The organism is Aquipseudomonas alcaligenes (assembly GCF_003205495.1).
In the GTDB taxonomy this organism is placed as follows: domain Bacteria; phylum Pseudomonadota; class Gammaproteobacteria; order Pseudomonadales; family Pseudomonadaceae; genus Aquipseudomonas; species Aquipseudomonas alcaligenes_B.
Map to the genome: position 1 here is coordinate 110681 of NZ_QJRX01000005.1, position 55516 is coordinate 166196.

General features: G+C 66.6%; 51 protein-coding genes, 4 tRNA genes and 1 pseudogene (1 of these 56 only partly in view). 8 read left to right on the forward strand and 48 right to left on the reverse strand.

Going from position 1 to position 55516, the window contains the following annotated elements:
* From DMO17_RS10625 to DMO17_RS10665, 9 genes are all read right to left on the reverse strand, one after another.
* Nucleotides 1-403: the 5' end (the start) of a SurA N-terminal domain-containing protein gene (locus tag DMO17_RS10625; protein WP_110682465.1), read on the reverse strand. It extends 1451 nt beyond the left edge of the window; the window shows 403 of its 1854 coding nt (coding positions 1-403); its start codon is at nt 401-403; its stop codon lies beyond the left edge, outside the window.
* Between the two features lie 175 nt (nt 404-578).
* Nucleotides 579-851 (reverse strand): nucleoid-associated protein HU-beta, encoded by a 273-nt coding sequence (gene hupB / locus DMO17_RS10630; protein ID WP_003087931.1) that lies wholly within the window; start codon nt 849-851, stop codon nt 579-581.
* Between the two features lie 136 nt (nt 852-987).
* Entirely contained in the window at nt 988-3384 is a 2397-nt protein-coding gene (gene lon, locus DMO17_RS10635; RefSeq protein ID WP_110682466.1) for an endopeptidase La, read from the reverse strand.
* Between the two features lie 147 nt (nt 3385-3531).
* Nucleotides 3532-4812 carry an ATP-dependent Clp protease ATP-binding subunit ClpX gene (gene clpX / locus DMO17_RS10640; RefSeq protein WP_110682467.1) on the reverse strand — a complete coding sequence of 427 codons (1281 nt, stop codon included), beginning with the start codon at nt 4810-4812 and terminating at the stop codon, nt 3532-3534.
* Between the two features lie 109 nt (nt 4813-4921).
* On the reverse strand, nt 4922-5557 hold the full coding sequence (gene clpP / locus DMO17_RS10645; protein ID WP_110682468.1) for an ATP-dependent Clp endopeptidase proteolytic subunit ClpP: 636 nt from the start codon (nt 5555-5557) through the stop codon (nt 4922-4924).
* Nucleotides 5558-5648: 91 nt separating this feature from the next.
* Nucleotides 5649-6959, reverse strand: coding sequence for a trigger factor (gene tig / locus DMO17_RS10650; RefSeq protein WP_110682469.1), 1311 nt, complete (start codon nt 6957-6959; stop codon nt 5649-5651).
* A 144-nt stretch (nt 6960-7103) separates the two neighbouring features.
* Nucleotides 7104-7188: transfer RNA gene (locus DMO17_RS10655), tRNA-Leu, on the reverse strand.
* Between the two features lie 55 nt (nt 7189-7243).
* Nucleotides 7244-7319: transfer RNA gene (locus DMO17_RS10660), tRNA-His, on the reverse strand.
* A 31-nt stretch (nt 7320-7350) separates the two neighbouring features.
* A tRNA-Arg gene (locus tag DMO17_RS10665) sits at nt 7351-7427 on the reverse strand.
* A 259-nt stretch (nt 7428-7686) separates the two neighbouring features.
* Between DMO17_RS10665 and folD the strand changes: the two genes are divergently transcribed.
* A complete protein-coding gene (gene folD / locus DMO17_RS10670; RefSeq protein ID WP_110682470.1) occupies nt 7687-8541 on the forward strand; it encodes a bifunctional methylenetetrahydrofolate dehydrogenase/methenyltetrahydrofolate cyclohydrolase FolD in 855 nt (284 codons plus the stop codon).
* Between the two features lie 58 nt (nt 8542-8599).
* Here the strand turns inward: folD and DMO17_RS10675 are convergent, their stop codons facing one another.
* From DMO17_RS10675 to DMO17_RS10700, 6 genes are read right to left on the reverse strand one after another with little or no spacing between them, the layout of a single operon-like run.
* Entirely contained in the window at nt 8600-10339 is a 1740-nt protein-coding gene (locus DMO17_RS10675) for an ABC transporter substrate-binding protein (RefSeq protein ID WP_110682471.1), read from the reverse strand.
* A 50-nt stretch (nt 10340-10389) separates the two neighbouring features.
* The gene (locus DMO17_RS10680) at nt 10390-10662 is read right to left on the reverse strand and encodes a DUF2160 domain-containing protein (RefSeq protein WP_110682472.1); all 273 of its coding nucleotides are present in this window, start codon (nt 10660-10662) and stop codon (nt 10390-10392) included.
* Nucleotides 10663-10672: 10 nt separating this feature from the next.
* Nucleotides 10673-11473, reverse strand: a complete 801-nt coding sequence (locus tag DMO17_RS10685; RefSeq protein ID WP_110682473.1) for a carbohydrate ABC transporter permease — start codon at nt 11471-11473, stop codon at nt 10673-10675.
* 10 nt (nt 11474-11483) lie between these two features.
* A complete protein-coding gene (locus DMO17_RS10690; RefSeq protein ID WP_110682474.1) occupies nt 11484-12350 on the reverse strand; it encodes a carbohydrate ABC transporter permease in 867 nt (288 codons plus the stop codon).
* On the reverse strand, nt 12347-13444 hold the full coding sequence (locus DMO17_RS10695) for an ABC transporter ATP-binding protein (protein WP_110682475.1): 1098 nt from the start codon (nt 13442-13444) through the stop codon (nt 12347-12349). The genes DMO17_RS10690 and DMO17_RS10695 overlap by 4 nt, the downstream gene beginning before the upstream one ends.
* 10 nt (nt 13445-13454) lie before the next feature.
* A complete protein-coding gene (locus DMO17_RS10700; RefSeq protein ID WP_110682476.1) occupies nt 13455-14537 on the reverse strand; it encodes an ABC transporter ATP-binding protein in 1083 nt (360 codons plus the stop codon).
* Nucleotides 14538-14917: 380 nt separating this feature from the next.
* Here DMO17_RS10700 and DMO17_RS10710 point away from each other — a divergent pair, with 380 nt between their 5' ends.
* Nucleotides 14918-16759: a sigma-54-dependent Fis family transcriptional regulator gene (locus tag DMO17_RS10710; protein WP_110682477.1), complete on the forward strand. Its 1842-nt coding sequence runs from the start codon at nt 14918-14920 to the stop codon at nt 16757-16759.
* A 132-nt stretch (nt 16760-16891) separates the two neighbouring features.
* Here the strand turns inward: DMO17_RS10710 and efp are convergent, their stop codons facing one another.
* The 22 genes and pseudogenes from efp to DMO17_RS19940 form a co-directional block, all read right to left on the reverse strand.
* The gene (gene efp, locus DMO17_RS10715; protein WP_110682478.1) at nt 16892-17467 is read right to left on the reverse strand and encodes an elongation factor P; all 576 of its coding nucleotides are present in this window, start codon (nt 17465-17467) and stop codon (nt 16892-16894) included.
* Between the two features lie 34 nt (nt 17468-17501).
* Nucleotides 17502-18641 carry an elongation factor P maturation arginine rhamnosyltransferase EarP gene (gene earP, locus DMO17_RS10720; protein WP_258371521.1) on the reverse strand — a complete coding sequence of 380 codons (1140 nt, stop codon included), beginning with the start codon at nt 18639-18641 and terminating at the stop codon, nt 17502-17504.
* Between the two features lie 48 nt (nt 18642-18689).
* A complete protein-coding gene (locus DMO17_RS10725; protein WP_110682480.1) occupies nt 18690-21050 on the reverse strand; it encodes a DNA polymerase II in 2361 nt (786 codons plus the stop codon).
* A gap of 66 nt (nt 21051-21116) precedes the next feature.
* The gene (gene pcaD / locus DMO17_RS10730) at nt 21117-21905 is read right to left on the reverse strand and encodes a 3-oxoadipate enol-lactonase (RefSeq protein WP_110682481.1); all 789 of its coding nucleotides are present in this window, start codon (nt 21903-21905) and stop codon (nt 21117-21119) included.
* A 44-nt stretch (nt 21906-21949) separates the two neighbouring features.
* Nucleotides 21950-23155 (reverse strand): 3-oxoadipyl-CoA thiolase, encoded by a 1206-nt coding sequence (pcaF, locus tag DMO17_RS10735; RefSeq protein ID WP_110682482.1) that lies wholly within the window; start codon nt 23153-23155, stop codon nt 21950-21952.
* Nucleotides 23152-23934, reverse strand: a complete 783-nt coding sequence (locus DMO17_RS10740; protein WP_110682483.1) for a CoA-transferase subunit beta — start codon at nt 23932-23934, stop codon at nt 23152-23154. The genes pcaF and DMO17_RS10740 overlap by 4 nt, the downstream gene beginning before the upstream one ends.
* Nucleotides 23934-24797: a CoA transferase subunit A gene (locus DMO17_RS10745; protein WP_110682484.1), complete on the reverse strand. Its 864-nt coding sequence runs from the start codon at nt 24795-24797 to the stop codon at nt 23934-23936. Before DMO17_RS10745 ends, DMO17_RS10740 begins: the two co-directional genes overlap by 1 nt.
* A 126-nt stretch (nt 24798-24923) precedes the next feature.
* Nucleotides 24924-25799: a methyl-accepting chemotaxis protein gene (locus DMO17_RS20200; RefSeq protein ID WP_110682485.1), complete on the reverse strand. Its 876-nt coding sequence runs from the start codon at nt 25797-25799 to the stop codon at nt 24924-24926.
* Nucleotides 25800-25850: 51 nt separating this feature from the next.
* Nucleotides 25851-27131: an OprD family porin gene (locus DMO17_RS10755; protein ID WP_110682486.1), complete on the reverse strand. Its 1281-nt coding sequence runs from the start codon at nt 27129-27131 to the stop codon at nt 25851-25853.
* A gap of 86 nt (nt 27132-27217) precedes the next feature.
* Nucleotides 27218-28423, reverse strand: coding sequence for a benzoate/H(+) symporter BenE family transporter (locus DMO17_RS10760; protein WP_110682487.1), 1206 nt, complete (start codon nt 28421-28423; stop codon nt 27218-27220).
* A 239-nt stretch (nt 28424-28662) separates the two neighbouring features.
* Nucleotides 28663-29604, reverse strand: coding sequence for a catechol 1,2-dioxygenase (gene catA, locus DMO17_RS10765; RefSeq protein ID WP_110682488.1), 942 nt, complete (start codon nt 29602-29604; stop codon nt 28663-28665).
* A gap of 34 nt (nt 29605-29638) precedes the next feature.
* Entirely contained in the window at nt 29639-29929 is a 291-nt protein-coding gene (gene catC / locus DMO17_RS10770; RefSeq protein ID WP_110682489.1) for a muconolactone Delta-isomerase, read from the reverse strand.
* A gap of 17 nt (nt 29930-29946) precedes the next feature.
* Nucleotides 29947-31068, reverse strand: coding sequence for a muconate cycloisomerase family protein (locus DMO17_RS10775; RefSeq protein ID WP_110682490.1), 1122 nt, complete (start codon nt 31066-31068; stop codon nt 29947-29949).
* 27 nt (nt 31069-31095) lie between these two features.
* On the reverse strand, nt 31096-32436 hold the full coding sequence (locus tag DMO17_RS10780; protein ID WP_110682491.1) for an MFS transporter: 1341 nt from the start codon (nt 32434-32436) through the stop codon (nt 31096-31098).
* 64 nt (nt 32437-32500) lie between these two features.
* Nucleotides 32501-33271, reverse strand: a complete 771-nt coding sequence (locus DMO17_RS10785; protein ID WP_110682492.1) for a 1,6-dihydroxycyclohexa-2,4-diene-1-carboxylate dehydrogenase — start codon at nt 33269-33271, stop codon at nt 32501-32503.
* A gap of 164 nt (nt 33272-33435) precedes the next feature.
* Complete coding sequence (benC, locus tag DMO17_RS10790; RefSeq protein WP_110682493.1) at nt 33436-34446, reverse strand: benzoate 1,2-dioxygenase electron transfer component BenC; 1011 nt, start codon at nt 34444-34446, stop codon at nt 33436-33438.
* An 82-nt stretch (nt 34447-34528) separates the two neighbouring features.
* Entirely contained in the window at nt 34529-35017 is a 489-nt protein-coding gene (gene benB / locus DMO17_RS10795; RefSeq protein ID WP_110682494.1) for a benzoate 1,2-dioxygenase small subunit, read from the reverse strand.
* The gene (gene benA / locus DMO17_RS10800; RefSeq protein WP_110682495.1) at nt 35018-36379 is read right to left on the reverse strand and encodes a benzoate 1,2-dioxygenase large subunit; all 1362 of its coding nucleotides are present in this window, start codon (nt 36377-36379) and stop codon (nt 35018-35020) included.
* Nucleotides 36380-36634: 255 nt separating this feature from the next.
* Nucleotides 36635-37591 (reverse strand): AraC family transcriptional regulator, encoded by a 957-nt coding sequence (locus DMO17_RS10805; protein WP_110682496.1) that lies wholly within the window; start codon nt 37589-37591, stop codon nt 36635-36637.
* A gap of 224 nt (nt 37592-37815) precedes the next feature.
* Nucleotides 37816-38634 carry an IclR family transcriptional regulator domain-containing protein gene (locus DMO17_RS10810; RefSeq protein WP_110682497.1) on the reverse strand — a complete coding sequence of 273 codons (819 nt, stop codon included), beginning with the start codon at nt 38632-38634 and terminating at the stop codon, nt 37816-37818.
* A gap of 254 nt (nt 38635-38888) precedes the next feature.
* Nucleotides 38889-39152 carry a heavy-metal-associated domain-containing protein gene (locus DMO17_RS10815; protein WP_110682498.1) on the reverse strand — a complete coding sequence of 88 codons (264 nt, stop codon included), beginning with the start codon at nt 39150-39152 and terminating at the stop codon, nt 38889-38891.
* A 113-nt stretch (nt 39153-39265) separates the two neighbouring features.
* Nucleotides 39266-39512, reverse strand: a pseudogene (locus DMO17_RS19940) (copper-transporting ATPase); the annotation flags it as partial.
* On the opposite strand from DMO17_RS19940, the gene DMO17_RS10825 reads away from it, so the two are divergent.
* Nucleotides 39488-40564, forward strand: a complete 1077-nt coding sequence (locus DMO17_RS10825) for an ArsO family NAD(P)H-dependent flavin-containing monooxygenase (RefSeq protein WP_110682499.1) — start codon at nt 39488-39490, stop codon at nt 40562-40564. The pseudogene DMO17_RS19940 and the gene DMO17_RS10825 sit on opposite strands and share 25 nt — an antisense overlap.
* Here the strand turns inward: DMO17_RS10825 and arsJ are convergent, their stop codons facing one another.
* The 5 genes from arsJ to DMO17_RS10850 all read right to left on the reverse strand — a co-directional run bounded on the left by arsJ (nt 40565) and on the right by DMO17_RS10850 (nt 44936).
* Nucleotides 40565-41797 carry an organoarsenical effux MFS transporter ArsJ gene (gene arsJ, locus DMO17_RS10830; RefSeq protein WP_110682500.1) on the reverse strand — a complete coding sequence of 411 codons (1233 nt, stop codon included), beginning with the start codon at nt 41795-41797 and terminating at the stop codon, nt 40565-40567. It abuts the gene before it with no gap.
* A gap of 9 nt (nt 41798-41806) precedes the next feature.
* Nucleotides 41807-42811, reverse strand: a complete 1005-nt coding sequence (locus DMO17_RS10835) for an ArsJ-associated glyceraldehyde-3-phosphate dehydrogenase (RefSeq protein ID WP_110682501.1) — start codon at nt 42809-42811, stop codon at nt 41807-41809.
* Between the two features lie 13 nt (nt 42812-42824).
* On the reverse strand, nt 42825-43325 hold the full coding sequence (locus DMO17_RS10840; protein ID WP_110682502.1) for a cyclin-dependent kinase inhibitor 3 family protein: 501 nt from the start codon (nt 43323-43325) through the stop codon (nt 42825-42827).
* 18 nt (nt 43326-43343) lie between these two features.
* Nucleotides 43344-44057: an arsenical resistance protein ArsH gene (arsH, locus tag DMO17_RS10845; protein ID WP_110682503.1), complete on the reverse strand. Its 714-nt coding sequence runs from the start codon at nt 44055-44057 to the stop codon at nt 43344-43346.
* A gap of 96 nt (nt 44058-44153) precedes the next feature.
* The gene (locus tag DMO17_RS10850; protein ID WP_110682504.1) at nt 44154-44936 is read right to left on the reverse strand and encodes a metalloregulator ArsR/SmtB family transcription factor; all 783 of its coding nucleotides are present in this window, start codon (nt 44934-44936) and stop codon (nt 44154-44156) included.
* 107 nt (nt 44937-45043) lie between these two features.
* On the opposite strand from DMO17_RS10850, the gene arsB reads away from it, so the two are divergent.
* Complete coding sequence (gene arsB, locus DMO17_RS10855) at nt 45044-46123, forward strand: ACR3 family arsenite efflux transporter (RefSeq protein WP_110682505.1); 1080 nt, start codon at nt 45044-45046, stop codon at nt 46121-46123.
* A 96-nt stretch (nt 46124-46219) separates the two neighbouring features.
* Here arsB and DMO17_RS10860 read toward each other — a convergent pair.
* Together DMO17_RS10860 and DMO17_RS10865 are read right to left on the reverse strand one after the other, a co-directional pair.
* Nucleotides 46220-46309 (reverse strand) — tRNA-Ser (locus DMO17_RS10860).
* A gap of 92 nt (nt 46310-46401) precedes the next feature.
* Nucleotides 46402-46608 carry a hypothetical protein gene (locus DMO17_RS10865; RefSeq protein ID WP_110682506.1) on the reverse strand — a complete coding sequence of 69 codons (207 nt, stop codon included), beginning with the start codon at nt 46606-46608 and terminating at the stop codon, nt 46402-46404.
* A 193-nt stretch (nt 46609-46801) separates the two neighbouring features.
* Here DMO17_RS10865 and DMO17_RS10870 point away from each other — a divergent pair, with 193 nt between their 5' ends.
* From DMO17_RS10870 to DMO17_RS10880, 3 genes are all read left to right on the forward strand, one after another.
* Complete coding sequence (locus DMO17_RS10870) at nt 46802-47491, forward strand: crotonase/enoyl-CoA hydratase family protein (protein WP_110682507.1); 690 nt, start codon at nt 46802-46804, stop codon at nt 47489-47491.
* Between the two features lie 172 nt (nt 47492-47663).
* Nucleotides 47664-48386 (forward strand): 1-acylglycerol-3-phosphate O-acyltransferase, encoded by a 723-nt coding sequence (locus DMO17_RS10875; RefSeq protein ID WP_110682508.1) that lies wholly within the window; start codon nt 47664-47666, stop codon nt 48384-48386.
* A 64-nt stretch (nt 48387-48450) separates the two neighbouring features.
* Nucleotides 48451-49422, forward strand: coding sequence for a magnesium and cobalt transport protein CorA (locus tag DMO17_RS10880; protein ID WP_110682509.1), 972 nt, complete (start codon nt 48451-48453; stop codon nt 49420-49422).
* Between the two features lie 52 nt (nt 49423-49474).
* Here the strand turns inward: DMO17_RS10880 and DMO17_RS10885 are convergent, their stop codons facing one another.
* Nucleotides 49475-50206 carry an amidotransferase gene (locus DMO17_RS10885; RefSeq protein ID WP_110682510.1) on the reverse strand — a complete coding sequence of 244 codons (732 nt, stop codon included), beginning with the start codon at nt 50204-50206 and terminating at the stop codon, nt 49475-49477.
* Between the two features lie 333 nt (nt 50207-50539).
* Between DMO17_RS10885 and ptrC the strand changes: the two genes are divergently transcribed.
* On the forward strand, nt 50540-50749 hold the full coding sequence (gene ptrC / locus DMO17_RS10890; protein WP_110682511.1) for a type III secretion system co-regulatory protein PtrC: 210 nt from the start codon (nt 50540-50542) through the stop codon (nt 50747-50749).
* Between the two features lie 6 nt (nt 50750-50755).
* On the opposite strand, the gene DMO17_RS10895 is transcribed toward ptrC, so the two are convergent.
* The 3 genes from DMO17_RS10895 to DMO17_RS10905 form a co-directional block, all read right to left on the reverse strand.
* Complete coding sequence (locus DMO17_RS10895; RefSeq protein ID WP_110682512.1) at nt 50756-51529, reverse strand: substrate-binding periplasmic protein; 774 nt, start codon at nt 51527-51529, stop codon at nt 50756-50758.
* 108 nt (nt 51530-51637) lie between these two features.
* Nucleotides 51638-53782: a 3-hydroxyacyl-CoA dehydrogenase NAD-binding domain-containing protein gene (locus tag DMO17_RS10900; protein ID WP_110682513.1), complete on the reverse strand. Its 2145-nt coding sequence runs from the start codon at nt 53780-53782 to the stop codon at nt 51638-51640.
* Nucleotides 53783-53798: 16 nt separating this feature from the next.
* Nucleotides 53799-55004, reverse strand: coding sequence for an acetyl-CoA C-acetyltransferase (locus DMO17_RS10905; RefSeq protein WP_110682514.1), 1206 nt, complete (start codon nt 55002-55004; stop codon nt 53799-53801).
* Nucleotides 55005-55516 lie beyond the last annotated feature (512 nt).

Consider the following 55516-nt stretch of genomic DNA (forward strand, 5'->3'; position numbering starts at 1 on the left):
GCGCGGCATCGAACTTGCCCTCCACCTGGAACACCGGCAGCTGGACGATCATCTGGTCCAGTGCGGCATCGGAGACGGCCATGCCGGCGTCCTTGGCGCCCTGCAGCAGCAGGGTGCGCTCGACCAGGCTGTCCAGCGCGGCATTACGCAGCAGCTTGTCGTCCAGCAGGGAAGCGTCGAAGTCCTTGCCGAACTGCTGGATCAGCTGGCGGCGCTGCATATCCACCGCGGCGTTGAGGCTGTCCAGGGTGATTTCCTCGCCGTTGACCTCGGCGGCATTACGACTGTTACTGGTGGACTGGACGATGGCATCGAAGCCGGTGAAGGCCATCAGCATGACGATCAAACCGATGATGGTCTTGGCAATCCAGCCCTGGGAGTTATCCCTGATGTTCTGCAGCATGCTTCCCCCGAAACGGCTGCACTGAACAAGCAGCCATGCAGCGTGGGTTTTGAATCTGGATAAAAGAAAGGCGCATCCGAGGATGCGCCTTCTCATAACTGATGGAGCGGATGGGACTCCGCTCCGTACCAGGTCAGGCTAGCCTGGCCTGGCGGGGCAAAGGCCAGAGAGACGCTTAGTTGACGGCGTCTTTCAGAGCTTTACCCGCCTTGAAGCCCGGGATCTTGGCAGCGGCGATCTTGATCGGCTTGCCGGTCTGCGGGTTGCGGCCGGTACGGGCAGCGCGCTCTTTGACAGCGAAAGTACCGAAGCCAACCAGCACCACGGAGTCACCAGCCTTCAGAGCGCCAGTGACGGATTCGATCACTGCGTCCAGCGCGCGGCCAGCGACAGCTTTCGGGATATCAGCGGATGCGGCGATGGCATCAATCAGTTCCGACTTGTTCACTCTTAAGTCCCCTTATTTCTGTTGAGTTTGTTTCTTAGTTGTTTGGCGTAAGCAAAGCGGGTGCTGAAAGACCTGCCGACACATAGGAGCCGCTTTATAACAAGGGCTCGAAAATAGTGTCAAGGAAGCCTTCCGGCTAATGCGTGCTGATTCGCTCCTTGGAATCAGTCTCGCGCGTGTCATCCTTTGCAACCATCTCGGGAGCCGCATCGGGCAAGGGCTCCGGGGCGTATTGCAGCGCAATTTGCAGGACCTCGTCAATCCATTTAACCGGCTTAATGGTCAGGTCTTGCTTAATATTTTCCGGAATTTCCTTGAGATCGCGGACATTCTCTTCCGGAATGATCACGGTCTTGATTCCACCCCGGTGGGCCGCCAGGAGTTTTTCCTTTAGCCCGCCGATGGCCAGCACCTGGCCGCGCAGGGTGATCTCGCCGGTCATGGCCACATCGGCCCGCACCGGAATCTGCGTCAGGGCCGAAACCAGCGCGGTGCACAGACCGATACCGGCACTCGGACCATCCTTCGGTGTGGCGCCCTCCGGCATGTGGATGTGCACGTCACGCTTCTCGTGGAAGTCCGGGGCGATGCCCAGGCTCTTGGCCCGGCTGCGTACCACGGTCAGCGCCGCGGTCATGGACTCGGCCATCACGTCGCCGAGCGAGCCGGTCTTGATCAGCTGCCCCTTGCCCGGCACCACGGCCGTCTCGATGGTCAGCAGCTCGCCGCCCACCTGGGTCCAGGCCAGGCCGGTGACCTGGCCGATCTGATCCTGCTGCTCGGCCAGGCCGAAGCGATAGCGCCGCACGCCCAGGTAGTGCTCCAGCGACTCGGCATCCACCAGCACCTTGATGCGCTTGTCCCTGGCATGCTCCTTGACCACCTTGCGGCAAACCTTGGAAATCTGCCGTTCCAGGCTGCGCACGCCGGCCTCGCGGGTGTAGTAGCGGATGATGTCGCGGATCGCCGCGTCATCGAACTCCAGCTCACCCTTCTTCAGACCGTTGGCCTGCACCTGCTTGGGCGTGAGGTACTTGATGGCGATGTTGACCTTCTCGTCCTCGGTGTAACCGGGCAGGCGGATGACCTCCATACGATCCAGCAGCGGGCCGGGGATGTTCATCGAGTTGGCGGTGCAGATGAACATCACGTCCGAGAGGTCGTAGTCGACTTCCAGGTAATGGTCGTTGAAATTGTGGTTCTGCTCCGGATCCAGCACCTCGAGCAGCGCCGAGGCGGGGTCACCGCGCATGTCGCTGCCCATCTTGTCGATCTCGTCGAGCAGGAACAGCGGGTTGCGCACGCCGACCTTGGTCAGCTTCTGGATCAGCCGACCCGGCATGGAGCCGATGTAGGTGCGGCGATGGCCACGGATCTCGGCCTCGTCACGCACGCCGCCCAAGGCCATGCGCACGAACTTGCGGTTGGTGGCGCGGGCGATGGACTCGGCGAGCGAGGTCTTGCCCACGCCGGGCGGACCGACCAGGCACAGCACCGGGCCCTTGAGCTTCTTCACCCGCTTCTGCACGGCGAGGTACTCGAGGATGCGCTCCTTGACCTCTTCCAGGCCGAAATGGTCAGCCTCGAGGATATCCTCGGCCTTGGCCAGGTCCAGGCGCACCTTGCTCTCGGTCTTCCACGGCACGTTGGTCAGCCAGTCGATGTAGGAACGCACCACGGTGGCCTCGGCCGACATCGGCGACATCTGCTTGAGCTTGTTCAGCTCGGCATTGGCCTTGGCGTGGGCTTCCTTGGTCAGGCCGGCGTTCTCGATGCGCTTCTTCAGCTCGTCGATCTCGTTGTGGCCCTCGTCGATGTCGCCCAGCTCCTTCTGAATGGCCTTCATCTGCTCATTCAGGTAGTACTCGCGCTGGCTGCGCTCCATCTGCTTCTTGACCCTCCCACGGATGCGCTTCTCGACCTGCAGCAGGTCGATCTCGGCATCCAGCAGGGCCAGCACGTGCTCGACCCGCTCGGCCAGGTTGGTGATCTCGAGGATTTCCTGCTTCTGCTCGATCTTCAGCACCATGTGCGCGGCCATGGTGTCGACCAGGCGCGCCGGGTCATCGATGCTGTTGAGCGAGGACAGCACTTCGGCCGGCACCTTCTTGCCCAGCTGCACGTACTGCTCGAACTGGCTGAGCAGGCTGCGGGTGAAGACCTCGGACTCGCGCTCGGCGACTTCGCTCTCGTCGAGCAGCTGCACCTCGGCACGGCAGTGGCCGTCCACCTCGATGAACTTCTGGATGGCGCCACGCTGCTCGCCCTCGACCAGCACCTTGACGGTGCCATCCGGCAGCTTGAGCAACTGCAGCACAGTGGCCACGGTCCCCATGCGGTACAGCGCGTCCTCACCCGGGTCATCGTCTGCCGGGTTGCGCTGCGCCAGCAGGAGAATCTGCTTGTCGCCGGTCATCGCGGCCTCCAGGGCCTCGATGGACTTCTCGCGGCCGACGAACAGCGGGATGACCATGTGCGGATAGACCACGACATCACGCAGCGGCAAGAGAGGCAATTCGATGGTTGTCTTCATGATTTCAGCTCTACGGCGGCCATTCGGCCGTAAACGGACGGGAGTACCCTTGGCCCTAAGATGGGGCCACCCCCGGGAAAAAACAAGCGAGAAAGGCGCAAAAGCAAAGGGCCCCGGAGGGCCCTTTGTTTCAGCGGCTTGCAGACATCAGGCGTCTGGCGCGGCCTTGGCCGGCGGCTCGCTGTTCTCGTAGATCAGCAACGGCTTGGAGGAGCCCTCGATCACGCTCTCGTCGATCACCACCTTGCTGACATCGCTCTGCGAGGGGATCTCGTACATGGTGTCGAGCAGCACGCCCTCGAGGATCGAACGCAGGCCACGGGCACCGGTCTTGCGCTCCAGAGCACGCTTGGCCACGGCCTTGAGTGCGTCGGCGCGGAACTCCAGGTCCACCCCCTCCATCTCGAACAGCTTGGCGTACTGCTTGGTCAGGGCGTTCTTCGGCTCGGTGAGGATCTGCATCAGCGCCGCCTCGTCCAGCTCATCGAGGGTGGCGATGACCGGCAGACGACCAACGAACTCCGGAATGAGACCGAACTTGACCAGATCGTCCGGCTCGACCTCGCGCAGTGCCTCGCCGACCTTCTTGCCCAGGTCCGGGCTGCGCACTTCGGCGTTGAAGCCGATGCCGCCCTTGCTGGAGCGGGCCTGGATGACCTTCTCCAGACCGGCGAAGGCGCCACCGCAGATGAACAGGATGTTGCGCGTATCGACCTGCAGGAATTCCTGCTGCGGATGCTTGCGACCACCCTGTGGCGGCACCGAGGCGACGGTGCCCTCGATCAGCTTCAGCAGCGCCTGCTGCACGCCCTCGCCCGACACGTCGCGGGTGATGGACGGGTTATCCGACTTGCGCGAGATCTTGTCGATCTCATCGATGTAGACGATACCCATCTGGGCCTTCTCGACATCGTAGTCGCACTTCTGCAGCAGCTTCTGGATGATGTTCTCGACGTCCTCACCCACGTAACCGGCTTCGGTCAGGGTAGTGGCGTCGGCGATGGTGAACGGCACGTTGAGCAGGCGGGCCAGGGTCTCGGCCAGCAGGGTCTTGCCGGAGCCGGTCGGGCCGATCAGCAGGATGTTGCTCTTGCCCAGCTCGACGTCATCCTTCTTGTCGCGCTGGTTCAGACGCTTGTAGTGGTTGTACACGGCAACGGAGAGCACCTTCTTGGCGCGCTCCTGACCGATCACGTACTGATCCAGAATGCCGCTGATTTCCTTGGGCGCAGGCAACTTGTGGGCGCTGCTTTCGGCCTGGGCTTCCTGCACCTCCTCGCGGATGATGTCGTTGCACAGGTCGACGCACTCGTCGCAGATAAAGACCGAGGGACCGGCGATCAGCTTGCGCACTTCGTGCTGGCTTTTGCCGCAGAAGGAGCAGTAGAGCAGCTTGCCGTTGTCCTCGCCGTTGCGGGTGTCAGTCATTAGATCGATCCAATACGGTAGGCATGAAACACAAGATGAAGGCAATTGCGGGCATTTTCAACCCTGCGGGACGGCCGGGCGAGCCCGGCCGCTGCGCTGAAGCGGGGGATCAGACGGGGCGCTTGTCCAGAACCTTGTCGATGAGGCCGTACTTGACCGCCTCTTCGCCGCTCATGAAGTTGTCGCGGTCGGTGTCCTTGGCGATCACGTCGATCGGCTGCTTGCAGTGATCGGCGAGGATCTTGTTCAGGCGCTCGCGGATGGTGAGGATCTCGCGGGCATGGATCTCGATGTCCGAGGCCTGGCCCTGGAAGCCGCCCAGCGGCTGGTGGATCATCATGCGCGAGTGCGGCAGGCAGTAGCGCTTGCCGGCGGCGCCGCCAGCCAGCAGCAGCGCGCCCATGCTGCAGGCCTGGCCGATGCAGATGGTGGACACGTCGGGCTTTATGAACTGCATGGTGTCGTAGATCGACATGCCGGCGGTCACCGAGCCACCCGGCGAGTTGATGTACAGGTGGATGTCCTTGTCCGGGTTCTCGGCCTCGAGGAACAGCAGCTGGGCCACCACCAGGTTGGCCATGTAGTCCTCGACCGGACCGACCAGGAAGATCACCCGCTCCTTCAACAGGCGCGAATAGATGTCGTAGGCACGCTCGCCACGGGCGGACTGCTCGATCACCATTGGCACGAGGCCGCCGGCGGCTTGGATGTCAGGCATGGTGTTGATGAAAGAGTTATGCGACATGTCTAGCGATCTCTCCCTAATAGTCATGTCTCTAAAGACGCATAAGCCAGCACGAAGGCTGGCTTATGGTGTGCTCTAACGAGGCGAGGGATCAGGCAGCTTGCGGGGCTTCCGCCGGCTTGACCGCTTCTTCGTAGGAGACCGCTTTATCGGTCACTTTGGCCTTCTGCAGGACAGTATCTACAACTTGTTCTTCCAGTACAACCGAACGCACTTCGTTCAGCTGCTGGTCGTTCTTGTAGTACCAGGCCACGACCTGCTGCGGCTCCTGGTAGGCGGAAGCCATTTCCTCGATCAGCTCGCGCACACGGGCCTCGTCGGCCTTCAGCTCGCCCTGCTTGACCACTTCGGCGACGATCAGACCCAGCACCACGCGACGCTTGGCCTGCTCCTCGAACAGCTCGGCCGGCAGCTGGTCCGGCTTGATGTTGCCACCGAACTGCTGGACGGCCTGCACGCGCAGACGGTTCACTTCGTTGCCGATCAGGGCCTTCGGTACTTCCACCGGGTTGGCGGCCAGCAGGCCTTCCATCACCTGGTTCTTCACCTTGGACTTGATGGCCTGGCGCAGTTCGCGCTCCATGTTCTTGCGTACTTCGGCACGGAAGCCTTCCAAACCGCCTTCCTTCACGCCGAACAGGGCGAAGAAGTCGTCATTCAGCTCCGGCAGCTGCGGCGCGGAGACACTGTTGACGGTCACGGTGAACTCGGCGGTCTTACCGGCCAGGTCGAGGTTCTGGTAGTCGGCCGGGAAGGTCGGGTTGATCACGCGCTCTTCGCCGGTCTTGACGCCAACCAGGGCCTCTTCGAAGCCCGGAATCATGCGACCGGAGCCCAGGACCAGCGGGGTGCCCTTGGCACTGCCGCCGGCGAAGGCCTCGCCGTCGATCTTGCCGACGAAATCGATGTTCAGCTGGTCGCCATTCTCGGCAGCACGCTCGACGGTCTCGAAACGGGTGTTCTGCTTGCGCAGGATTTCCAGCATGTTGTCGACGTCAGCGTCGGTCACCTCGGCCTGCAGGCGCTCGACGGCGATGCCGTCGAAGCCGGCCAGCTTGATTTCCGGGAACACTTCGAAGGTGGCGACGTACTCGAGGTCCTTGCCCTTCTCGAACACTTTCGGCTCGACTGCCGGAGCACCGGCCGGGTTCAGCTTCTGCTCGACGATGGCCTCGTAGAAGGTGGCCTGGATCAGGTCGCCCAGAGCTTCCTGGCGCGCGGAGTCTTCGTAGCGCTGACGGATCACGTTCATCGGCACCTTGCCGGGACGGAAGCCAGGCACCTTGGCGCGGCGGGCAGTCTGCTGCAGGCGCTTGGTCACTTCGGTCTCGATGCGCTCGGCCGGCACGCCGATGGTCATGCGGCGCTCGAGAGCGGAGGTGCTTTCAACAGAAACTTGCATGGATATTCCTCGTTGCACAGACATAAGCCGGCGTTCCGGCCCCAGAATCGAAAGGCAAGCATTCTAGTGGCTCGAATTACAGAAGTCACCTGCACAAAACGAGCAAGAAACGGCGGAATATATAAGGAGGGATTACAAGAGAGATGGTGCGGACGGAGAGACTCGAACTCTCACACCTTGCGGCGCCAGAACCTAAATCTGGTGTGTCTACCAATTTCACCACGTCCGCGTGGTAACGCTTGAAACGAAAACGCCAGGCTTTTGGCCTGGCGCTTTCTCGAATATGGGGTGGACGATGGGAATCGAACCCACGACACCAGGAGCCACAATCCTGTGCTCTACCAACTGAGCTACGCCCACCATATTGCGCTGCTTGTGCCTGAGCCGCCAATGGCGCACCCGGCAGGACTCGAACCTGCGACCATCCGCTTAGAAGGCGGATGCTCTATCCAGCTGAGCTACGGGCGCTTAATCATCTGCGGAACAGACTTTAAAGCTACAGCTCCAGCCGCTTCCGGCTGTTGCCATCTTACCCAGCGGCTGGCTGTGCTCGACAAGCGGGGCGAATCTTATAGAGGCCGCCTCGCAGCGTCAACACGAGAATGAAAAAAATCCTGCTGGGAAAAGGAGTTACGGGAACAGGGGGCGCATGCGCCTTTGCCCGACCGGGCTGCCGTGCGAGAATGCGCGATCTTTTTTCACTCTTCGCCATGGTTAAGCAAGCGTCATGACCGCACAACTGATCGACGGCAAAGCCATTGCCGCCAACCTCCGCCTGGATATCGCCAAACGCGTCGCCGAGCGCCGCCAGCAGGGCTTGCGCGCCCCCGGCCTGGCCGTGATCCTGGTCGGCAGCGACCCGGCTTCCCAGGTATACGTCTCGCACAAGCGCAAGGACTGCGAGGAAGTCGGCTTCGTTTCCGTGGCCCATGACCTGCCCGCCAGCACCAGCCAGGGCGAACTGCTGTCGCTGATCGACCAGCTCAACCGCGACAACGCCATCGACGGCATCCTGGTGCAGCTGCCCCTGCCCGCCCACCTGGACGCCTCGCAGCTGCTCGAGCGCATCAACCCGGACAAGGACGTCGACGGCTTCCACCCGTTCAACGTCGGCCGCCTGTCCCAGCGCATGCCGCTGCTGCGCCCCTGCACGCCGAAGGGCATCATGACCCTGCTGGAAAGCACCGGCATCGACCTGCATGGCCAGCACGCCGTGGTCGTGGGCGCGTCCAACATCGTCGGCCGCCCGATGGCGCTGGAGCTGCTGCTGGCCGGCTGCACCGTCACCGTCACCCACCGCTTCACCAAGGATCTGCCGGGCCACCTGGCCCAGGCCGACATCGTGGTGGTGGCCGCCGGCAAACCGGGCCTGGTCAAGGGAGAGTGGATCAAGCAAGGCGCCATCGTCATCGACGTCGGCATCAACCGCCAGGCCGACGGCAAGCTGGTCGGCGACGTGGAGTTCGACGTCGCCGTCGAGCGCGCCGGCTGGATCACCCCGGTGCCGGGCGGCGTCGGCCCGATGACCCGCGCTTGCCTGCTAGAGAACACCCTGTACGCCGCGGAACACCTGCACGCGTAAGCGCTCCGGCCATGAAAAACGGCGCCCGCGGGCGCCGTTTTCGTTTCCACCGCAGGCCTTACTGGGCCTGCTGCCAAGACTTCAGCAGCTCGTCGTAGCTCACGGTCTCGCCCTTCGGCTTCTCGTTGGCCAGTTTCGGCTTGGGTGCGCCCGGCTGGTCCAGCCAGTACTGCGGGTCCTTCTCCTCGTTGAGTTTCGGACCGCACTCACCCTGCACGCCGGAGCGCTCGATGCGCGCCATCATGCTGTCCTGGGCCGCCGCCAGGCCGTCCAGAGCCTCCTGCGGGGTCTTGTCGCCACTGGCCGCCTCGGCGATGAACTGCCACCAAAGCTGCGCCAGGCGCGGGTAGTCCGGCACGTTGGTGCCGGTGGGGGTCCACTGCACCCGTGCCGGGCTGCGGTAGAACTCCACCAGACCGCCGAGCTTGGGCGCGGCGTCGGTCATCGCCTGGGAGTTGATGTCCGACTCGCGGATCGGCGTCAGGCCGACCAGGGTCTTCTTCAGCGAAACAGTCTTGGAGGTGACGAACTGGGCGTACAGCCAGGCCGCCAGGCGCTGCTTCTCCGGGGTCGACTTGAGGAAGGTCCAGGAGCCGGCGTCCTGATAGCCGAGCTTCATGCCCTCCTCCCAGTACGGGCCCTTGGGCGACGGCGCCATGCGCCACTTCGGCGTGCCGTCCTCGTTGACCACGGCCAGGCCCGGCTTGGTCATGTCGGCAGTGAAGGCGGTGTACCAGAAGATCTGCTGGGCGATATTGCCCTGGGCCGGCACCGGACCAGCCTCGGAGAAGGTCATGCCCTGGGCTTCCGGCGGCGCGTACTGGCGCATCCAGTCGACGTACTTGGTGGTGGCGTAGACCGCCGCCGGGCCGTTGGTGTCGCCGCCGCGGGCGACGCTGGAGCCCACCGGGCGGCAACCTTCGACGCGGATGCCCCACTCGTCCACCGGCACACCGTTGGGCAGACCCTTGTCGCCGCTGCCGGCCATGGAGAACCAGGCGTCGGTGAAGCGCCAGCCCAGCGACGGGTCCTTCTTGCCGTAGTCCATGTGGCCGTAGACGCGCTTGCCGTCGATTTCCTTGACGTGTTCGGTGAAGAACTGGGCGATGTCCTCGTAGGCCGACCAGTTGACCGGCACGCCCAGCTCGTAGCCGTAGATTTCCTTGAACTTGGCCTTCAGCTCCGGCTTCTCGAACCAGTCGGCGCGGAACCAGTAGAGGTTGGCGAACTGCTGGTCAGGAAGCTGGTAGAGCTTCTTGTCCGGGCCGGTGGTGAAGGAGATGCCGATGAAGTCGTTGAGGTCCAGGGTCGGCGAAGTGAAGTCCTTGCCTTCGTTGGCCATCATGTCGCTGATCGCCACCGCCTTGCCGTAGCGGAAGTGGGTGCCGATCAGGTCCGAGTCGTTGACCCAGCCGTCATAGATGTTCTTGCCGGACTGCATCTGCGTTTGCAGCTTCTCCACCACGTCGCCTTCCTGCATCAGGTCGTGGTTCAGCTTGATCCCGGTGATCTCGCTGAAGGCCTTGGCCAGCACCTTGGCCTCGTACTCGTGGGTGGCGATGGTCTCCGAGGCGACATTGATCTCCATGCCGCGGAACGGCTCGGCCGCCTTGATGAACCACTTGAGCTCGGCGAGCTGCTGCTCCTTGGTCAGGGTAGACGGCGAGAACTCGCTGTCGATCCACTTCTTCGCCGCCTCTTCGTAGGCATCGGCCCAGGCCGCGCCGCTCAATCCGGACAACGTCAGCAGGGCCGCCAGCGCCATGCTATGTCGGGTCTTGTAGTTGTTGTCGAACATAGACTCCTCCTTGCTTGAATAGAAAAGCGACCGGGACGACAGGCCGCCGGTCAGCCCCAACGCATCACCACCAGTAACCACACGACGGACAGCGCCGAGGCTATCCAGGTGCTCCAGTCGGTTGCGCCCACCACCAGTAAGTGCAGGTAGGCGCTGCCGAGCAAACCGATGAACAGCCGGTCGCCACGGGTGGTGGCGATCGGCAGAAAGCCCCTGCGCTCGACGCAGGGCGAGCGGATTTCCCATACCGTCATGGCCACCAGCAGCAGCGCGATGCCGCCGAAGAAGGCCGCCGTGACCGGTGTCCAGGCCATCCATTCCATAGTCGTCTCCTCAGACCCGGCCCAGGGCGAAGCCCTTGGCCACGTGGTTACGCACGAACCAGATCACCAGCATGCCCGGCAGGATGGTCAGCACCCCCGCCGCCGCCAGCACGCCCCAGTCGATGCCGGAGGCCGACACGGTGCGCGTCATCACCGCGACGATCGGCTTGGCATTCACCGAAGTCAGGGTGCGCGCCAGCAGCAGCTCGACCCAGGAGAACATGAAGCAGAAGAACGCCGTGACGCCGATGCCGGGGCCGATCAGCGGGATGAAGATCTTCACGAAGAACTTGGGGAAGCTGTAGCCGTCGATGTAGGCCGTCTCGTCGATCTCCTTCGGCACGCCGGACATGAAGCCCTCGAGGATCCACACCGCCAGCGGCACGTTGAACAGGCAGTGGGCCAGGGCCACGGCGATGTGGGTATCGAAAAGACCGATGGACGAGTACAGCTGGAAGAACGGCAGGAGGAACACCGCCGGCGGCGCCATGCGGTTGGTCAGCAGCCAGAAGAACAGGTGCTTGTCGCCGAGGAAGCGGTAGCGCGAGAAGGCATAGGCCGCCGGCAGCGCCACCAGCAGCGAGATGAGGGTGTTCAGGCACACGTAGTACAGCGAGTTGAGGTAGCCGGTGTACCAGCTCGGATCGGTGAAGATCACCTGGTAGTTGGCCAGGGTGAAATCCTGCGGCCACAGGGTCAGGCCGCCGAGGATCTCGGTGTTGCTCTTGAACGACATGTTCAGCAGCCAGTAGATCGGCACCAGCAGGAACAGGATGTAGAGCAGCAGCGCCAGAGCTTTGCGGATGGTCATGGCAGGCTCCTCAGCGCTGCTGGTCGTTGTGGGTCATGGCCGTGTAGAAGGCCCAGGACACCAGCAGGATGATCAGGAAGTACACCAGCGAGAACGCCGCCGCCGGCCCCAAGTCGAACTGCCCCACCGCCATCTTGGTCAGCGTCTGGCTGAGGAAGGTGGTGGCGTTGCCCGGTCCGCCGCCGGTGAGCACGAAGGGCTCGGTGTAGATCATGAAGCTGTCCATGAAGCGCAGCATCACGGCGATCAGCAGCACGCTCTTCATCTTCGGCAGCTGGATGTGGCGGAACACCGCCCAGCTTGCTGCGCGGTCGATGCGCGCGGCCTGGTAGTACACGTCGGGGATGGCGCGCAGGCCCGAGTAGCACAGCAGCGCCACCAGCGAAGTCCAGTGCCACACGTCCATCACCAGCACCGTGACCCAGGCGTCCATGGTGTTGGAGGCGTAGTTGTAGCTGATGCCCAGCTCGCTCAGGGTCCAACCGAGCAGGCCGATGTCGGCACGACCGAAGATCTGCCAGATGGTGCCGATCACGTTCCACGGGATCAGCAGCGGAATGGCCATGATGATCAGGCAGGCCGAGGCCCAGCGGCCCTTGGTCGGCATGCACAGGGCGATGGCGATGCCGAGCGGGATCTCGATCAGCAGCACGCAGGCGGAGAAGATGAACTGGCGCAGCAGCGAGTCGTGCAGGCGCTCGTCCTGCAGCACCTGGCGGTACCAGTCGACGCCGACGAAGGTGCGGGTGCTGGCGTCGAAGATGTCCTGCACCGAGTAGTTGACCACCGTCATCATCGGCAGGATGGCGCTGAAGGCCACCAGCAGGAACACCGGCAGCACCAGCCACCAGGCCTTGTTGTTGATCACCTTGTTCATGCGCGCACCTCCACCAGCACGTCGTCGGCGTAGAGCATCAGCCACTGCGACGGGAAGCCGATGTAGGCCACCTTGTGCGGCACCGGCAGGTCCTCCTGCAGGCGCGCCTTGAGGGTCACACCGTCCAGCTCCAGGGTGAGAATCTTGTAGGTGCCCAGGTCCTCGACATGGCGCACCTCGCCGCGCAGGGCGTCGACGAAGGGCTCGTCGCTGACGTGGACGAATTCCGGACGGATGCCCAGCTTGAGCGGGCGGCCGGCCAGCTCGGCCAGGCGCTGGCACAGCGCCGGCGCCAGCGGCACGCGGGTCTGGCCGAAGCACACGCCGCCGGCGTAGGGCGTGACCTCGACCAGATTCATCCCGGGGCTGCCGATAAAGAAGCCGACAAAGGTGTGTTTCGGCCGCTCGAACAGCTCGCGCGGGGTGCCGAACTGGACGATCTGGCCGCCGTACATCACCGCGATCTTGTCAGCGAAGGTCGAGGCCTCCAGCTGGTCGTGGGTGACGTAGACCATGGTGATGTTGAACTGCTCGTGGATCTGCTTGAGCTTGCGCCGCAGCTTCCACTTCAGGTGCGGGTCGATCACCGTCAGCGGCTCGTCGAAGAGGATCGCCGACACGTCATCGCGCACCAGACCGCGGCCCATGGAGACCTTCTGCTTCTCGTCGGCGGTGAGGTTGCGCGCCTTGCGGTGCAGCAGCGGGTGCAGGTCCAGCACCTCGGCTATCTCGTGCACCTTGCTGGTCACCCGGGATTCGGCCAGGCCCTGGTTGCGCAGCGGGAAGGCCAGGTTGTCGAACACCGTCATGGTGTCGTACACCACCGGGAACTGGAAAACCTGGGCGATGTTGCGCTCCTGCGGCGGCAGGTCGTTGACCTCGCGCATGTCGAACAGCACCTGCCCCTCCGACGGGCTGAGCAGCCCGGAAATGATGTTGAGCAGGGTCGACTTGCCGCAGCCGGACGGGCCGAGCAGCGCGTAGGCGCCGCCCTGCTCCCAGACGTGGGTCATCGCGCGGATGGCGTAGTCGTCCGGCCCGCTCGGCTGGGCGCTGTAACTGTGAGCCAGGTTCTGCAGGCGTATCTCGGCCATGGTGCGCTCCTCAGGACCGGCGAATCGGCGCCAGGACCAGCTGGTCCCGGGTATCGAAGACGAACAGCTTGTGGGTCGGGATGTAGATGCGGATCGGCGCGTCCACGTCGTACTCGTGCACACCCTGCAGGTGCAGGACCAGGGCGAAGTGCTCGCTGCGCACATGCAGGAAGGTCTCCGAGCCGCTGATCTCGGCCAGCTCGACGGTCACCGCCAGCTCCAGGTCGTCGTCGTTGGAGGGCACCAGGCCGATATGCCCGGGGCGCACGCCGAAGCGGTACTGCCCCTGCGCCAGGCCACGCAGCTCGGCGGTCAGCGGGAAGTGCACGAAGTCCTCGAAGCTCACCTCGCTGTCGCTGATGCGCCCCTGCATCAGGTTGATCGGCGGCTCGGAGAACAGCTCGGCGGCCAGCACCTGCTGCGGCCGATGGTAGACCTCGGTGGTCCTGCCGCTCTGGATCACCCGCCCCTCGTGCAGGATGGTGGTGGTGCCGCCCAGGGCCAGCGCCTCGTTGGGCTCGGTGGTGGCGTAGATGGCAATGCTACGGCGGGCGCGGAACAGCTCGCGCATCTCCTGGCGCAGCTCCTCGCGCAGCTTGTAGTCGAGGTTCACCAGCGGCTCGTCGAATAGCACCAGGTCGGCGTCCTTGACCAGCGCGCGGGCCATGGCCGTGCGCTGCTGCTGGCCGCCGGAGAGCTCCAGCGGGTAGCGCTTGAGAAACTTGTCGATGCGCAGCATCTGCGCAGTTTCCTGCACCTTGCGCTCGATCTCGGCCTTGGCCACGCCGGCCTGGCGCAGCGGCGAGGCGATGTTCTCGTACACCGTCAGGTTCGGGTAGTTGATGAACTGCTGATAGACCATCGACACGTTGCGCTGGCGCACCGGCATGCCGGTGACGTCGGCGCCGTGCATCAGGATGCGGCCGCTGGTGGGCTTGTCCAGCCCGGCCATCAGGCGCATCAGCGAGGTCTTGCCGGCGAGCGTGCGGCCCACCAGCACGTTGAAGGAGCCCGGTTCGAAGCTCAGGCAGGCGTCGTCGATATAGACCTGCTGGTCGACCACGCGACAGACATGTTCCAGCGTTAGCGACATGGCGTGTCCTTATGATTATTGCGCCCGTCGCCGCGAAGAGCCCTCGCGGTCGACACAGCCATAAGGCGACATTCGTGCCAGCGCCGCTGCGCGCTAGGAAATACCTCGTAACCCACTGACCAATAAGAATTTATCTAAGGACGGAGATACACGGCGCGCAGGCGCACTGAACAGCCTTGAACAGTAAAAGCTGAACAACTGAACAATTTGCCCTTTGACTTTGAACAGCAATGAACAACACTGGGCGAACGCTTTGCCCCTGACCGTCTGCGGCCAGGGGCCGGGAGTACAGGACACTCCCGCCGGCCCGCCCATTGCAGTAACGGTGAGGCCAGCACGGAAGCCGGACCTATAAAAAAGACAAGAATCAGGCGATACCCATGACTGCCACTGCCCCGGCGCCGAGCCACGACGCCATCGTTCGCGACTCCTGGAGCCGCTGCCGCGACTTCGGCCTTACCCACCAGAGCCAGCCGGCCTTCGGCCAGGCCGCGCCCGGCGAGGTCTCCGCCCTGCTGGAAAGCCAGCATTTCCTGGTGCAGACCACCCATCAGGAGGTGCTGCCCTACTACGAGAACATCCTGGCCAACTCCAACTGCCTGATCATGCTGGCCGACAACCAGGGCCAGCTGCTGCAGTCCTGGGGCGACCGCCGCTTCGTCGAGCCGGCCCAGGCCGCCGGCTTCGTTCCCGGCGCCTGGTGGCAGGAGCGCTACAGCGGCACCAACGCCATCGGCACGGCGCTGGCCTGCGGCCAGGCGGTGCACATCCAGCGCGACGAGCACTTCCTCAAGGCCAACCGTTTCATGACCGGCTCGGCCTCGCCGATCTTCGACGCCAGCCGGCAGATGATCGGCGTGCTCGACGTCTCCAGCGACAGCTACCTGCCGCCCGCCCACACCCTGGGCATGGTCAAGATGATGAGCCAGTCGGTGGAGAACCGGCTGATCCTCAACCTGTTCAAGGACGACTACTTCCAGCTCAGCTTCAACACCAGCCTGGACAACCTGGACAGCCAGTGGGCCGGCCTGCTGGTGTTCGACGAGGCCGGGCAGATCGTCTCGGCCAACCGCCGCGCCGACAGCCTGCTCGGCGTCGGCCTGTCGCGGGTGAACATCGAGAGCCTGTTCGACGTGCCGCTGCAGCAGTTGCTCACCCAGCCGGAGAGCCTGCCCTTCGCCCTGCGCGCCGCCGGCCGCTACCGTTTCCACGGCCTGCTCAAGCGCCCGCGCAAGCCGCGCATCCAGCCGCGCGACTTCCGCCCGCAAGCGGCCCCGGCGCCGCGCCAGGAAGGCTTCACCCTGGCCAATATCAACCTCGGCGACCCACGGGTGGACAAGGCCGTGCGCCAGGCCGAGCGGCTGGTGGAGAAGGACATCCCGATCCTCATCCAGGGCGAGACCGGCGCCGGCAAGGAGGTGTTCGTCAAGGCCCTGCACAACGCCAGCTCGCGCGCCTGCCAGCCGCTGATCGCGGTGAACTGCGCGGCGATTCCCGCCGAACTGGTGGAGTCAGAGCTGTTCGGCTACGAGAAAGGCGCCTTCACCGGCGCCAGCCAGAAAGGCAGCATCGGCCTGATCCGCAAGGCGCACAGGGGCACCCTGTTCCTCGACGAGGTCGGCGACATGCCGCTGGCCGTGCAGGCGCGCCTGCTGCGCGTACTGCAGGAGCGCAGCGTACAGCCGCTGGGGGGCGGCGAGCCCTACCCGGTGGACATCCGCCTGGTCTCGGCGACCAACCGCCCGCTGCGCCAGGATGTGGACGCCGGCCTGTTCCGCGCCGACCTCTACTACCGCATCAGCGGCCTCAACCTGGAGCTGCCGCCGCTGCGCGAGCGCAGCGACAAGGCCGCGCTGTTCCAGCGCGTATGGGAACACCACCGCGAGCCCAGCCAGTGGGCCGGCCTCAGCCGCGAGGTGCTGGAGCTGTTCCAGCGCCACCCCTGGCCCGGCAACCTGCGCCAGCTGAGCAGCGTGATGCAAATCGCCCTGGCCATGGCCGAGGACCAGCCGATCCGCGCCGAGCACCTGCCGGACGACTTCTTCGCCGACCTGCAGAACGCGGCCGACAACCTGCCCACCTGCGAGCCTCTCATCGAGGCCGGCGACCTGGCCAGCCAGTACCAGGCCTGCGGCGGCAACATCTCGCACTTGGCGCGCAGCCTGGGGCTGAGCCGCAACACCCTGTACAAGCGCCTGCGCGAGCAGGGGCTGAAGGTCTGAGGGGCGCCAGGCCCGGCCCGGCATTCGCCCGAGCGCCTGCCGGCACGGGGCAGAGCGCCACCAGCAGCGCCCCCATTCCGCGCGGCAATAAAAAACCCGGCATAAGCCGGGTTTTCTACACGAGGCGGAGGCTTAGGCCTGAGGCGCCTGGGTACGGCTCTTGTAGGAACCGTCGCGGGTATCGATCTCGATCCAGTCGTCGATGTTGCAGAAGTCGGCGACCTTGACTTCGGTACCGTTGCGCAGCTTGGCCGGCTTCATGACCTTGCCGGAAGTGTCGCCACGGGCGGAGTTCTCGGTGTAGACGATCTGGCGCACGATGGTGGTCGGCAGGTCGACGGAGATCACCTTGCCTTCGAAGAACACGGCTTCGCAGATGTCGGTCATGCCTTCTTCGATGAACGGCAGGACGCTTTCCAGGTCTTCGGCGCGCAGTTCGTAGGAGTTGTACTCCGGATCCATGAACACGTAGTCGTCGCCGCTGATGTAGGACAGGGTCACTTCCTTGCGCTCAAGGATGACCGGCTCCATCTTGTCGTCGGCCTTGTACACGGTCTCGGTCTTGGAGCCGTTGATCAGGTTCTTCAGCTTCATCTTGACGATGGCGCTGTTACGGCCGGACTTGGTGAATTCGGCTTTCTGAATCAGCCACGGGTGGCCGTCGATCAGGGCCACACTGTTGGCCTTCATTTCTTGTGCGGTTTTCATACGAATATCCGGATTTGGATGGAGGTACAGATTTCTAGGCGGCGCATGATAGCCAATTTCGGTGAAACTGCACCAGCGCCGTGGCGAGATCAGGACGAGAGGCCTGCTCCCGGCACCAGTCTTGCGCGTGTGCCGCGAGGGCCTCGGCCTGCCCGCACAGCGCCTGCCAGGCCTGCGCCATGTCGCCACGGCCATTCCAGGCATGCCACCAGGCAGTCAGCGCCTCGCCGGCGAGCGGCGGCAGAGCGGCGCGGTACAGCGCCAGGAAGGCGTCGAGCTTGTCCCAGTGGGCGCCCTCCTCCTGCTGGTAGATATGCCAGAGCAGCGGCCGCCCGGCCCACTGGGCACGCACGAAGGAATCCTCGCCGCGCACCGCGTTGAAGTCGCAGCTCCACAGTAGGCGGTCGTAGTCGTCCTGGCTGACGAACGGCAGCAGGTGCAGGTGCAGGCTGCCCCGCTGCCAGCAGTCCCCTGCCTGCGCAGCGGCCACGCCCAACCAGCGGTACAGATCGCCCTCGATGCGCCCGCGCGGCACCAGCAGCTGCACCGGCTGCGCGCCCTGGGCCAGGGCGTCCAGCCAGGGCCCCAGCACCGGGTTCTCGTAGGCGAACAGGGAGATCAGCCAGGCGCCGGCCACGGGTGGCACGCCGAGCCCGGCGAGGAAGGCCTGACGCGCCCCGGCATCGGCCTGAAACTGCCGCCGCCGCTCCAGCAGGCCGGCCTCGCGCAGCAGGCCGCCCGTGCCGGGGACGAAGCCGGGGAAGAAGAAGAACTTCTGCAGCCCGCCCGGTTGTGGCGATGGCAGGCCGTGGCAGCCGGGCACCCAGTCCTCGGCGCTGAGGTACTCCAGGTTCAGCCACAGCGGCGGCTCGACGCGCGCCGCCATGGCCTCGACGTAGCGCGCCGGCAGGGTGCAGGCGAAGGCCTCGATGACCACGTCGGCCGCCGCCACGGACGGGAAGTCCGCCGTCCAGCGGCACACCTCGACACCGGCCAGCCACTGCTGCGCCAGCGCCGCGTCGGCCTGCGGGCAGAGGCGCGCGAAGGCGGCCGGCTCGTCCACCCACAGGCGCACTGCCAGGCCGTGCTCGGCCGCCAGCTGGCGGGCCAGGCGCCAGGTCACGCCGATATCGCCGTAGTTGTCCACCACGCTGCAGAAAATGTCCCAGCGCACTGCGCCCTCCTCCCTCATCGAATTCGCCGGCGCAGGATACACCTCGTCCTAGAACAGGCCGAGCTGCGGATCGAGCAGGCGGGCGAAGTCGTCCTGGACGAAAGGCAGGATGGCGTCGGCCACCGGCTGCAGCTGGCGGCTCAGGTAATGCTCGTAGTCGATGGGCGAGTGCAGCGCCTCCAGCGGCTCGGGGCCGGCACGGGTGATCAGGTAGCTGATCCAGCCACCGTTCTGGTACTGCCGCGGCCGCCCCAGGCGATCGTTGTGGGCATCGGCCAGGCGCGCGGCGCGCACGTGCGGCGGCACGTTGCGCTGGTAGTCGCCCAGGCCCCGGCGCAGGCGCTTGCGGTATACCAGCAGCTCGTCCAGCTCGCCGGCCAGGGTGCGCCGCACGTAGTCGCGCACGTACTCGCGGTGCGGCTGGCGATTGAACACCAGGCGGTACAGCTCCTGCTGGAAGCGCTGTGCCAGCGGCGACCAGTCGGTACGTACCGTCTCCAGGCCCTTGAAGACCATCTCCTCGCTGCCATCCTCACGCCGCACTAGGCCGGCGTAGCGCTTCTTGCTGCCCTCCTCGGCGCCGCGGATGGTCGGCATCAGGAAGCGGCTGTAGTGGGTCTCGAACTGCAGCTCCAGGGCGCTGTGCAGGCCGAACTCGTGCGCCAGGTGCTCGCGCCACCAGTGGTTGACCCGCGCCACCAGCTCGCGGCCGATGCGCCGGGCCTCGTCCTCGGCGTGCGCGCGGCGCAGCCAGACGAAGGTGGAGTCGGTGTCGCCGTAGATCACCGCGTGCCCCTCGGCCTCGATCAGCTCGCGGGTGCGGCGCATGATCTCGTGCCCGCGCAGGGTGATGGACGACGCCAGGCGTGGATCGAAGAAGCGGCAACCGCTGGAGCCGAGCACACCGTAGAAGGCGTTCATGATGATCTTCAGCGCCTGCGACAGCGGCGCGTTGCCCTCGCGCTTGGCCGCCTCGCGGCCCTGCCAGACGCGCTCGACTATGGCCGGCAGGCAGTGCTGGCGGCGCGAGAAGCGCGCCCCGCGGAAACCCGCCACCGAATGCGCGTCGTCGGGCTGGCGCAGGCCCTCGACTAGGCCCACCGGGTCGATCAGGAAGGTGCGGATGATCGAGGGGTACAGGCTCTTGTAGTCCAGCACCAGCACCGACTCGTACAGCCCCGGCCGCGAGTCCATGACGAAGCCGCCCGGGCTGGCCTCGGGCGGCTTCTCGCCTAGGTTGGGGGCGACGAAGCCCAGGCGGTGCATGGGCGGCAGATACAGGTGGGTGAAGGCCGCCACCGAGCCGCCGCTGCGGTCGGCCGGCAAGCCGGTGACGGCGGCGCGCTCGAGGAGGAAGTCGATCAGCCGGGTCTTGGCGAAGATGCGCGTGACCAGCTCGCAGTCCTTGAGGTTGTAGCGCGCCAGGGCCGGCTTGTCCTCGGCGAACATGCGGTTGATCTCGTCCATGCGCTGGTAGGGCGTGTCGATTGCCTTGCCCTCGCCGAGCAGGCTCTGGGCCACGCTCTCCAGGCTGAAGGAGGGAAAGCTCCAGGTCGCCGAGCGCAGCGCCTCGATGCCGTCGATGATCAGCCGCCCGGTGGCCTCGGCGAAATAGTGGTTGTGGCTGCGGTGCTCGCGCCAGCCCAGCTCGTCGCCGGCGCGGCCCAGGCGCAGCGGCACCTGCAGGCGCTTGGCGTGTTCCTGCAGCACGCGCAGGTCGAACTGCACCAGGTTCCAGCCGATGATGGCATCCGGATCGAACTCGGCCAGCCAGGCGTTGAGGCGCTCCAGCAGCTCGCCACGGCTGGCGCAGTAGTCGAGCTGGAAGTCCAGCTGCGGCGCCGCGCCATTGGCCGGTCCGAGCATGTACACCTGGCGCTGGCCGCAGCCTTCCAGGGCGATGGAATACAGCTCGCCGCGCTCGCTGGTCTCGATGTCCAGCGACACCAGGCGCAGCCGCGGGCGATAGTCGGGGTCGGCGCGCAGCTGCGCCTCGACCAGGCCGCCATCGCCGTGCGCCTGCCCCGAGAACAGCACCGGCGCGGTGATGAAGCGCTCCATCAGGTAGCGCTCCGGTGGCCGGATGTCGGCCTCGAACACCTCCACCCCGGCGGCCCGCAGGCGCTTGTCGAGGGCGATCAGCTGGCGGTGCTGCTGGCAGTACAGGCCCAGCACCGGGCGCTGCTGGAAGTCGCGCAGGCCCAGGGCGCGCAGCTCGACGCCGCGCTCGCCCTCCAGCAGCGCCTCGGCCTGCTCCCGCTGGGCGACCGGCAGGAAGGCCACCGACGGCTGCGGCGGCAGGCGCACGCGCCGGGGGCCGTCGTCCGTCGCCAGCCAGAACTCGACCTGCGTCCCCTCCGGCGTATCACGCCAGTGCCTGGTCAGGACGAAGCCCCGCTGAAGATCCACCGCTTGCCACCCGCGCACACCTAGGAGTGGACGATTCTAACCGCCCGCCCCGGCGCCGCCCATCGTTCAGCCCTGCAGGAAGGCCAGCACGCGCTCGCCGAAGGCCGCGCCGATCTCGACGTTGGACAGGTGCGCGGCGGGAAACTCGACCAGCTCGGCGGCGCGGATGCGCTCCTGCAGGAAGCGCCCGTGCTCCGGCGTGGTCACCGCGTCGGCCGTGCCGCAGACGATCAGGGTCGGCGCGCGGATCGCGGCGACCTGCTCGCGGAAGTCGGCATCGCGCACCGCCGCGCAGTTGGCGGCGTAGCCCTGCGGCGAAGTGGCGGCGAGCATGCCGACCACCGGCTCGACCTTGGCCGGCTCGGCGGCGGCGAAGGCGGCGGTGAACCAGCGCGCGACCGAGGCATCGCGCAGCGCGCGCATGGCCGCCGGGCCATCGCGCAGCACGGTGTCGATGCGCGGGTTCCACACCTCGGCGGAGCCGATCTGCGCCGCGGTGTTGCACAGCACCAGGCGCTCGATGCGCTCAGGCGCGTTGATCGCCAGCCACTGGCCGATCAGGCCGCCCATGGACAGGCCGCAGAAGGCCGCACGCTCGATCTGCAGTGCATCGAGCAGGGCCAGCACGTCGCGGCCCAGCTGTTCGATGCAGTAGGGTCCGGGGGTGACGAGCGAGCGGCCATGGCCGCGGGTGTCGTAGCGCAGCACGCGGAAATGCCGGCTCCACAGCGGAATCTGCGCATCCCACATGTGCAGGTCGGTGCCCAGCGAGTTGGACAGCAGCAGCACCGGCGCATCCGCCGGGCCGTCCAGTTGGTAGTTCAGGTCGCCGTCGGCGAGAGCGATGACAGGCATTGGTATTCCTCAGGCCCGCGCCAGGCACGGGCTCGCCATTCGGGTTAGACGCGCTGGATGGCCAGGGCCAGGCCCTGGCCGACACCCACGCACATGGTCGCCAGGCCGAGCCGGCCGCCGGATTTCTCCAGCTGGTGCAGGGCAGTCTGCACCAGGCGCGCACCGCTGGCACCCAGCGGGTGGCCGAGGGCGATGGCGCCGCCGTTGGGGTTGACCCGGGCATCGTCATCGGCCAGGCCCAGTTCGCGCATCACCGCCAGGCCCTGGGCGGCGAAGGCTTCGTTGAGCTCGATCACGTCGAACTGCTCGAGGCCCAGGTTCAGCCGTTCCAGCAGCTTGCGCACCGCCGGCACCGGGCCGATGCCCATGACGCGCGGAGCGACGCCGGCGCTGGCCATGCCCAGCACCCTGGCCCGCGGGGTCAGGCCATGTTTCTGCACGGCCGCGGCGGACGCCAGGATCAGCGCCACGGCGCCGTCGTTGACCCCCGAGGCGTTGCCGGCGGTGACCGTCTTGCCCTCGCCGTTGACCGGCTTGAGCCGGGCCAGCGCCTCCAGGGTGGTGTCGGCGCGCGGATGCTCGTCGGTATCGACAACCGTCTCGCCCTTCCTGCCCTTGATCAGCACCGGGACGATTTCCTCGGTGAAGAAGCCTTCGGCCTGGGCACGGGCGGCGCGCTGCTGGCTGCGCAGGGCGAAGGCGTCCTGGTCGGCGCGGCTGACCCGGTAGTCGTCGGCGACGTTGTCGGCGGTCTGCGGCATGGCGTCCACGCCGAACTGCGCCTGCATCTGCGGGTTGATGAAGCGCCAGCCGATGGTGGTGTCCTCGATCTTCTGCTCACGGGCGAAGGCGCTGCCGGCCTTGCCCATCACATAGGGCGCGCGCGACATCGACTCGACGCCGCCGGCCAGGGCCAGCTCCAGCTCGCCGCTGGCGATGGCGCGGAAGGCCGTGCCCACCGCATCCAGCCCGGAGGCGCACAGGCGGTTGAGGGTCACCCCCGGCACGCTGGCGGGAATGCCGGCCAGCAGCAGGGCCATGCGCGCGACGTTGCGGTTGTCCTCGCCGGCCTGGTTGGCGCAGCCCAGGAACACTTCGTCGATGGCCGCCGGGTCGAGCCGCGGCTGGCGCTCGAGCAGGGCCTTGAGCGGGATGGCCGCCAGGTCGTCGGCGCGTACCGCGGCCAGGACGCCGCCGAAGCGGCCGATCGGCGTGCGCACGGCGTCGCAGATGAAGACCTCGCGGCTCATTCCTCACCTCCGGCCTGGCCGTGGGCCGCGGCGGTGCGGGCTTCCAGGGCCCGCAGCGCCTGCAGTTCATGGTCCTGCGGCGGCGCGGTCTCGGCCACCTGTTCGGCGAAGCGGATCGGCCAGCCGGTGGCGGCGCTGATCTGCTCGCGGCTCACGCCCGGATGGATCGAGGTGACCACGAACTCCTTGGTGTCGGCCTCCGGCTCCATGATGCACAGGTCGGTGATGATCGCCACCGGGCCGGCGCCGGGCAGGCCGAGCTGCTGGCGGTGCGCGCCGCCCTCGCCGTGGCCGACCGAGGTGATGAAGGCCAGCTTGTCGACGAAGGTACGCGGGCCCTGCTTGAGGATGATGAACACCTTCTTCGCGCTGCCGGCGATTTCCGGCGCGCCCCCGGCCCCGGGCAGGCGTACCTTCGGCTGGTGGTAGTCGCCGATCACCGTGGTGTTGATGTTGCCGTACCTGTCGACCTGGGCCGCGCCGAGGAAGCCGACGTCGATGCGCCCGCCCTGCAGCCAGTAGCGGAAGATCTCGGCGGTGGGCACCACGGTGTCGGCGGTCTCGGCCAGCTCGCCGTCGCCGATGGACAGCGGCAGCACGCTGGGCTTGGCGCCGATCGGGCCGGATTCGTAGATCAGGGTCACGTCGGGGGCGTGGGTCAGGCGCGCCAGGTTGGCGGCCTTGGACGGCAGGCCGATGCCGACGAAGGTGACGTCCTGGTTGCCGAGGCGGCGAGCCGCGGCCACGGTCATCATTTCATTGGTGCTGTAGGCGCTCATCAGTTGGCCTCCGCAGTCTTGGCTTGGGCAAGCGAGGCTTGGTACTCGGAAAAGTCGGCGGTGCCGCGGATATGGCTGTCGATCCAGGCGAGGAAGCTGTCGCGGTCGCGGGCGATCGGGTCCCAGGCCTGGTAGAAGCGGTTGTCGCGCTCGTAGTAGCCGTGCGCGTAGGACGGATGGGCACCGCACGGCACCGGGCACACGGCGCTCAGCGCCCAGCCCGGCAGCACGCAGGCGTTCAGCGGCGCCTGCAGTTCGTCGACGATCTCCTCGACCGTGACGATGCAGCGCTTAGCGGCCAGCGCGGCCTCCTTCTGCACGCCGAGGATGCCCTGGATCAGCACGTTGCCCTGGCGGTCGGCCTTCTGCGCGTGGATCACGGTGACGTCCGGGCGCACGCTGGGCACGGCCGCCAGCACTTCGCCGGTAAAGGGACAGGTGACGCTCCGGATCAGCGGGTTGACCTTGGGCAGGTCGGAGCCGGCATAGGCGCGCAGCACCGCGAACGGCAGGCCGGAAGCGCCGGCCACGTAGGCGTTGGCCAGGTCGGCATGGCTGTGCTCCTCGATCTCCAGGGCATGCGGCCAGCCCTTCTCCACCGCGTCGCGCAAGCGGTGCAGCGAGCCGACACCGGGGTTACCGCCCCAGGAGAAGATCAGCTTGCGCGCGCAGCCGGCGCCGATCAGCAGGTCGTAGACCAGGTCCGGGGTCATGCGGATCAGGGTCAGGTCCCTGCGGCCCTGGCGGATGATCTCGTGGGCGGCCGCCGTGGGAATCAGGTGGGTGAAGCCTTCCAAGGCGACGCTGTCGCCATCGTGGACATGCCGGGCAATGGCTTCGTCCAGGGAAATGATGTTGGCCATCGTGTGGTTCTCGCTTGGGTTGCAGACGCCACCGGACTGGGGTGGGAGTGATTGCAGATTAGGAGCGTGGCCGTGGCCGAACAATCCGATAATCGCCTAATAGTGCGATTATCGAACACAGCTTGTTCAGGCCATGGCCTCCAGCAGACCGCGCAGGTCGGTGGCCTGGGCCTGCTGCGCGGCCAGGCGCTCGACGATGCGCTGTACGATGAGCAGCCGTGCGCTGGCACCCTCGCGCATCTCGGCCATGGCCTGGAGGGCGTCGGCCGACTGCCCCAGGCCCGCGCGGCTGTCCTCCTCGACCTGGCGCAGGCCGCTGCGCGCGCCTTCGGCGGCCTGCTGCAGGCTGCCGACGATCTGGCGGATCTGCTCGCTGGCGGCATTGGCGCGCTGCGCCAGGTGGCGCACCTCGTCGGCCACCACGGCAAAGCCCCTGCCCTGCTCGCCGGCACGCGCCGCCTCGATGGCGGCATTGAGCGCCAGCAGGTTGGTCTGCTTGGCGATGTCCTGGATGCTGCCGACGATGCTGCCGATGCGTTCGGTCTGCTCGCCGAGGTCGTCGAACACCCGGGTCACCGGGGCCATATGCCCGGCCAGGCGCTCGATGGTGGCGGTGGCGGCGCGGATGCTCCCAGCGCTGGCCTGGACCTTCTCGCCGGCGCCACGCGCCAGCTGGTCGGCGTACTGCATGTCGTCGCGGCTGGCGGCAATGGCCTGCTCCAGCTCGGCCAGGCGTGCCAGCAGCGGTGCCAGATCGACCGGCGGCTGCGGCGCGGGCGGCACGACCGGCAATGGCGGCGCGACGACCACGGGCTCCGGCGCGGCCAGCGGCGGCATGAGGCTGTCGAGGCCAGGGGGCGGCGCAGGCGCCGGCCGCCAGGCCGCGCCCAGGCCGGCCAGCAGCGCCAGGGCGGCCAGGCCCTGGGCCAGCGGTTCGCCGGCCAGCACCAGCAGCACCGCCGCGCAGCCGGCGGCGAGCAGGGCGAAAAGCGATGCGATCATGAGCATTCTCCGGCAGGTGCCAGGCGCCCGGGCGGGCGCCTGGGGACGGGCTTAGAGGAGGTTCCAGGTGTAGCTGAGGATCAGCCGGTTCTCGTCGATGTCGCTGCGGTAGTTGGAGCGCGCGGTGACGTTGCGCACGCGCACGCCAAGCCCCTTGAGCGCACCGCTCTGCACCACGTAGCCGATGTCCAGGTCACGCTCCCAGTCCTGGCCCTCGTAGCGCGGACCGCCGCGATTGGTGGCCTGGGCATCGACGTTGTCGCCCTCGATGTAGCGCACGCCGGCGATCAGCCCGGGCACGCCCAGGGCGGCGAAGTCGTAGTCGTAGCGCACTTGCCAGGAGCGCTCGTCGGCGGAGGCGAACTCGTAGGTCGGCACCTCGTTGCCCAGCGGCGAGATGTTGGCGAACACCCGCGGGAAGGCGTTGTCGCCGTATATGGCCTGGTAGCCGAGGTAGAAGGTGTGGCCGCCGTGCTTGGCCGACAGCAGGGCGAAGGCCGCCTGGTTGTCGATATCGCCGAGCAGGGCCTGGCCGTCCTCGCTCGAGTCGTAGACGCCGAGGTTGGCGCCGAGGGTCCAGGTGCCCAGCGGCTGGCTGTGCTTGAGGCCGAGGAAACGCTGCTGGTAGATGTCCTCCAGCTGGCCGTACCAGACGCTGGCGGTCGTGCGCGCTGTGTTGAAGGCATAGTCGCCGCCGGCGTAGTTGAAGGCATCGCTGACCGCGCCGCGCTGCGGCAGATGGCCGAGCATGGCGATCATCTGGTCGTCGCCGGCCTCGTTGCGCAGGCTGGTGGAGTTGAGGTGGCCGGCCTGCAGGGTCAGCCCGGCGATCTCGCTGGAGGTCAGGTTCACGCCCTGGTAACTCGGCGGCAGCAGGCGGATATCGGAGAACGCCAGCACCGGCAGGTTCGGCTGCAGCTCGCCAACCTTCAGCTCGGTCTGCGAAATACGCATCTTGCCGGTCACGCCCAAGCGGCTGTAGTCGTCGGCCGCCTCGCCGTCCTCCTGCACCGGCAGCAGACCGGTATTGACCCGCCCTCGCCCGCTGTCGAGCTTGATACCGAGCAGACCGATGGCGTCGACGCCGAAGCCCACCGGCCCCGGTGTGTAGCCGGATTTGACGTTGAGGATGAAACCCTGGGCCCACTCCTCCGCTTTCGACTGCTGATTCGGCCCGACGATATCGGAGAAGTCGCGGCTGAAGTAGTAGTTGCGCGCCGTGAGGCTGGCAGTGGTGTCTTCGATGAACCCGCCCTCGCCGGCCTGGCTCAGGCTCGGCAGGCAGGCGGCAATGGCGGTGGACAGCAGGCAAAGGCGTGGGGTGTGCGTCATCGTCGTGGTGCTCTTGTTGTTATCGAGGTTGCAGAAACCCGCCCGGCTGCCTCGGGGGCGGCCGGCTCGGGGAATCAGGAAAGGGATCAGTCGCGCGCGGGCACGGCGCGCGAAGCCCGTATTCGCGGCCGGCGCAGGCGCAGCAGCAGATGCGCGCCGATACCGAACAGCAGGCCCCAGAAGGCCGCCGACAGGCCGAGGAAACTCACCCCGGAGGCTGTCACCAGGAAGGTGAACAGCCCGGCGTCACGCTCGGCGGTCTCGTTCAGGCTGCGCGCCAGCGCCTCGCTGAACGCGCCATACAGCGCCAGCCCGGCCAGGGCGGCGATCAGCGCCGCGGGAAAGGCGGCGAACAGCGATACCAGGGTGGCGCCGCCGATGCCCAGCGCCAGGTAGGCCAGGCTGCCGACCACCGCGGCCACGTAGCGCCGCTCGGGGTCCTCGTGGGCCTCGCGGCCGGTACATAGGCTGGCGGTGACCGCCGCCAGGTTCAGGCCGTGGCAGCCGAACGGCGCCAGCAGCGCACCGCCGATGGCGCTGGCGCCGATCAGCGGGCTGGCCGGGGTGGCGTAGCCGGCATTGCGCAGCACCGCCATGCCCGGCATGAACTGCCCGGTGAGTGCCACCAGCACCAGCGGCAGCGCCAGGTTGAGGGTGGCGGTGAGGCTGAATTCGGGGGTGATCCACTGCGGCGTGGCCAGCTGCAGTACCAGCGCCTCGCTGCGCAGCTGGCCGCCGAACAGGGTCAGCGCCGCGCCCACGAGCAAGACGCCGGCCACCGCATAGCGCGGCGCGCTTCGGCGCAGCAGCAGGTAGGTGACGAACATGCTGGCGATCAGCAGCGGCTGCTCGGGCAGCGCCTTGAACACCTCGATGCCGAAGGCGAACAGGATGCCGGCCTGCAAACCGGCGGCGATGGAGCCGGGCAGCCGGGCGATCAGCCGGTCGAAGCTGCCGCTCAGGGCGATCAGCAGCAGGATCAGGTTGGCCACCAGGTAGGCGCCGATGGCCTGGTTCAGGCCCAGCTCCGGCAAGGCGCCGACCAGCAGCGCGCTACCGGGGATCGACCAGGCGATCACCACCGGCGTGCGGTAGCGCAGGCTGAGCAAGAGGCCCAGCGCGCCACTGCCGATGGAGATGGCCCAGACCCAGGACGACAGCAGCGCCTGCGACAGGCCGGCGCTTTCCGCGGCGTGGAAAATCAGCACCAGCGGTCCGGCGTAGGAGATGGTGGTGGCGAGCAGCCCGGCCACCAGGGCCGGCAGGCTGAAATCGTTGAGCAGGGCTTTCATGGTCCCTCGCAAGGTCAGGCTGGCACTTCTTGGGAAGCGCTCTTGTTGTTTCTGATGAGCCCCCACTCAAAGGGAGAGGTGACGGTACGGCTCATATCAGCGCACGGGCGCTTTAGCCCCCTCTCCCGTTTACGGGAGAGGGCTGGGGAGAGGGTTGGGCAGGCAACTCGGTACTGCTTGTTCCCCTCTCCCCCGACCCCTCTCCCATGAATGGGCGAGGGGAGCAAAGCGTCTTGTGCTTAAGCGCCCTGCAATGCGCGCGGACGAGCGCTGCGCTGCTCGGCCTTGGGCGCCGGGGCCTTCTGCAGCTGGAAGTTGAATTCCAGGGTGGCGAAGCGGCTGCCGTCGAGACCACGGTCGCGGGCGGCGGCAGCGTCTTCGACAAACTGGATATCGCCGACCAGGCCGTCGCGGGTGGCGTAGGCAAAGTCGTCCCACAGGTACTTCTCGCCGGCCAGGTTGATCTGGGTGGTCAGGTGGCGGTAGCCCGGCGCGGAGAGGAAGAAGTGGATGTGCGCCGGACGCTGGCCGTGGCGGCCGAGCAGGTCCAGGCATTCCTGGGTCGGGCCCTGCGGGTCGCAGCCGTAGCCGCACGGCACGATGCTGCGGGCGCGGTAGCGGCCCTCGGCGTCGGTGACGATGCGCCGGCGCAGGTTGTAGGCGCTCTGGCTCTTGTCGAAGTAGGAGTAGTTGCCCTGGGTGTTGGCATGCCACAGGTCGACCACCGCGCCAGCGACCGGCTGGCCGTCGGTGTCGCGCACCACGCCCTCGAGGAACATCACGGTGGCCTGGTCCAGCTCAGTGCCATCGTCCATCCGCGCCTCGCCTTCGCAGAGCGGCGCGCCGGCCACGTACAGCGGGCCTTCGATGGTGCGCGGGGTACCGCCGCTGAGGCCGACCTGGGCGTCCTTGGCATCCTGCAGCAGGTCGAGGAAGTGCTCCAGGCCCAGGCCGGCCACCAGCAGGCCGGCTTCGTTACGCCCGCCCAGGCGGTTGAGGTAGTCCACCGCCTTCCAGAATTCGTCGTCGCTCACTTCCAGGTCTTCGATGATCCTGGCGATGTCGCTGATGATGCGCAGGGTGAGCTGCTTGAGGCGCGGGCTGCCCTGGTCGTTGTCGAGGCCGCTGGCCTGGCGGAACAGCTGCTGGACTTCGTCGGTGTGGGAAACTCTCACGGTCATCTCGGTATACCTCGGCTTGTTGTTGTCGGGTGGCTCAGCGGTCGTCGCTATGAATCGACGAGGGGTGGCGGCACAGGCCGTCGATTTCGATATCCATGTAGGGAAACAGCGGCAGCTGCAGCAGGGTGTCGTGCAGGGCCTCGACGCTTTCCACGTCGAACACGCTGTAGTTGGCGTAGTGGCCGGCGATGCGCCACAGGTGGCGCCACTTGCCTTCGCGCATCAGGCCCTGGGCCAGTTCCTTCTCCTCGGCCTTGAGCTGCGCGGCGCGCGCCGGGTCCATGTCGGCCGGCAGGCGGACGGTCATCTTCACGTGGAACAGCATGGCGATTTCCTCTCAGGTCACTTGCGGGCGAAGAACGCCAGGCGCTCTTCGTCCAGGGTCAGGCCCAGGCCCGGGGTACGCGGCACCTGCAGGGCGAAGTCGCGGTAGAGCGGCGGCTCGCTGACGATCTCCTCGGTCAGCAGCAGCGGGCCGAACAGCTCGGTACCCCAGGTCAGCTGGCGCAGGGTGACGAAGGCATGGGCCGAGGCCAGGGTGCCGATGGCGCCTTCGAGCATGGTGCCGCCGTACAGGGCGATGCCGGCCGCCTCGGCGATCTGCGCGGTGCGCAGCACGGCGCGCGGGCCGCCGTTCTTGGCGATCTTCAGGGCGAACACCGAGGCCGCGCCGTCGGCCGCCAGGCTGAAGGCGTCCTCGACGCTCTCGATGGATTCGTCGGCCATGATCGGCGCCGGGCTGCGCTGGTTCAGGCGCACCTGGCCGGCACGGTTGATCCGCGCGATGGGCTGCTCGATCAGGTCGATGCCGTTGTCGCCCAGCACCCGGCAGGCGCGGATGGCCTGGGACTCGTCCCAGCCCTGGTTGACGTCGACGCGCACGCTGGCGCAGTCGCCCAGCGCACGCTTGATCGCGACGACGTGGTCGAGGTCGCGCTGCAGCTCGCCGGCGCCTATCTTCAGCTTGAAGATGCGGTGGCGGCGGATGGCGAGCATCTGTTGCGCCTCGTCGATATCGCGGGCGGTGTCGCCCGAGGCCAGGGTCCAGGCCACTTCCAGGCTGTCGCGCACACGGCCGCCGAGCAGCTCGCTGACTGCCAGGCCCAGGCGCTTGCCCTGGGCGTCGAGCAGCGCGCTTTCCAGGCCGGACTTGGCGAAGGTGTTGCCCTTGGCCAGCTTGTCCAGGCGCTGCATGCAGGCATTGATGTTGGCCGCGTCCTGACCGATCAGCGCCGGCGCCAGGTGGCTGTCGATGTTCTGCTTGATGCTCTCCGGGCTCTCGTTGCCATAGGCCAGGCCACCGATGGTGGTCGACTCGCCGATGCCTTCGAGGCCGTCGCTGCAACGCACGCGAATCACCACCAGGGTCTGCTGCTGCATGGTGTGCATCGCCAGCTTGTGCGGGCGGATGGTCGGCAGATCGACGATCACCGCCGACACGCTTTCGATCAGGACGTGGCTCATTTCACTCTTCCAGGTTCAGGGTGGGGCTCAGGCCTTGGCCGCCGCCAGCGCCGCGGACGCCGCCTGGCGCCGCTGGCTGCTGAGGGTGAACACCGCCATGGCCAGGGCGGCGATGGCGCCCGGCACGGCGAAGGCGATGAAGTTCAGTTGCAGCGGCAGGTTGATGGCCATCAGCGCGCCCCCCAGCAGCGGGCCGACGATGGCGCCGTTGCGGCCGATGCCGGAGGCCCAGCCGAGGCCGGTGGAGCGGATCGACAGGCCGTAGAACTGCGCGGCACCGGCATACAGCAGAATCTGCGTGCCGATGGTGGTGGCGCCGGCGATGAAGATCAGGCCGTACAGCAGCGGCGTCGGGCTGTTGAAGCCGAGCAGGCTGATCGACACGGCGGCGGCGATGAAGAAGCCGACCATCACCTTGCCTAGGTTGAAGCGGTCGCCCAGCCAGCCACCGACGATGGCCCCGGCCATGCCGCCGAAGTTCAGCGCCAGCAGGAACGACAGGCTCGAACCCAGGCTGTAGCCGGCGCTGGCCATCAGCTTGGGCAGCCAGGAACTCAGCGCGTAGACCATCAGCAGGCAGCAGAAGAACGCCAGCCACAGGCACAGGGTGCGCAGCGCGCGGCCGTCGCGGAACAGCTCGAACACGGCCACGCCCTGGCCCTTGCTGTCGCTCATGTGCAGCTGGTCGGCCGCATCGATCGGCAGACCGGGCTCGACCTTGGCCAGTACCGCGCGGGCCGGCTCATGACGGCCCTGGCGCACCAGGAAGCCTACCGACTCCGGCAGCTTCCACAGGATCAGCGGCAACAGCAGCAGCGGCACGGCGGCGGCGAAGAACATCGACTCCCAGCCGAAGCGCGGCAGCATGTAGATGCCCACGCCGGCGGCGAGCATGCCGCCCAGCGAATAGCCGCTGAACATCACCGCCACCAGGGTGCTGCGCAGGCGCTTGGGCGCGTATTCGTTCATCAGCGCCACCGCGTTGGGCATCAGCCCGCCGCAGCCGAGGCCCGCGATGAAGCGGAAGATGCCGAACTCGGTCGGGCTGCTGGCGAAGCCGTTGAGGATGGTGGCGCTGGAGAACAGCACGAAGCAGATGGCGATGCCCTTCTTGCGCCCGATCCGGTCGGCCAGGGTGCCGAAGCCGAGGGCGCCGAACATCATGCCGAACAGCGCGTAGCTGCCCAGGGCGCCGGCCTGCAGCGGGGTCAGGTTCCACTCCTGCATGATCGCCGGCAGCACCACGCCGAAGATGAACAGGTCGTAGCCGTCGAAGATCAGCAGCAGCGCGCAGAGCGCCATGACCATCCAGTGAAAGCGGCTGAAGCGCGCGTTGTCGATAACCTGGTGTACGTCTATCTGTCGCATGGCATCGGTTCTCTCTGTTGTTTTTGTTGTGAACGACTGTTGGGCTGGAAGGCGTGACCGGGCACTAGCCCAGGTCGCCGCCGCCCACCGGCAGGGTCACGCCGGTGATGTAGGAGGCTTCGTCGGAGGCCAGGAAGAGGATCGCGCCGACCTGTTCGTCGATGGTTCCGTAGCGCTTCATCAGGCTGCTCTGCACGGTCTGGTCGACGATCTGTTGGTACCAGCCCTTCTCCTCGGCGCTCGGTTCGGCGGCGTTGCGCGGGATGCGCCGCGGCGGCGCCTCGGTGCCGCCGGGGGCGGTGGCGTTGACGCGGATGCCGCGCTCGGCGGTCTCGAAGGCCAGGCAGGCGGTCAGCGCGTTGACGCCGCCCTTGGCCGCGCCGTAGGGCACGCGGTTGACCCCGCGGGTGGCGATGGAGGACACGTTGACGATGGCGCCAGCGCCCTGCTCCAGCATCTGCGGCAGCGCGGCGTGGCAGCACCACAGGGTGGGGAACAGCGAGCGGCGCACCTCGGCCTCGATCTGTGCCGTTTCGTAGTGCTCGAAGGGCTTGGCCCAGATGGTGCCGCCGACGTTGTTGATCAGGATGTCCAGGCGGCCGAAGCGCGCCACGGCCGCCTGCATCACGCCCTGGCAGTCGCCGGCCTGCTCCAGGTCGGCGGTCAGGGTCAGCACGTTGCCGCCCAGTTGCTCGGCGAGTTCATGGACCAGCTCGGAGCGGTCCACCGCCACCAGCTGTGCGCCCTCCTCCAGCAGCCGCTCGGCGACGCGGCGGCCGATGCCCTGGGCGGCGCCGGTGACCACGGCGACCTTGTCTTGGAAACGCTTATGCATAACCCACCTCGGTTAAGGCCCGGACAGGTTCCGGGGGTATTCGCGATCTGCCCCCTCTCCCGCTTGCGGGAGAGAGGTGGCTTGGCCGTAGCCCGGATGCAATCCGGGGCCGGTGCGCGGGCTTCCCCCGGATTTCATCCGGGCTACGAATGCCCTGCTCGCAGCTAGGCGCTGGCGGCGAACTTCTCGTAGTAGAAATTGGCCGGGGCGATGCCCTGCTCGCGGATGAACTGGCTGACGGCCTCGACCATCGGCGGCGGGCCGCACAGGTAGATGTCCACTTCGCCGTCGTTGAGGTGCTTGGGTTCGATGTGCTGGGTGACGTAGCCCTTGTGCGGGTAGCTGCTTTCCGGGTTGGCCACGCAGGCGCTGTAGGTGAAGTTGGGAATGCGCGCGGCCAGGGCCTCGAGCTTGTCCATTTCCACCAGGTCGAAGTCGTTGGTCACCCCGTAGATCAGGTGCAGCGGATGCGCACTGCCCTGCTCGGCGATCTTCTCCAGCATCGCGGTGAACGGCGCCAGGCCTGTGCCGCCGGCCAGCAGCAGCAATGGCCGCTTGATCTCGCGCAGGTAGAAGCTGCCCAGCGGGCCGGCCAGGGTCATGCTGTCGCCGGCCTTGGCCAGGCCGGTGAGGAAGCTGCTCATCAGCCCGCCCGGCACGTTGCGGATCAGGAAGCTGACTTCGCCGTCCTTGGGCAGGCTGCTGAAGGAGTAGGCGCGGGTCTGCTCGCTGCCCGGCACCTTGAGGTTGACGTACTGGCCCGGCAGGAAGGTCAGCTGGTTGAGCGCCTCGCCCTTGATCGACAGGGCGATGGTGCTGTCGGAGAGCTGGCGCACCGCGCTGATGGCCGCCTCGAAGCTGGCCTGCTGGGTCTTGCACACTTCGCTGGAAGCCGGCACGCGGATCACGCAGTCGCTCTCGGCGCGCATCTGGCAGGTCAGCACATAGCCCTGCTCGGCCTCGGCTTCGCTCAGGGCATCCTCGATGTAGTTGTCGCCAAGGTCATACTGACCGCCTTCGGCGAAGCACTTGCAGGCACCGCAGGCGCCGTCGCGGCAGTCCAGCGGGATGTTGATGCCCTGGCGGTAGGCGGCATCGGCGACGGTTTCGCCGACCTTGGCGTCGATGAAGCGGGTAACCCCATCTTCGAAATTAAGGGCGATTTTGTGGCTCATGGCGCACCTCGCAATGCGTTTTTCGGCGTGCAGCGGCCCGAGACGGGAGCGCAGTGCTCCCGCCGGCAACGCTGCCGCGGACTTAAATGTGGTAAACGTCGATGACCTGTCTGACGTAGTCGTTCTTCAGGACCACCTTCTTGGCCTTGATCAGCGGGTTCTCGCCGCGGGTATCGAGGGTGTAGAAGCTGGTGCCATAGAAGTGGTCGACGGTCTTGTAGCGAAAACTCAGGGTGTGCCAGTTGAAGCGCACCTTGGTCAGCCCATCGCCCTGCTCGACGATCTCGATGTTGTTGATGTTGTGCGAGGTGCGGGTGTCCGGAATGGTGGCGCTGGAGCGCTCGGTACGGATGCGGAACACCCGGTCTTCCAGGCCGCTGCGGTTGCCGTACCAGATGAGCGAGATCTCGGTCTGCGGGTTTTCCACCAGCTCGTCCTTGTCATCCCAGGCCGGCATCCAGAACTCGGCGTCCTGGGCATACAGCTCCAGCCACTCGTCCCACTGTTTGTCGTCCAGGTAGCGTGCCTCGCGGTAGAGGAAATCGCGCACGGCGTCATAGGTCAGGCTCATTTACGCGCCCTCCACGTGGATCAGTTGCTCTTGCTGCTTTTTCAGCGCGGCGATCATCTGCTGCTGCCAGTAGTGGTGCTGCAGCACGAACAGGCCTTCGTCCTCGGTGCGCACGCCACTCATCAGCGGGTGCAGGTCGATTTCCCTGGCCGACTCGTCGGCGCCGTCGACCCAGTGCTTGGCCCCGCGCGACATGTCGTTCCACTGCATGGCGCGGCCGGCAAAGCCCTGCTGGCAGGCGCGGAACTCTTCCAGATCATCGGGGGTGGCCATGCCGGAGACGTTGAAGAAGTCTTCGTACTGGCGGATGCGCCGGGCGCGGGCCTCGGCACTCTCGCCCTTGGGCGCGATGCAGTAGATGGTCACTTCGGTCCGGTCGACCGACAGTGGGCGGGCCACGCGCAGCTGCGAGCCGAACTGGTCCATCAGGTACAGGTTGGGGTACAGGCAGAGGTTGCGCGAATGGCCGATCATCCAGTCGGCTCTAGCCTCGCCGAACTCGGCGGCGAGGCGCTCGCGGTCGGCGAACAGCGGGCGGTCCTCGGGGTTGTCCCAGCGGGTCCAGAGCAGCAGGTGGCCGTTCTCGAAGGAGTAGAAACCGCCGCCCTTCTTGCCCCAGCCGCCGGCGCTCATGGCACGGATGTCGTCGCCGGCCTCTTTGAGCTTGCGCTGCTGCTGGGTGGCCGCGTAGTTCCAGTGCACGGCGGTAACGTGGTAGCCGTCGGCGCCGTTCTCGGCCTGCAGCTTCCAGTTGCCCTCATAGACATAGGTGCTGGAACCACGCAGCACTTCCAGGCCCTCGGCGGACTGGTCGCAGACCATGTCGATGATCTTCTTCGACTCGCCGAGGAACTCTTCCAGCGGCGCCACGTCCTCGCGCAGGCTGCCGAACAGGAAGCCGCGGTAGGACTCGAAGCGGGCGACCTTCTTCAGGTCGTGGGAGCCGTCGCAGTTGAAGCTGTCCGGGTAGCCGGCGTCCTTGGGGTCCTTGACCTTGAGCAGCTTGCCGCTGTTGTTGAAGGTCCAGCCGTGGAACGGGCAGGTGTAGCTGGCCTTGTTGCCGCTCTTGAAGCGGCACAGCATGGCGCCGCGGTGGCTGCAGGCATTGATGAAGGCGTTGAGCTCACCGTCCTTGTTGCGCGCGATGAAGATCGGCTGGCGCCCCATGTAGGTGGTGTAGTAGTCGTTGACGTTGGGGATCTGGCTCTCGTGGGCCAGGTACAGCCAGTTGCCCTCGAAGATGTGCTGCATCTCCAGGTCGAACAACCGCGGGTCGGTGAACATCTCGCGCTTGCAGCGGAAAATGCCCTTGTCCTTGTCTTCTTCAAGCAGGCTATTGAGGTAGTCGAGTCCCAGGGTCATGGCCGTGGCTCCGTTGTTATTGTTTCAGCACGGTTAAAGCTACGGCCGCCACGAGGCCGACAATATCCACTTCGTGCAGGACCTTTATCCGTTTTCTGCAAGGACCGACCAAGGTCGTAGAAGCCCCGTCAGCCGCGGCCTGCGGCATGGATGGCGAGCGCGCGGAAACCGCAGCGCGGCAGGGCGGCGTTCAGGCGCGAGGGGATGGCCAGCGGGTGGGCGGCACCGCGCTCGGCAGGACGCCGGCGCGGTGGATCAGGACTCGCGGCGACGCAGGGTGTCGGACGGCAGCTCGCCGAAGGCGCTCTTGTAGCTTTCGGAGAAGCGCCCGAGGTGCAGGAAGCCGTAGTCCAGCGCCACCTCGGTGACGTTGCGAACCTTCACCGAGGGGTCGCGCAGGCAGGCATGCACCTTCTCCAGCTTGCGCTGGCGGATGTAGTGCTTGGGCGTGGTGCCCAGGTATTTGTCGAACAGCGCGTAGAGCGAGCGCGGGCTCATGTGGGCGAGCTGGGCCAGCTGCTCCAGGTTGATGTCCTGCTTGAGGTTGTCGTCGATGAACTGCACCAGGCGCTCGAACGAGGGGCTGCCCTCGCCCGCCGGCTGGCGGCTGACGTTGTTGCTGAGCAGGCCGAGCAGCTTGCTGGCGATGATGCGCGTGTACTGCTCCTGCACCAGCGGCAGCGACTGGTCGCTCTCGGCCTCGCTGCACACCAGGCCGAGCAGGCTGGTGAAGCCCTCCAGCTGCTGCAGCTGGTGGCGCGCGGCGAAACGCACGCCGCCGGCCGGGCGCTGCCAGTGGTTGTCGCTGCAGGCGCGCTCGATCAGGTTGGCCGGCAGCTTGACGATGAACTTCTCGCAATCGTCGGAATAGGTCAGGTCGACCGGGTCGTCCGGGTTGATCAGCAGCAGCTCACCGGGGGTGAAGTAGTGCTCCTGGCCATGGCCACGCCACAGACAGTGGCCCTGCAGCAGTACCTGCAGGTGGTAGATGGTCTCCAGCGCCGGCGAGGTGACCCGTACGCTGCCGCCATAGCTGATGCGGCACAGGTCCAGCGCGCCGAAGGTGCGGTGGCTCAGGCTGGCCTCGGGACGCCCCGTGCGCGGCAGGCGGATGCAGTGCGCGCCGACGTGCTGGTTGACGTAGTCGGACACCGCATAGGGGTCGGCCTGGGCGAATATCCGACTCTTCTCGTTAAGCAGGCTGATATCCATCACGGATACTCTTGTAATAGTTCTTACCGCCGGTGAGGGTGCGGTGTATGGCAAGCCACACCCCGCGAGCAAGGCAGCCCCTCTTCATCATCTGATTCATACAACGGCCGGCCACGGCACGCAGCGGCAACCGATCAACGGTAGTGGCAGCATAGGCCAGGCGGCAGCATAGGAAATTCGACTTTGGCCGGACAGCGCCCTGCGCGATAACCGCCCGCTTTCGCTCAGCCGAGCATCTGCCCCAGCTCGCTCGCCGCCTGCTGCAGCACGGGCAGGTGCCGGCGCTGCAGCTCCTGGCAGCTGGCGCGGGCGGCATGGCTGCTGACATTCAGTGCCGCCTGCACCTGCCCACTGGCATTGCGCACCGGCACGGCCAGCGAGCGCAGGCCCGGCTCCAGTTCCTGGTCGACGATGCACCAGCCCTGCTCGCGCACCTGCTGCAGGCACGTCAGCAGGTCATCCGGGCGGTACAGGGTGCGGCTGGTCTTGGCCTGCAGCTCGGCGCTGTCCAGGTAGTGGCGCAGCGCGGCATCGTCCAGGGCCGCCAGCAGCACGCGGCCCATCGAGGTGCAGTAGGCCGGCAGCCGGCTGCCGACGCTGAGGTCCACGGAAATCAGGCGCTGCGGAATGGCCGAACGCGCCACATAAAGCACCTCGCTGCCCTCCAGCGTGGACAGGTTGCAGGCCTCGTGCAGCTGCTCGCTGAGCCGATCGAGCAGCGGCTGGGCCATCAGCGCCAGCGGCGTGGACGAGAGATAGGCATGCCCCAGGGTCAGCACCTTGGGCAGCAGGCTGTAGGTACTGCCCTCGCAGGTGGCATAGCCCAGCTGCATCAGGGTGTACAGGCAGCGCCGCACCGCCGCCCGGGGAATCCCGGTGCGGTAGCTGACCTGGGCGATGGTCAGGTGGCGCTTGCGCTCCTGGAAGGCCTGGATCACCAGCAGGCCACGCGCCAGGGAGGCCATGAAGTTGGGATCCCCGGCGAACGCCTCGAGGGCCTGGGCCGGGGAGTCGGTGACGGGGGAACGCTCTTCGGTACTCATTGCCACTGCCTCACCGGAACCGGATCGGCCGATTATCGGACCAGCAATTCGATAATCGCAACACATGGCTGACACCCACGGCTCCTTGCCCCCATGGCTGCAAGCCTGGCGGGATGGGGCTAGCCATGCCCCTCAACGGCTACGCGGCATGGAAACCCCGCTGGAGGATCCGACCCGCCAGGGGCAGTGGCATTCCACTCCATCAACCGACCGGCCAGGACGCTCCAGCCCAATGGCCTGCAGCGCCCCTCTTGTCAGCTGTGGCAGGTGCCGCAGCAATGCGCCTTGGCGGCTGCCGGGGCCTGGCCGTCGGCGGCGGCGAGCCTGGCGGGATAACCGGCGTCCTGCAGCGCGGCCAGCAGGACCTGGAGATCGGCGTCGCCGGCGACGCGCACCCGGCCGGCGGCGAGATCCACCTCGACCTCGGCCACCCCTGCCACGGGCGTCAGGGCGGCATTCACATGGCGGACACAGGACCCGCAGGTCATGCCTTCAACTTGCAGTTCGACACTTTTCATCGTGATGACTCCTGAACAAGAAATGCTTTCGAAGCGGGCCACGCCCGACCTCGCAATTCACCCTGGGCCTTGCCACGAGGGGAAGGTCAAGCCGGTGCGGACCCGCCGTCGAGCTAGGCCTTGCGCAACCGCAGCGCATTGAAGACGACCGAGGCCGAACTCAGGCTCATGGCCAGTGCCGCCACCATCGGCGACAGCAGGTGCCCGGTCAGTGGGTAAAACAATCCGGCCGCCAAGGGTATGCCCATGGCGTTGTAGGCAAAGGTTCTGGTGCATGTTGCGCACGCCGGCCGCCGAGCCGATAGACTTTCCTGCAACTACCCGGGAGCGCTGGGATGACGGATCGATCACAAACCCTGTTGGATGTACTGGTTATCGGCGGCGGCCAGGCCGGCCTGGCTACCGCGTATTTCCTGCGGCGGGCCGGACTGTTGTTTCTCATCCTCGACGCCGAAGACGGGCCCGGTGGAGCCTGGCGGCATGGCTGGAACTCCCTGCGGCTGTTCTCTCCCGCGACCTGGAGTTCGATTGCCGGCTGGATGATGCCGCCGGTGCAGGACGGCTACCCCACGCGCGACCATGTGATCGACTACCTGAGTCGCTACGAGGAGCGTTACCGGTTGCCGATCGAGCGGCCGCGGCGCGTCACCGCGGTCGAGCGCATCGCGGGGGCGCTGCGTGTGCATGCCGGGCAGGCGCACTGGGATGCCAGGGCCGTGGTCAGCGCCACGGGCACCTGGAGCAATCCCTATATCCCCGAGTACCCCGACGCAGAGCTGTTCCGCGGCCAGCAGCTGCACTCGGCGCATTACGTCGAGGCCCTGCCCTTCTCCGGCAAGCGGGTGCTGGTGGTCGGCGGCGGCAACTCCGGGGCGCAGATCCTGGCGGAGGTTTCCAAGGTGGCCGAGGTCACCTGGGTGACGCCCAGCGCACCGCTGTTCCTGCCCGATGACGTGGATGGGCGCGTGCTGTTCGAGCGCGCCACCGAGCGCTGGAAGGCGCAGATGGAGGGACGGGTCATCGAGCAGCCGGTGGGTGGCCTGGGCGATGTCGTGATGGTGCCGCCGGTGGTCGAGGCGCGCGAACGCGGCGTCCTGCATGCCGTGCGCCCCTTCGAGCGTTTCACCGGCGATGGCGTGATCTGGCCCGATGGCTCGCACAGCGCCGTCGATGCGGTGATCTGGTGCACCGGCTTCAAGCCGGCACTGGGCCATCTGGCCAGCCTCGGGCTGCTTACCGCGGAAGGCCGGGTGGCGGTCGAGGGCACCCGCGCGATCGACGAGCCCAGGCTGTGGCTGGTGGGCTATGGCGAGTGGACGGGCTCGGCCTCGGCGACGCTGATCGGGGTGACCCGCACGGCCCGCAGCACGGCAGGCGAGATCGAGCAGTTCCTGGCCAGGGCGCCGGCCTGATCAGCCTGCCTGCCGCGCCGTGTCGCCGTGCCTGGGCAAGGCGCTGGAGATGAGCGCGGCGGCCAGCACGAAGGCGCTGGAGACCCACAGGCAGGCGACCAGCCCATGGGCCTGGAAGACCCAGCCCGAGAGCAGCGTGCCGATCAGCCGGCCCAGGGCGTTGGACATGTAGTAGAAGCCCACGTCCAGCGACACCCCGTCTTCCTTGGCGTAGCTGACGATCAGGTAGCTGTGCAGCGAGGAGTTCACCGCGAACAGCGCGCCGAACAGCAGCAGCCCGCCGAGCAGCACCAGCTGGGCCGGCCAGCCGTCGGTCAGGCCGAGGGCGATCAGCGCCGGTAACCCGGCCAGGGCCAGGGCCCAGGCCAAGGCCGCGCGGCCATCCGGCACGAGGCCGCGCCGCTTGCCGGTGATGGCCGGGGCGAAGGACTGCACCATACCGTAGCCGATGACCCAGGTGGCGAGAAAACCGCCGACCAGCCAGAAGTCCCAGCCGAACACTGTGCTCAGGTACACCGGCAGCGCCACCACGAACCACACGTCGCGCGCGCCGAACAAAAACAAGCGGGCGGCCGACAGGATGTTGATCGCCCGGCTCTTGGACAGCAGGTCGCGGAACTTCGGCTTGGCGCGGGCCTTGCCCAGGTCCTTCTTCAGCAGCACCAGGCTGCCCAGCCAGATCAGCGCCAGCACGGCGGCCATGGCCAGCACCGCACCGGTGAAGCCGAGCAGCGCCAGCAGCGCCCCGCCGAGGAAGAAGCCGACGCCCTTGAGCGCATTCTTCGAGCCGGTGAGGATGGCCACCCACTTGTAGAGCGTGCCCTGCTGGCTGTCCGGCACCAGGAGCTTGATCGAGCTCTTGGCGCTCATCTTGTTGAGGTCCTTGGCGATGCCGGACAGCGCCTGGGCGCCCATCACCCAGGGCACCGTCAGCCAGGCGGCCGGCACCGTGAGCATCAGCAGGGCCAGCACCTGCAGGCCCAGGCCGAGGTTCATGGTGCGGTTCAGGCCCAGGCGCGCGCCGAGGTAGCCACCAACCAGGTTGGTGACCACGCCGAAGATCTCGTAGAACAGGAACAGCGCGGCGATCTGCAGCGGCGTGTAGCCCAGGCTGTGGAAGTGCAGTACCACCAGCATGCGCAGGGCGCCGTCGGTGAGGGTGAAGGCCCAGTAGTTGCCGGTGACCAGCAGGTACTGGCGGACTTCCGCAGACAGGGCTGACAACGCCTTCATGATCGCCGATTACCCCGCCGCGCCGACCAGTCGCGCCAGCTCCACCGCGCGGTTGGCGTAGCCCCACTCGTTGTCGTACCAGGCGTAGACCTTCACCTGGGTGCCATTGACTACCAGGGTCGACAGCGCATCGATGATCGAGGAGCGCGGGTCGGTACGGTAGTCGATGGACACCAGCGGGCGCTCCTCGTAGCCGAGGATGTTCTTCAGCGGGCCCTCGGCCGCCGCCTTGAGCAGCGCGTTGACCTCCTCGGCGCTGGTCGCGCGCTCGACCTCGAACACGCAGTCGGTCAGCGAGGCGTTGGCCAGCGGCACGCGCACGGCATGGCCATTCAGCTTGCCGCGCAGCTCGGGGAAGATCTCAGCAATCGCCGTGGCCGAGCCGGTGGTGGTGGGGATCAGACTGAGCCCTGAGGCGCGGGCGCGGCGCAGATCCTTGTGCGGCGTGTCGAGGATGCTCTGGGTGTTGGTCAGGTCGTGGATGGTGGTGATCGAACCGTGGCGGATGCCCAGCGCTTCGTGGATCACCTTGACCACCGGCGCCAGGCAGTTGGTGGTGCAGGACGCCGCCGTGACGATGCGGTGCTGCGCCGGATCGAACAGCTGCTGGTTGACGCCCATCACCACGTTCAGCGCGCCCGGCTCCTTGACCGGCGCACAGACCACCACGCGCTTCACGCCCTGCTCCAGATAGCCCTGCAGCACGGCGACCGTCTTCATCTTGCCGCTGGCTTCGAGCACCAGGTCGCAGCCGCTCCAGTCGGTGTCGGCGATGGCCTTGTTGGCCGTCACGCGGATGCGCTTGCCATTGATCACCACGGCGTCGCCGTCGCTGCCCGCCTCGTGCTGCCAGCGGCCGTGCACCGAGTCGAAGTTCAGCAGGTGGGCATGGGTGGCGGCGTCGCCGGCCGGATCGTTGATCTGCACGAACTCCAGCTCGGGCCAGTCCCAGGCCGCGCGCAGGGCCAGGCGGCCGATGCGGCCGAAGCCGTTGATGCCTACTTTGATGGTCATGTCGGTGACTCCGTCAGTGGGTCGCGTCGAACTGGTTGATCCAGTCGCGGTGTGCGGGGTGTTGAATGGCCCTGGGGCGCAGGGCCTGCACCAGGGCGATGGCCTGGTCACGGGGCAGACCGGCCTCGATCAGGAGGCGCACGGCGATCAGCCCGGTACGCCCGGAACCGCCCTTGCAGTGAATGGCCAGCGACTGACCGGCGCGCAGTTGCTCGAGCATCGCCTGGCGGGAAGCCTTCCAGCCCTGGGCGAAATCCTCCTGCGGCACCTGCTCGTCGGCCACCGGCAGGTGGTACCAGGCGAGGCCCAGGGCCTCGCAGTGCTGGGCAATCCGCTCGGCGCCATTGGCATCCAGCTCGGCCTGCGGCATCAGGGTGATGACCGCCGAAGCGCCGGCTTGCTTGAGCACCGCCAGCGCCGCCGCGAGCGAAGTGTCCTTGGTGCCTGGGCAGGGCGTGAAGATCAGCTTGCCGGGCAGGCCGGGGATATCGAGCAGGTCGTAGGGATGGCTCATCTAGGGGGTTTCCTTCGATCAGAGGGCGCGCTGGTTGACGCGCCTGGAAAGCTCTTGTGCCGATTCCTTGCGTTCGGAGTAGCGATCGACCAGGTAGTCGGAGCGGTCGCGCAGCAGCAGAGTGAACTTGACCAGCTCCTCCATCACGTCCACCAGGCGGTCGTAGAAGGCGGACGGCTTCATCCGGCCGTCCGCGTCGAACTCCATGAAGGCCTTGGGCACCGAGGACTGGTTGGGGATGGTGAACATGCGCATCCAGCGCCCCAGCACGCGCAGCTGGTTGACCACGTTGAACGACTGCGAGCCACCGCAGACCTGCATCACCGCCAGGGTCTTGCCCTGGGTCGGACGGATCGCGCCCATGGCCAGCGGCACCCAGTCGATCTGCGCCTTGAACACGGCCGTCATCGCGCCGTGGCGTTCGGGCGAGCACCACACCTGGCCTTCCGACCACTGCATCAGCTCGCGCAGCTCCTGCACCTTGGGATGGCTGTCCGGCGCATCGTCCGGCAGCGGCAGGCCGCGCGGGTCGAAGATGCGCGTCTCGGCGCCGAAATGCTGCAGCAGGCGGGCCGCCTCCTCGGTCAGCAGGCGGCTGAACGAGCGCTCGCGGGTGGAGCCGTAGAGCAGCAGGATACGCGGCGGGTGGGCCGATGCCGACTCGACGGCCAGCTTGTCCGGCGCTGGCAGGTCGAGCAGCTCGGCATCGATGTTGGGCAGATCGTTGTGCATGGCATTCATCCCCTGGGGAGTTAGAGAGGGCCGCGGCGGAGCGCTTGGCCCCTGGGCGCGACGGCGGGCAAGGCCGGCAGAGCCACGGCGCGGGCCTCAGTCACAGACCAACTTGCGCCCCGGTCGCCCACGCATCTGCCAGAGGCGCTGCACGTCCTGGCGCAGCCATTCGGCATTGCTGTCGAGCGTCTGCTTGAGGATCTCGCCGACCCATTGCGGCAACTGCGGGTGCAGGCGGTAGTACACCCACTGGCCATGGCGACGATCCTCCAGCAGGCCGCAGCCGCGCAGCAGGGCCAGGTGGCGGGAAATCTTCGGCTGGGCCTGTTCGAGCGCCGCGGTCAGCTCGCAGACACAGAGTTCCTGTTCCAGGGTCACGAGCAGCGCGATGCGTGCGCGGGTCTCGTCGGCCAGACACTTGAAGACCTCGGTAGGCGACAGCAGGTCGCCGCCTACGGCCGCCGGGGCGGGCTTGCTCTTGATCAGCACGAACATCTTTATCCGCTCGTGGATCTCATGCAGGGTCTTGCGGTAGGCGTCTTTCTGCGTGCTGGTCGCCGGGTCGGCGAAGTTCCAGGCGATGTACTCGCCGGCGCCCGGCAGGGCCAGACATTCCAGGGCGGACTTGTCGCACAGGGTGATCACGTAGTCGAAGGGCTCACCCGCGACCTGCTCGATGGACTTGCTGAACAGCCCTGCGGTGGAGATGCCAAGCTGCTCCAGCGCGCTGCGGGCGCGATCATCCACTTGCGTGGGCGCGCTCCCTGCACTGCAGGCCTCGAAGTGCTCCGAGTCGATGTGGCGCAACAGCGCCTCGGCCATCTGCGAGCGCGACGAGTTGGCCACGCAGAGGAAGAGGACACGCTTTTTCTGGCTCATGTTGATGTCTGTCAAAGGTGAACGGGAGCGAATATATTATTTTGCGAATATTCGGTAAAGCATATGTTCTGCATACCCCGCACAGACAACGGAGACAGGCGACAGAGATGAGCAACCCCTGCGAACTCGCGACCAGACAGAACGCCGGCGCACCCCTCGGCGCTTTCGAACGCTACCTGAGCCTGTGGGTGTTTCTTTGCATAGTGGCGGGCACCGTGCTCGGCCTGGCCTTGCCCGAGGCCGCGCAGGCGGTCGGTGCGCTGGAGGTGGCGCAGGTCAACATCCCGGTCGGCCTGCTGATCTGGGTGATGATCATCCCCATGCTGATGAAGATCGACTTCGCGGCACTGCATGAAGTGCGCGAACAGAAGGCAGGCATGGCCGTCACCCTCTTCATCAACTGGGCGATCAAACCGTTCTCCATGGCGCTGATCGGCTGGCTGTTCATCAAGGTGCTGTTCGCCGACTGGCTTCCGCCCGGGGAACTGGACAGCTACATGGCGGGGCTGATCCTGCTGGGCGCCGCACCCTGCACGGCGATGGTGTTCGTGTGGAGCAACCTGTGCAGCGGCAATGCCAACTTCACCATCACCCAGGTGGCACTCAACGACCTGGTGATGGTGTTCGCCTTCGCCCCCATTGTCGCCCTGCTGCTCGGCGTCTCGTCGATCCCGGTGCCCTGGGACACCCTGCTGCTCTCGGTGGCGATGTACATCGTCATCCCGCTGGCCATCGCCCAACTGCTGCGCGCCCGGCTGCTCGGGCGGGGCCGGGAGGTCTTTGAGCGGGCCCTGGCGAAGATCTCGCCCTTCTCGATCGTCGCGCTGCTGGCCACCCTGGTGCTGCTGTTTTCCTTCCAGGGCAAAGCCATCATCGAACAGCCCCTGGTGATCGGCATGCTCGCCCTGCCGATCCTGCTGCAAACGCTGTTCATCGCCGCCCTGGGCTACCTTCTCAACCGCAGCCTCAGGGTGCGGCATGACGTGGCCGGCCCCTCGACCATGATCGGCGCGTCCAACTTCTTCGAGCTGGCGGTGGCCGTGGCCATTGTGCTCTACGGCTTCGAGTCCGGCGCGGCGCTGGCCACGGTCGTCGGGGTGCTGATCGAGGTCCCGCTGATGCTCTGGCTGGTGCGCATGGTCAACAACAGCCGCGCCTGGTACGAGCGCGCCCTGCCACGCAGCTGACGGGGAAGCAGCGAACGCGGGCGCACCGCGAATGGCAGACCCAGAACGCAAAAGCCCCGAAAACTTTTCAGCTTTCGGGGCTTTTGCAATAGGGTCTGGCGGTGAGGGAGGGATTCGAACCCTCGATACGGTTTCCCGTATACACACTTTCCAGGCGTGCTCCTTCAACCGCTCGGACACCTCACCGGATCTCGGCGAACCAGTCTGGTCCGTCGAGGCGCGCTAATGTAGCCGCAGGCTTTTCCGAATGCAAACTTTTTTTCAGGCGATTCATGCGCTTATGCGGAGTGCTGGGTATCGACGTCCGGCTTCTCGAAGCGCCTGGCGCCAAACAGCAGAAAGCCGATAGAGACGAACAGGCTGAACAGGAACAGCTGCAGCACGCCGGTCGGGCTGTGGCTGGCGGGGCTGATGGACAGCAGGGTCAGGACGATCAGCGACAGCAGCGGCGCGAGCCGAAGCAAAAATGGCAGCAGGCGGGGCATGACAGGGACTCCTCGGGTTCGCCGCCAAGCTAAGCCACGGCCCGCTACCGCGGCCAGTTGGCCTTGCCGATGGCGCCGATAGGTGAAGGCCGACGGACGGATGACCCTGCGGTCAGCCAAAGCGCTTTACCCCCGGCCTCGCGCTGGGTAACGTCAGCGCCACTTCCAGCCACTCCGCACTAGGATTTGCGCCATGAGCGACCTGATCAGCTACCAACTCGAAGACGGCATCGCCACCCTGACCCTCAACAACGGCAAGGTGAACGCCATTTCCCCGGACGTGATCGCCGCCTTCAATGCCGCCCTGGACCAGGCCGTGCAGGATCGCGCCGTGGTCATCATCACCGGCCAGCCGGGCATCCTCTCCGGAGGCTACGACCTCAAGGTCATGACCTCCGGCCCGCAGAACGCCGTGGCTCTGGTCACCGCCGGCTCCACCCTGGCCCGCCGCATGCTGGCCCACCCCTTCCCGATCATCGTCGCCTGCCCGGGCCACGCCATCGCCAAGGGCGCCTTCATCCTGCTCTCGGCCGACTACCGCATCGGCGTGGAAGGCCCGTTCAACATCGGCCTGAACGAAGTGCAGATCGGCATGACCATGCACCACGCCGGCATCGAGCTGGCCCGTGACCGCCTGCGCAAGTCCGCCTTCCACCGTTCGGTGATCAACGGCGAGATCTTCAACCCCGAGAGCGCCGTGGACGCCGGCTTCCTCGACAAGGTGGTGCCGGCCGAGCAGCTGATGGCCACTGCCGTGGCTGCCGCCCAGCAGCTGAAGAAGATCAACATGACCGCGCACAAGAACACCAAGCTGAAGGTGCGCAAGGCCCTGCTGGAAACCCTGGACAAGGCCATCGAGCTGGACCAGCAGCACCTCGGCTGACCCCACACTTGCCACCACGAGCCCGGCCCCGCGCCGGGCTCGTGCTTTATGCGGTGAACGCCGGCCATCGGCGGATAAATACCCAGTAATAACCTCTGATCGGAGTCGATTGCGCCGAAGCTGTGCACGCCCGTACACTGCGCGCCTTTTTTGTCTGCCTGAAGGCCTACCGATGCTTTTCCTCGCGCGCATGTTGTTGATGGGCCTGCATTTCCTCCTCGCCGGCGTACTCGGCCTGGTGCTCGGCCTGTGCCGCCCGTTCAACCCGGACAACAGCCGCCTGTGCGCGCGCCTGTACTCGCTGCCGGCCCTGTGCCTGCTGCGCCTGAAACTGAAGGCGGAGGTCAAGAGCCTGTTCGGCCAGGAGCAGGCCTGCGTGGTCATCGCCAACCACCAGTCCAACTACGACCTCTACGTGCTCGGCCGCGTGGTGCCGCCGCGCACCGTCAGCATCGGCAAGAAAAGCCTGAAGTGGATCCCCTTCTTCGGCCAGCTCTACTGGCTGGCCGGCAACGTGCTGATCGAGCGGGGCAATGCGCGCCAGGCCAAACAGGCCATGCTGCAGACCACCGAGACCCTGCAGAGCCGCGACACCTCTATCTGGGTCTTCCCGGAAGGCACGCGCAACCTCGGCAAGGGCCTGCTGCCGTTCAAGAAAGGCGCCTTCCAGATGGCCATCGCCGCCGGCGTGCCGATAGTCCCGGTGTGCGTCAGCAACTATGCCGGGCGCCTCAAACTCAACCGCTGGAACAGCGGCAAGGTGCTGATCCGCTCGCTGCCGGCCATCCCCACCCTGGGCCTGACCCTGGACGACCTGCCGCAGCTAATGGAACGCTGCCAGCAAGTGATGCGCGAGTGCATCGAGCAGCTCGACCAACAGCTGGCCAAGGCCTGACAGCGTCTCTGCAGGGCAGGTGGCGCTGGGTTAAGCTGCGCCATCGCCATGCAGAGGACGCCCCATGGGTCAGATCGTTGCCGCCGCGGCCTACCACCGTGGCAGGAAAGTCGCCGATATCGCCCTCGATGAGGGCCGCCAATGGTCCAGCCAGGCCGGGCACTTCGTCTGGATCGGCCTGCGCGACCCGGACAGCAGCCAGCTGCACACCCTGCAGGAGCAGTTCAACCTGCACGAGCTGGCCATGGAAGACGCCATCGCCCAGCACACCCGGCCCAAGCTGGAAATCTTCGGCGACGCCCTGTTCATGGTGCTCTACTCGCCGATCCGCCAGAACGGCCACCTGGAATTCGTCGAGACCCAGCTGTTCGCCGGCAAGGGCTATGTGATCAGCGCCCGCTACGGCGACTCGGCCCCCTACTCCACCGTGCGCCAGCGCTGCGAGGCGCGCCCGCTGCTGCTGGAGCACGGCGAGGACTTCGTGCTCTATGCCCTGCTGGCCTTCGTGATCGAGAACTACCGGCCGCTGCTGGACTGCATCCACGGCGAACTGGAAGACATCGAGGAGACGGTACTCGGCCGACCGCTGCAGCAGGCCGACGTGGAACGCATCCACGGCCTGCGTCGTGACCTGCTGCGCCTGCGCCGGCAGGTCGCGCCGATGGCGGAAATCTGCAAGGAGCTGCAGCAGCTGGAGTTCCCGTTCATCGACAAGCACATGCGCCCGTACTTCCGCGACATCGCGATCCACGTCAACCGCCTGCTGGAAGACCTCACCGGGCTGCGCGAGATGGCCGACCACGCCATCGAGATCGGCCTTCTGCTGGAGGCCTCCCGGCAGAGCGTGACGCAACGCAAGTTCGCCGCCTGGGCGGCGATCCTGGCCTTCCCCACCGCGGTGGCGGGCATCTACGGGATGAACTTCGACTACATGCCGGAACTCACCTGGCACTACGGCTACTTCGCCGTGCTCGGCGTCATCGGCCTGGGCTGCGCGGGGCTGTTCGCCAACTTCAAGCGCATGGGCTGGCTGTAGCGACCCAAGGCGCGCGGGCTGGCCGCGGCGCGGCGCACCCCGCGCCGGGACCTCAGGCGGCCTGCACGCCCTTCTTGCCCTGGGCCACGAAGCGCATCATCCACTCGGCCACGGCGGTGCCCTGGTGGTCATGCACCAGGCTTTCCACGGCCTGGCTGTAGACCGGCTCGCCGATGCACTTCTGGCGGATGTCGAGCAAGGCACGCGAGTAGTCGTGGACGAACTCCGGGTGGCCCTGGAAGCACAGCACCTGGTCCTCGATGCAGTAGGCCGCCACCGGGCAGAACTCGCTGGAGGCCAGCAGGGTGGCGTTCTCCGGCAGGGCGGTGACCTGGTCCTGGTGGCTGATCAGCAGGGTCAGCTCCTCCAGCGCCGGGCTCATCCACTGCGGCCGCTGCTTCACCTCGTAACGGTGGATGCCCACGCCCCAGCCCTGGCTCGCGCGCTCGGCGCGGCCGCCGAGCAGCAGGGCCAGCAGCTGGTGGCCGAAGCAGATGCCGAGCAGCTTGTCGCCGTTCTCGTAACGCTGCAGCAGGTAGTCCTTGAGGGTCTGGATCCACGGGTCGCTGCCGAAGGAGTCGGCCTTGCTGCCGGTCACCAGGTAGGCGTCGTAGCGCTCGCTGTCTGCCGGATAGTCGCCCTGCACCACGTTGAACACCTCGAAGCGCGCCGCCAGCGGCTGCTGGGCGAACAGGCGCTCGAACATGCGGCCGTAGCCCTGGTATTGGTCGATCAGTTCGGGGCGGAGTACATCGGTTTCCAGAATGCAGATGCGCAGTGACATTGAGCGGATTACCTGAAGCGGCCGAGGGGTTGTGGAAGAGACGTTTAGCGTGCATCGAAGGGTCACCAAACGCAACAGCGACGGGGCATTCAGGCGATATCCGGCAATCATCAGCGGCCTTGATAGCTACCATGCCCACCATTCACTTCTGTCGATGGGCCGGCTCGGCAAAGATGCAGCCGTGCCCACCCACCACAGAGGAGTCACCCCATGAGCAGCTTCGCCGCCATCGCCAGCCTGATCGCCACCTCTGCTTTTCATAGCAGTGCCGCGGCCACCAACCACCAGGCCCATCCGGCCGCCGGGCGCCGCTGAGGCGCCGAGGAGTCCAGCATGTCCATCACCGAAGCCTTCGCCAGCCGCAACAGCTACGGCGTGACCTACGTCAGCCTGGACGACACCGGCCTGCACTTCGAGTCCGAAGCGGCCGTGCACATGGCCGACGGCAGCCTGCTGACCCTGCGCATGCCCACCCGGCACAGCGAGAAGCTAGATATCCACGCCCTGCTCTGCCAGCAGTACGGCGGCAAGCTGGCCGCCTGAGCCACCTCAGGGGATGGCCAGGCGCGCCGCCAGCTCGTCGCCCAGGTGACGGGCGAGAATGCGCCGCCAGCTGCCATCACCACGCATCGCCGCGAAGGCCTGGCGCATCTCCTGGCCCAGCGCCGGAGCATCGGCCAGCACCGGACTGCCGGCGATATAGCTGAGGGTCGAGGCCACCGGCTCACCGGTCTGCATGCTATCGGCCGCATAGCCGAGCGAGCGCCACAGGTAGTGCACGCGCAGATCGATCTCATACCAGGCCAGCACCCGCCCGCCATGCAGCATGCGCGCCGCCTGCTGCGGATCGGTCACCTCCACCACCGTCTGCCCGGCCTGCCTCAGCGCCAGCGCCTCCTGGGCCCTGGGTGTGCCGCCCATGACCACCAGCGGGCCGGCGGCCAGCGCCTCGCCCAGGCTGTCGAAGCGGCGCCGCGGGCTGGCCAGCACATAGGAAGTCGGCAGCACCTCCAGCAGCCAGACGAAGCCCGGCTCGCGCTCGGCCGTGCGCCCCAGGTTGAGCACTATGCCGCGGGGATCGTCGGCTACCTCCAGCTGCACCCGCTTCCACGGCACGCTGTGGTAATGGCATTCGCGCTGCAGGCGCCGGCACAGCTCGGCCATCAGGTCGCCGAACAGGCCGCGATTGTCCGGCTTGTCGTCGGCGAAGGGCATCTGCCCCTGGCCGACGTAGACGTTCAGGGCGTCCGCGCCGAAGGCCGGGCCGTGTGCCAGCAGCAGGCCCGCCAGCAGTAACGCTGCGATTTCCCTTCGTCTGCTCACGCTCCGCCCTGCTCCCCCGATGGCCTGTAGGCCAAGACTGACAGAATCCCGCGCAAAGCAAAACCGGCCACGAGGGCCGGTCTTGCGGGTTGCAGGGATGCTTCTGACTCAGAAGCCCTCGCCTTTCGCGGCCTTCTCCAGCAACAGCGCCGGCGGCAGGAAGCGCTCGCCGTACTGCTCGGCCAGGTACTGGGCGCGGGCGACGAAGTCCTTCACCCCGTACTGGTTGATGAACTGCAGCGCCCCGCCGGTCCAGGCGGCGAAGCCGATGCCGAAGATCGAGCCGATATTGGCGTCCGCGACGGACTTCAATACGCCCTCCTCCACGCAGCGCACCGTCTCGATCGCCTGGATGAACAGGATGCGGTCGCGCACGTCCTCCTGGGAGATCTGCGCATCGGCCTTCTCGAAGCGCGCCTTCAGCTCTGGCCACAGGTGCTTCTTGCCACCCTCGGGGTAGTCGTAGAAGCCACCACCGGCGGCCTTGCCCGGGCGCTTGTATTCCTTGAGCATCAGGTCGATCACGGCGAACGCCGGATGCTCGGGGATGCTCTTGCCCTCGGCGGCGAGGTCGGCCACGGTCTGCTTGCGGATATGGTCCATCAGGCTCATCGACACTTCGTCGCTGATCGCCAGCGGGCCCACCGGCATGCCGGCCTTGCGCGCCTCGGCCTCGATCATCGCCGCGCTGACGCCTTCGCCGAGCATGGCGATGCCCTCGTTGGTGAAGGTGCCGAACACCCGCGAGGTGAAGAAGCCGCGGCTGTCCTCGACCACGATCGGGGTCTTCTTGATCTGCAGCACGTAGTCGAAGCCACGCGCCAGGGTCTCGTCGCTGGTCCTGGCGCCGCGGATGATCTCCACCAGCGGCATCTTGTCGACCGGGCTGAAGAAGTGCAGGCCGATGAACTTGTCCTGCTTCTGCACCGCGGTGGCCAGGCCGGTGATCGGCAGGGTCGAGGTGTTGGAGGCGATCACCGCATCGGGCAGCGCGGCAGCCTCGGCGGCGGCATTGACCTTGGCCTTGAGACTGCGATCCTCGAACACCGCCTCGATGATCAGGTCGCAGCCGGCGAAGTCGGCGTCACTGGCGGTCGGCTTGATACGGGCGAGGAAGGCGTCGCGCTTCTCCGCCGTCATGTGGCCACGGCTGACCTTCTTGTCGAGCAGCTTGGCCGAGTAGGCCTTGCCCTTCTCCGCCGCCTCGACGGACACGTCTTTCAGCACCACCTCGATGCCCGCGGCGGCCGACACATAGGCGATGCCCGCGCCCATCATGCCGGCGCCGAGCACGCCGACCTTCTTCGTCACGTACTGCGGGAAGCCTTGCGGGCGCGAGCTGCCGGCGTTGATCTCGTTCAACTGGAACCAGAAGGTGCCGATCATGTTCTTCGCCACCTGGCCGGTGGTCAGCTCGGTGAAGTAGCGCGCCTCGATGATCTGCGCGGTGTCGAAGTCGACCTGGGCGCCCTCGACGGCGGCGCACATGATCTTCTCCGGCGCCGGGAAGCAGCCCTTGGTCTTGTCACGCAGCACGCTCGGCGCGATGGCCAGCATCTGCGCGACGTTCGGCGAGCTCGGCGTGCCGCCGGGAATCTTGTAGCCCTGCACGTCCCACGGCTGCTTGGCGCTCGGATTGGCGGCAATCCAGGCGCGCGCCTTGCTCAGCATCTCCTCCGGAGTGGCGGCGATATCGTGGATCAGACCGGCCTTGAGCGCGGCATCCGGGCGTACCTTCTTGCCTTCGGCCAGGTACGGCAGGGCCTTCTCCAGGCCCAGCAGGCGCACCATGCGCACCACGCCGCCACCGCCCGGCAGCAGGCCGAGGGTCACTTCCGGCAGGCCCAGCTGCACGCTGGAATTGTCCAGGGCGATGCGGTGGTGGCAGGCCAGGCAGATTTCCCAGCCACCGCCCAGGGCGGCGCCGTTGATCGCGGCCACCACCGGCTTGCCCAGGGTCTCCAGGCGGCGCAGCTGGCCCTTGATAGTGAGGATCATGTCGTAGAACGGCTTGGCGTCGGCCTTGGTGACCTTGATCAGCTCATTGAGGTCGCCGCCGGCGAAGAAGGTCTTCTTCGCCGAGGTGATGATCACCCCGGCGATGGCGTCCTTCTCGGCTTCCAGGCGCGCCACGGTCTGGCCCATGGCCTCGCGGTACACCGCGTTCATGGTGTTGGCGCTCTGGCCGGGCATGTCGATGGTCAGGACGACGATATTGTCCTGGCCCTTTTCGTAACGGATGGCGTCAGTCATTTTTCTTATCTCCGCCTCAAACTCTTTCAATAATCGTCGCGATACCCATGCCGCCACCGACACACAGCGTGGCCAGGCCGTAGCGCAACTCGCGCTTCTCCAGCTCGTCGAGCAGGGTGCCGAGAATGGCGCAGCCGGTGGCGCCCAGCGGGTGGCCCATGGCGATGGAGCCGCCGTTGACGTTGACCTTGCTCTCCGGCACGCCCATGTCCTTCATGAACTTCATCACCACCGAGGCGAACGCCTCGTTGACCTCGAACAGGTCGATGTCCTCCACCGACAGCCCGGCCTTGGCCAGCGCCTTGCGCGTGGCCGGCGCCGGGCCGGTGAGCATGATCGTCGGGTCGGTGCTGGTCACCGCGGTGGCGACGATGCGCGCACGCGGCTTGAGGCCCAGCTCCTTGCCCTTGGCTTCGGAGCCGATCAGCATCAGCGCCGCGCCGTCGACGATGCCGGAGCTGTTGCCCGGCGTGTGCACGTGCTCGATGCGCTCGACGTGCGAGTACTTGCGCAGGGCGGTGGCGTCGAAGCCCATCTGCCCCATCATCTCGAAGCTCGGCTTGAGCTTGCCCAGGCCCTCCAGGGTGGAATCGCCGCGGATGAATTCGTCGTGATCAAGCAGGACGATACCGTTCTGGTCGGTGACCGGGATCAGCGACTTGGCGAACGAGCCATCCTTGCTGGCGCGCGCTGCCTTCTGCTGCGAGCGCAGGGCAAAGCTGTCGACGTCGCTGCGGCTGAAGCCTTCGAGGGTGGCGATCAGGTCCGCGCCCACGCCCTGCGGCACGAAGTTGGTGTGCAGGTTGGTCGCCGGGTCCATGGCCCAGGCGCCGCCGTCCGAGCCCATGGGGATGCGCGACATGGACTCGACGCCGCCGACCACCACCAGGTCCTCGAAGCCCGAGCGCACCTTCATCGCGCCCATGTTCACCGCCTCCAGGCCCGAGGCGCAGAAGCGGTTGAGCTGCACGCCGGCCACGCACTCGGCCCAGTCGGCGGCCAGCACGGCGGTCTTGGCGATGTCGGCACCCTGGTCGCCCACCGGGGTCACGCAGCCCAGCACCACATCGTCGACCTGGGCGGTGTCCAGGCGGTTGCGCTGCTCCAGGGCCTTGAGCAGGCCGACCACCAGGTCCACCGGCTTGACGCTGTACAGCGCGCCGTCCTTCTTGCCCTTGCCGCGCGGGGTGCGCACGGCGTCGAAAATATAAGCTTCGGTCATGACGTCCTCGGTACATGGCAACGGCGGATGCCGGATGGCCTAACCTTAATCCCGTGCCCAGTGGACTCAATGACCGATGCGCTCAGGCCCATTGACCGTTGGGCTCAGACGAGCGGTCGTCCAGCCACTGCGCATCCCGCGCCAGGCCGCGAGCTGTCTGGCTCAGGGGCCGCGCCTCGGGGAAAGGCCCCAGGCAATAACTACGTGATTCTGCCGATGCCGCGCTAGAAACGAAGTTGTCTAAGCTGAGTGTGACGAGGCCCCTAGGATTAACCGTGCAAGGTGCCGCCGCCGGGTTCTGCCGGGGCGGTTTTTTTGTCCGCGCCACGGTGCCAGGCCCCGTCCTGCGAAGCTCTGCAGGCCACTGGCCAAAACACCAACAAGAACAAAGGCAGTAGCATCATGTTCAAACAAGCCAAGTACCGGCAGGCGACCCTGATCGTCCTTGCCACCGCCGTCATCCTGATCCTGCCCAACGTGACTCGTCTGGTCGGCTGATCATTCTTCTCCGC

Coding starts and splice junctions, on each gene's coding strand:
- lon (WP_110682466.1), bottom strand. CDS start 3,384: ATGAAGACAACCATCGAATTGCCTCTCTTGCCGCTGCGTGATGTCGTG.
- clpX (WP_110682467.1), bottom strand. CDS start 4,812: ATGACTGACACCCGCAACGGCGAGGACAACGGCAAGCTGCTCTACTGC.
- clpP (WP_110682468.1), bottom strand. CDS start 5,557: ATGTCGCATAACTCTTTCATCAACACCATGCCTGACATCCAAGCCGCC.
- tig (WP_110682469.1), bottom strand. CDS start 6,959: ATGCAAGTTTCTGTTGAAAGCACCTCCGCTCTCGAGCGCCGCATGACC.
- folD (WP_110682470.1), top strand. CDS start 7,687: ATGACCGCACAACTGATCGACGGCAAAGCCATTGCCGCCAACCTCCGC.
- DMO17_RS10675 (WP_110682471.1), bottom strand. CDS start 10,339: ATGTTCGACAACAACTACAAGACCCGACATAGCATGGCGCTGGCGGCC.
- DMO17_RS10680 (WP_110682472.1), bottom strand. CDS start 10,662: ATGGAATGGATGGCCTGGACACCGGTCACGGCGGCCTTCTTCGGCGGC.
- DMO17_RS10685 (WP_110682473.1), bottom strand. CDS start 11,473: ATGACCATCCGCAAAGCTCTGGCGCTGCTGCTCTACATCCTGTTCCTG.
- DMO17_RS10690 (WP_110682474.1), bottom strand. CDS start 12,350: ATGAACAAGGTGATCAACAACAAGGCCTGGTGGCTGGTGCTGCCGGTG.
- DMO17_RS10695 (WP_110682475.1), bottom strand. CDS start 13,444: ATGGCCGAGATACGCCTGCAGAACCTGGCTCACAGTTACAGCGCCCAG.
- DMO17_RS10700 (WP_110682476.1), bottom strand. CDS start 14,537: ATGTCGCTAACGCTGGAACATGTCTGTCGCGTGGTCGACCAGCAGGTC.
- DMO17_RS10710 (WP_110682477.1), top strand. CDS start 14,918: ATGACTGCCACTGCCCCGGCGCCGAGCCACGACGCCATCGTTCGCGAC.
- efp (WP_110682478.1), bottom strand. CDS start 17,467: ATGAAAACCGCACAAGAAATGAAGGCCAACAGTGTGGCCCTGATCGAC.
- pcaD (WP_110682481.1), bottom strand. CDS start 21,905: ATGCCTGTCATCGCTCTCGCCGACGGCGACCTGAACTACCAACTGGAC.
- pcaF (WP_110682482.1), bottom strand. CDS start 23,155: ATGAGCCGCGAGGTCTTCATCTGCGACGCCGTGCGCACGCCGATCGGC.
- DMO17_RS10740 (WP_110682483.1), bottom strand. CDS start 23,934: ATGAGCGCCTACAGCACCAATGAAATGATGACCGTGGCCGCGGCTCGC.
- DMO17_RS10745 (WP_110682484.1), bottom strand. CDS start 24,797: ATGGCCAACATCATTTCCCTGGACGAAGCCATTGCCCGGCATGTCCAC.
- DMO17_RS20200 (WP_110682485.1), bottom strand. CDS start 25,799: ATGATCGCATCGCTTTTCGCCCTGCTCGCCGCCGGCTGCGCGGCGGTG.
- DMO17_RS10755 (WP_110682486.1), bottom strand. CDS start 27,131: ATGACGCACACCCCACGCCTTTGCCTGCTGTCCACCGCCATTGCCGCC.
- DMO17_RS10760 (WP_110682487.1), bottom strand. CDS start 28,423: ATGAAAGCCCTGCTCAACGATTTCAGCCTGCCGGCCCTGGTGGCCGGG.
- catA (WP_110682488.1), bottom strand. CDS start 29,604: ATGACCGTGAGAGTTTCCCACACCGACGAAGTCCAGCAGCTGTTCCGC.
- catC (WP_110682489.1), bottom strand. CDS start 29,929: ATGCTGTTCCACGTGAAGATGACCGTCCGCCTGCCGGCCGACATGGAC.
- DMO17_RS10775 (WP_110682490.1), bottom strand. CDS start 31,068: ATGAGCCACGTCCTGATCGAAAGCGTGTCGGCGGTGATCGTCGATCTG.
- DMO17_RS10780 (WP_110682491.1), bottom strand. CDS start 32,436: ATGCGACAGATAGACGTACACCAGGTTATCGACAACGCGCGCTTCAGC.
- DMO17_RS10785 (WP_110682492.1), bottom strand. CDS start 33,271: ATGCATAAGCGTTTCCAAGACAAGGTCGCCGTGGTCACCGGCGCCGCC.
- benC (WP_110682493.1), bottom strand. CDS start 34,446: ATGAGCCACAAAATCGCCCTTAATTTCGAAGATGGGGTTACCCGCTTC.
- benB (WP_110682494.1), bottom strand. CDS start 35,017: ATGAGCCTGACCTATGACGCCGTGCGCGATTTCCTCTACCGCGAGGCA.
- benA (WP_110682495.1), bottom strand. CDS start 36,379: ATGACCCTGGGACTCGACTACCTCAATAGCCTGCTTGAAGAAGACAAG.
- DMO17_RS10805 (WP_110682496.1), bottom strand. CDS start 37,591: ATGGATATCAGCCTGCTTAACGAGAAGAGTCGGATATTCGCCCAGGCC.
- DMO17_RS10810 (WP_110682497.1), bottom strand. CDS start 38,634: ATGAGTACCGAAGAGCGTTCCCCCGTCACCGACTCCCCGGCCCAGGCC.
- DMO17_RS10815 (WP_110682498.1), bottom strand. CDS start 39,152: ATGAAAAGTGTCGAACTGCAAGTTGAAGGCATGACCTGCGGGTCCTGT.
- DMO17_RS10825 (WP_110682499.1), top strand. CDS start 39,488: ATGACGGATCGATCACAAACCCTGTTGGATGTACTGGTTATCGGCGGC.
- arsJ (WP_110682500.1), bottom strand. CDS start 41,797: ATGAAGGCGTTGTCAGCCCTGTCTGCGGAAGTCCGCCAGTACCTGCTG.
- DMO17_RS10835 (WP_110682501.1), bottom strand. CDS start 42,811: ATGACCATCAAAGTAGGCATCAACGGCTTCGGCCGCATCGGCCGCCTG.
- DMO17_RS10840 (WP_110682502.1), bottom strand. CDS start 43,325: ATGAGCCATCCCTACGACCTGCTCGATATCCCCGGCCTGCCCGGCAAG.
- arsH (WP_110682503.1), bottom strand. CDS start 44,057: ATGCACAACGATCTGCCCAACATCGATGCCGAGCTGCTCGACCTGCCA.
- DMO17_RS10850 (WP_110682504.1), bottom strand. CDS start 44,936: ATGAGCCAGAAAAAGCGTGTCCTCTTCCTCTGCGTGGCCAACTCGTCG.
- arsB (WP_110682505.1), top strand. CDS start 45,044: ATGAGCAACCCCTGCGAACTCGCGACCAGACAGAACGCCGGCGCACCC.
- DMO17_RS10865 (WP_110682506.1), bottom strand. CDS start 46,608: ATGCCCCGCCTGCTGCCATTTTTGCTTCGGCTCGCGCCGCTGCTGTCG.
- DMO17_RS10870 (WP_110682507.1), top strand. CDS start 46,802: ATGAGCGACCTGATCAGCTACCAACTCGAAGACGGCATCGCCACCCTG.
- DMO17_RS10875 (WP_110682508.1), top strand. CDS start 47,664: ATGCTTTTCCTCGCGCGCATGTTGTTGATGGGCCTGCATTTCCTCCTC.
- DMO17_RS10880 (WP_110682509.1), top strand. CDS start 48,451: ATGGGTCAGATCGTTGCCGCCGCGGCCTACCACCGTGGCAGGAAAGTC.
- DMO17_RS10885 (WP_110682510.1), bottom strand. CDS start 50,206: ATGTCACTGCGCATCTGCATTCTGGAAACCGATGTACTCCGCCCCGAA.
- ptrC (WP_110682511.1), top strand. CDS start 50,540: ATGTCCATCACCGAAGCCTTCGCCAGCCGCAACAGCTACGGCGTGACC.
- DMO17_RS10900 (WP_110682513.1), bottom strand. CDS start 53,782: ATGACTGACGCCATCCGTTACGAAAAGGGCCAGGACAATATCGTCGTC.
- DMO17_RS10905 (WP_110682514.1), bottom strand. CDS start 55,004: ATGACCGAAGCTTATATTTTCGACGCCGTGCGCACCCCGCGCGGCAAG.